Genomic DNA, 57,264 nt, shown 5'->3' on the forward strand with positions numbered 1-57,264 from the left:
GCGGCCCGGCTTCCCGTCCTTAATCAGGGACTGAACCTTCTTGGCGGTAAAGCTACCCATTAGCCCTCCTGCATATTGATCGCATGATGTGGGGAGTATTTTTGAGAAAATCACGCCTATTGCGGGGAATAAGCCAAAACACTACCCACTATACTACCCAAAAAATGCTGGCTTAAGCTAGATAAAGATAGACAACAATAGACAATGGTTGATAATTTTATTTTTAAATACAGCATTTTATGTACTATCGTGGATCACAGCGGACTCTATTCTATATTCTGAATCTGCTCCCGCATCTGCTCAATCAGCACCTTCAGCTCTACCGCGCAACGGGTGGTTTCTGCGACCACCGATTTTGACGACAGCGTATTGGCTTCGCGGTTGAGCTCCTGCATTAGAAAATCTAACCGGCGGCCTTTGGGGCCTTTTTGGGCCAGTTGACGGCCAACTTCGTCGACATGGGCCGTTAAGCGGTCCAGCTCTTCGTCTACATCGGCTTTTTGCGCCACCAGCACCAGTTCAGCTTCCAGGCGTTGCGGGTCGAGGTCGGTCTTGGCGACTTCCAGGCGTTCCAACAGTTGGGCACGCTGGCGCTCCAGAATCTGCGGCAGCAGGCCGCGCACGGTGGCTACCTGCTCGCTCACGGCGGTTAAGCGGGTGGTGATCATCACGGCGAGTTTTTCGCCTTCCCTTGCACGGGCGTCAATCAGCTCATTCAGGGCTTGGTCAAACAGCGTCTTGACGGCTGCGGTAATCGCTTCCTGGTCAAGGTGTTGAGTTTCCATCACACCGGGCTGGTTGAGTAGCGCAAGGGTGGTGGGTGGCACGGCGCTGGGCACCTGCTGTTGAATCGCCGCCAGCGCATCGGCGATCTCTTTTAGGCGCTGAGCGTTCACGGCGGGAGCCTGATTGGTCTCGGCGGCCTCAAAGCGTAGGCTACATTCCACCTTGCCGCGGGCCAGACGCGAGCGCAGCGCGTCGCGCAGCACCGGCTCTAGCTCGCGCAGAGTGTCGGGCAGGCGGAAATGCGGTTCTAAATAACGCTGATTCACCGAGCGGATTTCAACCTGAAGCGTGCCGAAAGGAGCGGCCTGCTCGGTGCGGGCGAAGGCGGTCATGCTGTGTACATGGCGTGGGTTGGCCATTCGTGATTCCTGTTCATCGCTCATTTACCCCAGTCTACCCGATCTGCCACGACTTGATACCGAACGCTTGAATAGGCCAATCAGACCCTGCGTTGACGTGTACAATGGTGGGCTTTCCCTGCTCAAATGTTTATGTGAGGTGCTATGCGTCCTGATGTTGTTCGCCCGAGCGGTCGTGAAGCCGACCAGCTGCGTGATATTCGCATAACCCGTGATTACACCCGCCATGCGGAAGGCTCTGTACTGGTGGAGTTTGGCGATACCAAGGTGCTGTGTAATGCGAGCGTGGAAGCAGGCGTACCGCGCTGGCTGCGCGGCAAAAATCAGGGTTGGATTACCGCCGAGTACGGCATGTTGCCCCGCGCGACCCACTCACGCAGCGGCCGCGAAGCGACTCGCGGTAAGCAAGGCGGTCGTACGTTGGAAATTCAGCGTTTGATTGGCCGCAGCCTGCGCGCCGCGGTGAATTTGAAAAAACTCGGCGAGTTCACCATTACCGTGGATTGCGATGTCATCCAGGCCGATGGCGGCACCCGCACCGCAGCAATCACCGGCGGCTGCGTGGCGTTGGTGGATGCGATTCGTTACCTGCAGCGTGAGAAAAAGATCAAAGGCGACCCCTTCAAGCAGTTGGTGAGTGCCATTTCGGTGGGCATTTATAAAGGCGTGCCGGTGCTGGATCTGGACTATCCAGAAGACAGCAAGGCCGATACCGATCTGAATGTGGTGATGACCGAAAGCGGCGAACTGATCGAAGTACAAGGCACCGCCGAAGCGGGCGCATTTAACCGTACTGAGCTAAATGCCATGCTCGATCTCGCTGAGAAAGCAGGCGAGGAGCTACGCGAAAAGCAGCGCGAGGCGCTGGGTATCCGCGGGTAATGACAGGGCAATGAAGTGCATACGCAGCAGGCCAGCTTGATGCTGGCCTGCTGCTACGACTCGTAACGCGACGCGGGAAAAGTTCGCTGCCTAAAAATTAGAGCGCTAGATCATACTCAATGATCAGAGGGGCGAACTCGGAGAATGTCGCATCGTAATCGATCCACGCGTCGACCACGTGGCGGCGGAAGTTGGGGCCGACTAACTGGTAGTCGATCCGCCACCCTTCCTGGCGCTCACGGGGCACGTCTTGGTCAAGCTTTGGCCACCACGTGTATTCGCCCGCATCTCGATTGATCTCGCGGAAGGTGTCGATAAACCCGGTTGGGCCAAGCACCTGATCCATCCAGGCGCGCTCTTCGGGGCGGAAACCCGGAGTGAGCTGATTGTCTGACCAGTTAGCCAGGTCGACAGTTTTATGAGCAATATTCCAGGTACCACAAATGATGTATTCGCGGCGTTTGCGCGACATCTTCGTGAGATATTCCTGGTATTGCTCCATAAACGCCTGCTTGGCTTTTTGGTCGCTCCCGTCAGGCATCAGGAAAGTGGCAATACTGAAGCGGTCATAGTCCGCCTGCAGAAAGCGCCCTTCATGGTCACACTGAGGGAACCCCAGGCCGTACATAATCGCCTTGGGGATTTTACGGCAGTACAGCCCCACACCGGAAAAGCCATCTTCTTCGGCATCCAGGAAGTAGCCTTCGTAGCCCTCCGGATAGAGAATATGGTCGTCCAGTTCAAAACTTTTTGCCTTGATGTTCTGCACGCAGACCACGTCGGCATCCTGCTGAGCCAGCCAGTCCAGGAAGCCACGGTCGACGGCATCACGTATACCATTGACATTGATGCTGGCAATTTTCATAAATCGTCCCTTTTGCGTCGCTGCTGTATGATACCCGACGTTTAGACGTTTGGGTAAATAGACAAAGCTAATCTTGCTATTTACCTGCTATTTATTGTTGCCTTTGCCCTAACTTTTGATCGACAAGGGAAGACCGCCGTGGCCACCACTCTACAACCCTACCAGCGCGATTTCATTGCTTTTGCCATTGAGCAGGGCGTACTCAAGTTCGGTGAATTCACGCTTAAATCCGGACGTGTAAGTCCTTACTTCTTTAATGCGGGCCTGTTTCAGACCGGCCGCGCGTTGGCCAAGCTGGGGCGCTTCTATGCCCAGGCGATTGTCGATAGCGACCTGAAGGCCGACGTGCTGTTTGGCCCAGCTTACAAAGGCATTCCCCTGGCGGCGGTGACTGCCGCCGCATTGGCCGATCACCACGACCGCGACATGCCCTACGCGTTTAACCGTAAAGAGGCCAAAAGCCACGGCGAAGGCGGCACCATTGTCGGAGCACCGCTTGCCGGTGATATTCTGATTATTGATGATGTAATTACCGCGGGCACCGCCATACGCGAAGTGATGAGCCTGATTGAACAGAACGGCGCCCGTGCAGGTGGTGTGATCATTGCCTTGGACCGCCAGGAGCGCGGCCAGGGCGAACACAGCGCGATTCAGGAAGTGCAGTCACAATACGCCATGCCGGTGGTCAGTATCGTCACACTAGAGCAAGTGCTTACTTACCTTGAACAGCATGCCGGTGGTGAGATGTTGGCCTACGCCGACGCCGTGCGGGCTTACCGCGACCGCTACGGTATCGCCACCTGAATCGCGTTAAATGGAGAGCGCGCCAGCGTAGTCTTGCTGGCGCCAGGCTTCATAGCTGACGATGGCCACGGCGTTAGAGAGGTTGAGGCTGCGATTATTAGGCTGCATGGGAATGCGCAGTTTTTGTTCGGCAGGCAACGCCGCGTGCACCTCCGGCGAAAGCCCGGCGGTTTCCGAGCCAAACAGCAGTACATCGCCTGGGGCAAAGGGTGCGTCGCTGTGGGCGCGAGTGCCTTGAGTGGTAATCGCCCAGATGGTGCGTCCCTGCATGGCGCTTTGAAAGGCCGTAAAATCGGCATGGCGGGTGACGTTGGCCAAATCGCGGTAATCTAACCCGGCGCGGCGTAGCTTTTTCTCTTCGAGGTCAAAGCCCAGCGGTTCGATCAGGTGTAACCGGCAGCCGTTGTTGGCCACCAGGCGCATAATGTTGCCCGTATTGGGTGCCATTCGTGGCTCGAATAACGCAATTTCAAACATCGGACTGCCTTCACACGTAAAGGATGCATTTTGCCATGAACCCCAGCATCGCCCAACGCATTAAAGGGCTAAACCCCCGCCAGCAGGAAGCGGTGCGCTATATTGATGGCCCCTGTTTGGTCTTGGCGGGCGCAGGGTCGGGTAAAACCAGCGTGATCACCACCAAAATCGCTTACCTGGTGCAAGAGTGCGGGATGAGCGCACGCAAGATTGCCGCGGTGACGTTTACTAACAAGGCCGCCCGCGAGATGAAAGAGCGCGTGGGTCAAATGCTCAAGGGCAAAGAAGGCCACGGGCTAACGGTCTCCACCTTTCACACCCTGGGGCTGAATATTATTCGCGGCGAGCTAAAAACCCTGGGCTACAAACCCGGGTTTTCACTCTTCGACCCGGAAGACGCGAAGGCACTACTGCGCGACCTGATGAATAAAGACGCCCAGGTAGACGCCGAACAGATCAACGCGGTGCAAAGCAAAATCTCCCAGTGGAAGAACGATCTCTTGCTGCCCAGCGACGCACTCTCGTTTGCCGCAGATGACGATGAGCACTTTGCCGCCCGGGTGTACGAGGCCTATGTACGCCATCTGAAAGCCTACAATGCGGTGGATTTTGACGACCTGATTCTGCTGCCGGTGGTGCTGCTGCAGCGTGACCCCGAAGCACTGGCCCGCTGGCGGCGCAAAATCCACTATATGCTGGTGGATGAGTACCAGGACACCAACGTATCCCAGTATCTGCTGGTGAAGCTCCTCATGGCCGAGCGAGCCACCTTTACCGTGGTCGGCGACGACGACCAGTCGATCTACGCCTGGCGCGGTGCACGGCCGGAAAATCTGATTACCCTGGGCGAGGACTTCCCGCGTTTAAAAGTGGTCAAGCTCGAGCAGAACTACCGCTCTACCGGCACGATTTTGCGCGCTGCCAATACGCTGATTGCCAATAATCCCCACGTGTATGAAAAAACCCTATGGTCGGACATGGGCGACGGTGCGTCCATTCGAGTGGTCGTCAATCGCCACGAGGAAGCTGAAGCAGAGCGAGTGGCCAGCGAGATATTTACTCGTCGTATTAAAGAGAACGCCTCGTGGCGTGACTTTGCCGTGCTTTACCGCGGTAATTTTCAGGCGCGGCTGTTGGAACTCAAGCTACAGCACTACCAAATTCCCTATAAGCTTTCCGGCGGCACGTCGTTTTTCTCGCGTAACGAGATCAAGGACGCCATGGCCTACCTAAGGCTGCTGATTAATCCCGCCGACGACAACGCCTTTTTACGCATTGTGAACGTACCACGCCGCGAAATCGGCCCCGGCACATTGGAAAAGCTGGCCAACTATGCCACGGAGCGTTCGATTTCGCTGTTTGCCGCCTGCCATGAGCTCGGGTTGGAACAGACCCTGCCCACCCGAGCGGTCGAGCGGCTATCGCGCTTCACCCACTTTATCGACGGCGTACGCAAGCGCATGGACCAGGGCGATGCGATTGCCGCCATTCGCGATATGCTGCGGGATATGGACTACGAGGCATGGCTGTATCAGAACGCCAGCGCGCCCACCGTCGCCGAGCGACGCATGGCCAACGTGTGGATATTGATCGACCAGTTGGAAAAGTCGCTCAACCGCGACCCGGAAGACGATACAGCGTCTGAAGCTACCGAAACCGATGGTGTGGAAGCAGCAATCTCCCGCCTGGTGCTGCGCGATATTTTAGAGCAGCAGGCCGAAGAGGATGACTCTGATCGCGTGCAACTACTCACCATGCACGCGTCAAAAGGGCTGGAGTTTCCCCATGTGTATTTAATGGGCTTGGAAGAAGACCTGCTACCCCACCGCAACGCCATTGAAATGGGCACGGTGGAGGAGGAACGTCGCCTGGCCTACGTGGGGATTACCCGGGCGCGACGCACGCTAACGCTGACGCTTGCCCGCCAGCGCAAAGCCTACGGTGAACTGATGGATTGCCAGCCCAGCCGCTTTTTAGACGAGTTACCCGCTGAAGATCTGGAATGGGAAGGCCGAGCAGATAAAGAAGACCCGGAGAAGAAACAGGCGCGGGGGCAAGATGCCATTGCCGGGCTGCGTTCTTTACTAGGCTGATTTCTCTACCGAGCTGATGGTTCTCTGTCGGGCGGAGGGCGCTTTATCAGCTTAAGGCGCTTTAATAAGCCAAAAGCGCGGGTAATGTTATGCCTTACGTTATCCACAGGCGGTTTTCGCTAAGCGCCTGTGGGTAACTTTGTTAAGCATCAAAGATAACCACCCGGTCACTCCGCCTCTGCGACCATGTAGTCAACGACCGCCTGAATCTCTTCATCGGAGGCGCTGCTACCGCCGCGCGCTGGCATGGCACCTTTACCATCAAACACGCTTTGATAGAGGTCTTCGGTTCCCTGTTCCAACCGGGCGGACCAGGCTTCGGTATCGCCTAACGCGGGGGCGCCAGCCGTGCCACTGTCGTGACATGCTGCACAGCCGGTGCTGCTATAGAGCGCTTGGCCATCCAGATCACCGTCACCGCTTTGCGCATTGCTTTCGGCTTCTTCTTCCGCCGCTTGGGTACCGCAGGATTGGCCCTGTAAGCAAACGCTTCCTATCGGCGCTAATCGTTCTGTAATCGTCTCACGCGAGGTATCGGCCAATGCGCCTGAACCGCTCATTATGACGACCCCTAGCGCTGCAAGACTCCCTAATGTCCACTTTACATTCACTCTCACCACCTCTATTTATTATTGTTGGCGTTTGGGCGGCTGAATGCCCGTGTGCTGCCGACACGCCAAGAAGCTAATGTTAGCAGTATAGTGGCAATTGAAAGCGCCACAAAACCAACTACATCAACCGGGTCAACGCGGTAACGACGCAGACTAGTCGTACGCAGGTTTAGCCGCGCCACGCCAACACGTGCTGCTGTGCATATTCGCTGAAACCAGTGCGCGTGTAGAGGTTTACCGCCGGGTGATTTTCATGGTCCACCGAAAGCAATAGCTCAGAGGCTCCGGCCTGCTGAGCGAGCGCCAAGGCATGATTGAGAATATGCCCACCCAGGCCGTGGCCTCGCCATTTAGGTACCAATCCCATCAACATCAGTTCCCAGCGGTTAATCTCGCGGCGCGGCGCCAATAGTAAAGCGCCAATGGGCGACGGCGATTCTGCCACGTAAAGCGCATACCAATGCGCGGGCGCGGATGTATCTTGCTGATAGAATCCAGCTGATAGATCATCGACCGATAATATGTCGCGCAATAAACGGCAATCCAAGGAGCCGTGCCCCACCGCTGTTAATAACGCATGCTGCTGCGCGGGGCTAAGCTGGTCCCATGGTACCCAGCGCAGCCTTGTGTCGGAAGCTGTGGTAGGAAAACGCTGATTCACTGTGGCTTTTAAACAGCGTAGCGATACAAGCGGTTGCATCCCATGGCCGAGCAATTGTGCTCGCTGATGAGTAGCGTCCGGCGATAGCTCGATGTGACACAGCGTTAAACGCTGCGCTACCACCCATTGCCGGGCCGTCTCGATCAACGCATTTATGTGATCACCTTCGACGTTGGGCAGCCACAGTTGCGCCATATTCAACGGTAGCCGCTGCACCCAAATAACCCCGTTGATATGCCCATCAACCTGACTCACCCATAAGCTCTGCCATGCCGTTTCCGGACCACCCAACATGGGCTTTAGCGCCTTAGTCAGTGCTTTTTGACCATCCGGCGATTGCGCCTTCGCCAGATGCAAAAGCGCCTCGCGACGTAGGTTCGGTGGGCATAGGGTAATCTTAAAAGTATCGGTCATAGACGCCGCTGCTGTTGTGATCCATGGTATTCATTGTGCTATTAATGCTCCGCCTGTTTATAAAGTGCAGGCAATCCACCCCTTCCTTTCATCTAAATAGGTGAGCTCACCCAGGGACGTAATCTCTCATCATGCGCATTCTACTGGTAGAGGACGATGCAAGTTTGGCGTCCGGAATACGCTTGGCGCTTAAGCCTGAAGGGTACACGGTTGACCATCTCAGCGATGGAGTGAGTGCCCGTTCAACACTGCTGGAAGGTGTTCCCTTCGATGCCGTAATACTCGATCTGGGGCTACCCCGCCTGGATGGCATCGCCGTACTCAAAGCCGTTCGCCTTCAAGGTAGCCAAATACCGATCCTTGTGCTGACCGCCCGGGATGCGATTAATGAGCGCATAGCTGGTTTGGATGCAGGTGCCGACGATTATTTAATCAAACCATTTGATGTCACCGAACTCACCGCCCGCCTTCGAGCGCTACTTCGGCGCAGCCAAGGTCAAACCAGCACGCTGTTGGAGTGCCAAGGGGTACTGCTTAATCCAATCACCCTCAAGGTGAGTTATCAAGGCCAAGAGGTCGCGCTTTCGCGCCGCGAACTGACATTATTACAGGAATTTATGAGCCATCCTGGGCGTGTTTTCACTCGTGATACCCTAGCCCAGTTGGTGTATGGATGGGATGAAGATGTCGAAAGTAATGCCATTGAAGTCCATATTCATCACTTGAGGCGCAAGTTTTCCCCCCATGTCATACGCACAGTGCGTGGCATTGGTTACGTGATGGATAAATCCGGATGAGCTCGATTCGATACCGCACCCTCACATTGGTGCTGCTGGTCTTCGGCCTCAGCACACTGGTGATTGGCATGATTAGCTATCATTATGCCGCGCATCAAATAAGCGAGCTTTCCGATGCCCGGCTTGCGCAACATGCGCGCTTTCTCGAAGGAATGATTCAATCACCTGAACTGAGTGACCAGCGTAGCGAGGTGCTGAGCAATCTTGAAAATGCGTTAAAGCGTTCTGAACCAGCCGATTCTTTCAACGGACACCGCTACTCAAGCCAGCTTGCCTTTAAACTATGGGAAGAAGATCAGCTATTGCTAAGCTCTTCTGATGCCCCTGATATAAAACCCAGCCAGCAAACCACTGGCTATTCTGACCTCACTATTGATCAGCAGGCATGGCGGATTTATGGCCTGAATAACGCAAATACGGATCAGCGGATTATCGTTGGTGAGCGCGAAAATACCCGTGGGGAACTGATTCGTTCGGTCGCCCTACGTACCTTATTACCCGAGCTTATAGGGTTACCCATGGTGGCCTTACTGTTGTGGTGGTGCATCGGCTGGGGGCTCGCGCCGTTGTCGCGAATGGCCGAGCAGACACGCGCTCGCGGGCCGCATAACCTTCAGCCCGTGTCACTCACATCACTCCCCCAAGAGTTAACGCCGATTGCCGGCGCATTAAATCAATTGCTGGAGCGTATCCGTCAGATACGCATACGCGAAGAACGTTTTATTGCCGATGCCGCCCACGAATTACGCACCCCGCTCGCCGTGTTGGATCTGCATGCGCAAAATGCGTTAAGCACCGATAGCCGTGAAGATCGTGAAGAGGCGCTTAATCACCTCCGCGATGGCGTTACCCGCGCCACCCGTGTGGTCAGCCAGTTGCTTGCACTGGCCCGTTTAGCGCCTGAAACCGAGCTACAACGCCACTACCGCCCATCCAACTTGCTCACCGAGGCGCGTGAAACCCTCGCCGAACTCTCGCCCCTGGCCGCAGAGCGCCAACAGCAGGTGACCTTGCATGCCGACGAATCGCTGGACTGGCATATGCAAACAGAGCCCGGTGCCGTTGAAACCGTGTTGCAAAATATTGTGGGTAATGCTTTTCAGCACACACCCAATAATGGCGTTATCGATATCGCTTTAAGCGCAACCACTCACCACGTCACACTCTGTGTGGATGATCAGGGCCCGGGTATCCCGGAACAGGCTTACTCACGGGTGAGAGAGCGTTTCCAACGTGCCGGGCCCGGCGCTGGAGCAGGTTTAGGGTTATCCATTGTTGACCGCGTCGTTAAGCGCCATAACGGCGAATTCACCATGACAAACGCTCCCCAGGGCGGCTTACGTGTTCGTATTACGCTTCAACGCTTCCCTTCTCAATCCTTCTCTTAGCAGCTCTTAAGGTTGCCATAAGAATTCCGTGCAAATGTGAAGTAACCAAAGAACGTATTTTGTTATTTATTACCTCACTTAACGCAGGCATTCTGATGAACCAAATGACATTTTCACCCAAACCCTTAATTCAATTAGGGTCGACCCCGTCGCTGGTCGTACCGAAAAAGCAGCCATTATCGCCGAGTAGCCCTGCCACGAGTGTTCTGACCGATTTTAGCCAAGTACTTCCCCAGTGGATTGAGGTAGATACGCCGGTTGATCAGGCTCATCAAAAAATGCGCTACGCGGGGGTGCGGTTGCTGTTTGTTATGGATAGCCATGACCACTGCATTGGCGTGATCACGGCTAAAGAATTAATTGGCAAAAGACGCATCAACATTGCCATGCAGCAACGCCAATTAAGCCGAGAAGACGTGACGGTCGAAATGGTCATGACACCCTGGCATAAGTTAAGCGCTATGCCATTTAACCAGCTGTCATCGCTTAGCATTGAGGATTTAGTGCTGTCGATGGAAAGCTTTACGGATCAACACTTGCTGATTATCGAGCATAATGATCGCCACGAGCCCAGCATTCGCGGCATTATTTCAGCAACCGATATTCAAGCGGCCATTGGTAAGGCAATCACTAGCATACCGATGGCGCAAAGCTTTGCTGATATTTGTAAGGTCGTGACCGGGCACGATATTTGATTAATCGTCTCATTTTATCCCGCCCGCTCGTCGATACGAGCGGGCGGTTGCGTTTCTGAGGCTAAAAAAGCCCTGCATTTAACCAAACATGGGTCAAAATACTGGCGATATAGCCCAGCATAATGGCCGGTGCCCAACGCAGATGTCGGGCAAAGGTATAGATGCCCCGGGCCTGCCCCATGAGCGCAACACCCGCGGCAGAGCCCATCGATAGTAAACTGCCCCCAACGCCCGCCGTTAGCGTAATTAGTAGCCAATTACCTGTAGACATATCAGGCTCCATCGAGAGCACCGCAAACATTACCGGGATGTTATCCACCACCGCTGAAATCAGCCCCAGCACCACGTTGGCCCACACTGGGTTCCAACTGCCGTAAAGCGTTTCCGAGAGCAGACCAAGATAGCCGATGAAACCTAAACCACCCACACACATCACCACACCGTAGAAAAATAGCAGTGTGTCCCACTCGGAACGGGCAATCCGACTAAAGATATCGAAGGGGACCACACCGCCCAGCTGTTCGAGTTTTTTCCAATCGCCGCGGCGTGAATAGCGTTCACGCTTGCGTTCAAGGGAGCGCGGCAAGCTGCGGCGCAGGTAATAGCCAAAGAACTGCAGCAGACCAAGGCCAAACATCATGCCCATGGCGGGGGGTAAATGCAGCACAGAGTGACAGAGAACGGATATCGCGACGGTGATTAAGAACAGCACGACGATACGCCGCGCACCGCGCTTGAGCCACACGCTTTCCGAAAGTGATTCCGGTTTTCGATTGCGGATAAAACAACTCATGATCACCGCGGGCACCATGAAATTCACAACCGCCGGCACAAACAGCTTGAAAAATTCGCCAAACGCCACTTGGCCAGCCTGCCAAACCATCAGCGTTGTGATATCGCCGAAGGGGCTGAAAGCGCCACCGGCATTGGCGGCCACCACCACGTTAATACAGCAAAGGCTGATAAAGCGGTCATCGCCTTCGGCCACTTTCAGTACCACGGCGCACATCAGCATCGCCGTGGTCATGTTGTTGGCAATCGACGAAATACCAAACGCTAAAACACCGGTAATCCAGAACAGGCTACGGTAGCTAAACCCCTTGCGTACCAGCCAGGCACGCAACGAATCAAACACCCGCCGTTCTTCCATGGCGTTGATATAGGTCATCGCCACCAGCAAAAACAGTAATAGTTCGGTGTACTCCAGCAGCGTTTCGCGAAACGCCGTTTCCGCTTCCTCGGGCAGCCCCGCCTGAACGTAAACCCAAGCCACCAATGCCCAAATCAAACCAGCGGCGACCAATACCGGCTTTGACTTGCGCATGTGCAACAGCTCTTCGGCCATCACTAATGCATAAGCGAGCACGAAAATAGCCACGCAAAGGATACCTGCGACGGAGCGGGTCAGATCGAGAGATCCGGCAGCGGCATAAGACAAAGAAGGAACAGCGAGACAGCAAAATGCAAACAACAGGCACATCGCTCGGCGGCTATAGCGCCCAGCGATGTGGTAATCGGGTGGTTTCATAGCGAAAAAATCCCTGCGGTAGATCGGAGGAAGGATAAACCGCCATAATAATAAGCTGCCTAATGGAATGTGGCAATGCAACATTGCCAACAACGGTTGACCACAGCCGACAAAAACGCCGAACTGTGGCCAAGGATCCTGTTTACTCTACCGTGACGCTTTTCGCCAGGTTGCGCGGCTGATCCACATCGGTGCCTTTAAGTACCGCTACGTGGTAACTCAGCAGTTGGAGCGGCAGCGTATACAGCAGCGGGGTCAGCGCTTCGTGGATATGCGGTAAGCGCAATACGCGAATGTCGTCGCGTTCTTCGATACCCACCTGCTCATCGGCAAACACAAACAGCTGCCCGCCGCGCGCGCGCACTTCCTGCAGGTTCGACTTAAGCTTTTCGAGCAGATCATCGTTAGGTGCCACCGAGATCACCGGCATATCGGCATCCACCAGCGCCAACGGTCCGTGCTTGAGCTCACCGGCGGGATAGGCTTCCGCATGGATATAGGAAATTTCTTTGAGCTTAAGCGCCCCCTCAAGGGCTACTGGGAAGTGAGCACCACGGCCCAAAAATAGGGCATGGTGTTTTTCGGCAAACGCCTCTGACAGTATTTCGATTGCCGGGTCTAGCGCCAGTACCTGCTGGCAAAGCGCGGGTAAGGTTTTTAACGCCGAGACAATATCAGCGTGATGATCATGACAGCCATGCACCCTGCTGATCGCCAGTGTCAGCAGCATTAGCCCAATAAGCTGGGTAGTAAAGGCTTTGGTCGAGGCAACCCCAATTTCGGGCCCTGCCCGGGTCATTAGGGTCACATCCGATTCACGCACTAACGAGCTGCCCGGTACGTTACAAATCGCCAACGTGCCAACGTAATTCAGTTGTTTTGCATAACGCAGTGCGGCCAGGGTATCGGCGGTTTCACCAGATTGGGAGAGCGTGACGAACAGCGTGCCCTCGGGTACCACGGGGTAACGGTAACGATACTCGGAGGCGACTTCTACCTGTACCGGAATGCCGGCGTAACGCTCCAACCAATAGCGAGCGACCAGGCCAGCGTGATAGCTGGTGCCACAGGCAATAATATGAATTTGCTTGGTGGATTGGAAAATGGCTGGGGCATCGGGACCAAAGCTTTCCACCAATACGTGATCGTCGCTTAAACGCCCTTCAAGCGCAGCCCGAATCACCTCGGGCTGCTCAAAGATTTCCTTGAGCATGAAATGGCGGTAGTCGCCTTTACTCGCCGCGCCATCGCCATGTTCAAACGTTTGGATCGGCCGTTCAACCGCTTTTCCATCGCGGTCGACGATACGAATAGCACCCTGCTCGCGCAGTTCGACCAGATCCCCCTCCTCCAGATAGATGAATCGGTCGGTTACCTGGAGAAGGGCCAGCGGATCAGAGGCTAAAAATGCTTCGCCAATCCCGACGCCCACCACCAGGGGACTACCCTGCCGTGCCCCGACAACTACGCCCGGGGCGTTGGCGCTCATCACACCCAGCGCATAAGCGCCGCCCAAGCCGTTAACGATCTGCTGGGTGGCATCAAATAAACTAAGCCCGCTATCCAGCTTCTCAGTTAGTAAGTGAGCAATAACTTCGGTATCGGTTTCTGAGGTAAAACGGTAGCCACTGGTTTGCAGCCGTTCTTTAATGGCTTCGTAATTTTCGATAATGCCATTGTGAACAACAGCAACCTGCTCACCGCTGTGGTGAGGATGGGCGTTGTCTTCGGAAGGCTTGCCGTGAGTGGCCCAGCGGGTATGGGCAATGCCTGCTTTACCGGGCAATCCGACTGCCTCCAGCTTGCTGGATAACGCCGCCACCTTGCCTACCGCCCGATGGCGCGTCAGCGCGCGCCCGTCGAACACCGTCATGCCCGCCGAGTCGTAGCCGCGGTATTCAAGACGTTTCAATCCTTCCAGTAAGATGCCCTGGACGTTGCGCTGGGCAACGGCGGCCACAATGCCACACATAACAGCTCTCCTGAGTTATTCATCCAATGCGCGGAAAAGGTAAACCGGCTAAATTGGAATATGAATACATCCTTTTAATGATTCTTAGCACTAGAGTCTGTGCTTCCGCGCGGACGTTGCCAATCGCTTTTCTCAAATTGGCGCCCTCGCGACACGGCCAGGGCGTGATCGCTGACGTCCTTGGCGATGGTGGAACCAGCCCCCACCGTGGCCCCTTCCCCAATGCTCACCGGCGCCACCAAGGCGGTATTAGAGCCGATAAAGGCATGATCACCAATCGCTGTGTGATGCTTGTTCGCGCCATCGTAATTGCAGGTGATCGTGCCCGCGCCCACATTGACGCCACGTCCAAGACTGGCATCACCTACGTAACTCAAATGATTGATTTTGCTGCCTTCACCCACATCAACGTTTTTCGTCTCAACAAAGTTGCCGACTTTTGCCTTAACCGCTAAACGAGTACCGGGTCGTAGCCGTGCAAAGGGCCCAATCTGGTTAAGCCCGGCGGCTACGGTGGTGTCGATAACGCTGTGGGAATCCACTACGCTTTCTGCGCCGATGGTGCTATTTTTAATCACGCAATAAGGGCCAATGCGCACACCCTCGCCTAACTCAACCTCGCCTTCAAACACGCAGCCCACGTCGATAAACACATCGTGACCGCAGGTAAGCTTGCCACGTACATCAAGCCGAGCCGGGTCCGCTAATGCAACGCCCTGGGCCATCAGTTTTTCGGCCACTCGGGCTTGATAGGCTCGCTCCAAGCGCGCCATTTGAGCACGGTTATTTACCCCTTCGACCTCAATGGTAGTGGCAGGTTGAGCGGTAGACACTTTAACGCCCTCACTTGCCGCCATGGCAATTACATCGGTGAGGTAGTATTCACCCTGGGCGTTATCTGCCGAAAGCTGGGGCATCCAGCGTTTCAATTGTTCACTGGTCATCGCCATCATTCCAGTGTTGCACTCAGTAATGGCAAGCTGTTCCTCAGTAGCATCTTTCTGTTCGACAATCGCCACCGCCTCGCCTTGTGTATTGCGCACAATGCGACCATAGCCGTTGGGATCATCCAATGTGACGGTTAACAGCCCCATTTGCTGGTCATCCACCTGCGCCAGCAAGGCCGCCAGCGACTCGCGGTGAATTAACGGTACGTCACCGTACAGCAACAACACCTTGCCGCTGCCCAATTGCGGCAGCGCTTGGGCGACCGCATGACCCGTGCCTTTTTGCTCAGCCTGAACAGCAAATTGGACAGGATAATTAACCAGCGCCTCACGCAATTGCTCTGCACCGTGACCAATCACAACATGGGTGCGGGCGGGGCAAAGCCCAGCGGCCGTGTCGAGCACGTGCTGGACCATTGGTTTGCCAGCCAGCGTATGCAGCACCTTAGGCGTCTGAGAACGCATTCGGGTACCTTTACCGGCCGCGAGAATGACAATATCGAGTTCTTGCATGTTAATCACCTGTCGCGGTTTCACGATCGTCCGCGCGGGCAGACGCAATCTCTATGTCTAACGATTCGATGAGTTCATCACCAAAATGCTGAGCAAAGCCAGGGCTCGCTACACTTCGCCATTTATCCCCCTCGCGGATCAGCATCAGAACATTCAAATCATGCTCACTAGCCAAATCCATGCCTTCTTCATCGCCCGCCACCATTAGCGCGGTCGCCCAACCATCGGCCCAGGCGTTAGAGGGATGAAAGACCGAGACCGATGCTAAGTCGTGGGTAATCGGCTTGCCATTACGCGGATCAATGGTGTGCGAATAGCGCTTTCCATCGGCTTCAAAATAGTGCCGATAATCGCCTGATGTGGCCACCGAAATCGAATCAAGCGGCAGGACATGTTCGGCGCGCTGCTCACCATTCTCAGGCACCTCAATGCCGATGCGCCACGCCGTTTGCTCATCTATATTGCGATAGCCGCGGGTAATCAAATCACCGCCAAGATTGACCAGGTAGTGCTCTATTCCCTGTTGATCCAAGTATGCAGCGACGCGGTCGGTGGCATACCCTTTGGCGATGGCCGAAAGATCGACAAACACATCCCGGGTTCGCCGGGCTTCAAGCGCTTGCGGGTCGAGGTCTATAGCATCAAAGCCCACCCGCCCCAGCCGTTCGTCAAGCTCTTGATCGGAAGGCACTTCTTCAGGGCGAGCCTCGGGACCAAAGCTCCACAGGTTGACCAAATCGCCAATGGTAATATCGAAGGCGCCATCGCTTGCCTCGGCAATCGACTGACTAATCGCCATCACGTCAATCAGCCCGTCGGATAACGGTTGCCATTCGCCTAGCGGCGCTTGGTTGAAGGCCATTAGTTCGGCATCGTCGCGGTAGGTGGACATGGACTGGTCAACGCTTTCCAGTTCCTCTTCGATACCCGCTTCAAGCTCGTTGACCTGCCCTTGAGTAAGCGGATCCGCCATGGTGACTTGATAGAAGGTGCCAAATATATTGCCTTCTAGTTTGACTGGCGATTCCAGCGGGCGGTCCTCTTCTGAACAGCCCGTCAATGCTATCAGCAGTAGCACGATCAACCCGTAATAGCTTTGCAAAGAACACCCTTGCTGCATCGTAGTTACCCCACCCTAACCATGAAAAAACCATAGCAGCCAAATGCCAAAAAGCACGCGATATAACACGAAGGGTTGCATCCCCAACCGTTTGATCAGCGCCAGGAAAAAATGAATACACGCATACGCGCTTAACCCCGAAAGCAGCGTCCCGGCTAGCATCGCCGAACCATCAACTGGATTGGGTTGGCCAATGAGCTCTATTGCCTCTAGGCCGCCAGCCAACACAATCACCGGAATAGACAGCAGAAAGGAAAAACGCGCCGCGCCCTCGCGGCTCATCCCCAGCATCAGCGCAGCGGTCATGGTAATGCCCGAGCGCGATGTGCCGGGAATCAATGCCAATACCTGAGCCGCGCCAATCAACAGGGCATCTCTGAAAGTCAATTGATACTCGCTACGCGACCCGCGTTTTTGCCAATCAGCGTAGCCCAGCCAAAGGCCGAAAAATACCAGGCTCAAGCCGATAATCAGCGTAGACCGCATATGTTCTGCCACCACATCGCGCATTAAAAATCCCACCGCGCAGACTGGCAGCGTGGCGAGGATAACCCAGACGGCCAAGCGCGCATCGCGGTCGATGCGTTGGCCTTTCAGGGCGGCGAGACAACTCGACACCATCTGCCATAGTTCGTGGCGAAAATAGACGACCACCGCCGAAAGACTGCCCAAATGCAGCGCCACATCAAAGGCCAGCCCCTGATCTTCCCATTCGGTGAGCACAGGCACCAAAATCAAATGGGCAGAGCTGGATACCGGCAGAAATTCAGACACCCCCTGAACCAGTGCTAATACCACGATCTGAAGCCAATCCATTGCTATTCCTCATTTACTCCCGGTTGAGGGGATACATCGGCGATTAAGGATACACATCCCGGGCAAACTTGTCCGCCGTTAGCATTTGTGGCTAATAAAAACCGGTTCAATCAAGGACTATAGAGCGCGTAGGTGAGTGCGCTACAATGGGGCCTACTATTAGCTAGTGTGCGTCCCTACAAGGTACCTCATGACTCAAAGCGTCGACTCATCGGTTGTCCAAGACCCGCAGCTGCAAACCCACGAGGCAAAGCGCGTCACGTATATTGGCGCGTGGCTGGATGCGTTATTGGGCGTCATAAAACTACTGATAGGCTTTTGGGTAGGGTCCGCTGCGTTAATCGCCGATGCCGTCCATTCCTTTTCGGATTTGGTCACCGATGGTTTTGTTTTAACGGCGATTCATTACGGCCGTCAAGCGCCTGATGAAGACCACCAGTACGGTCACGGACGCATTGAAACTCTCACCACACTGTTGCTCGGCAGTGTTCTGATCTTCGTCGCGGGGGGGATTGCCTGGTCAAGCTTGGATCGGCTGTTTAGTGGTGCGCACGTTTCCGCCCCCGGGCTGATCGCTATCCTGGTTACCATTGTCGCCTTATTCGCTAAGGAATGGATTTTCCGCTACACCATGCAAGTCGCCAAGCGGGTTGGCTCTAAGTTGCTTGAGGCGAATGCTTGGCACTCGCGCAGCGATGCGCTCTCCACTGCGGTGGTATTAATTGCCCTGCTCGGTGCCCAGTTTGGCCTAGGCTGGTTAGATGCGGTTGCCGCCATCATTGTCGGTTTACTGGTCGGTAAAGTTGGTTGGGATTTGCTGTGGGAATCTGCCCGCGAGCTGGTCGACACTGCGCTTCCCGAAGATGCCCAACAGCAAATGCACGACGTTGCATGCGCCGTACCTGGGGTGGACAGCGTGCACGACCTGCGCACCCGTCAGTCCGCTGGCTGGGTAATGGTCGATTTACATATTGTGGTCGGCCCCAAGATTACCGTCTCGGAGGCCCACGAAATTGGCAATGAGGTGAGCCGCCGCCTGCGCCATCAGTTCCCGGCGTTAACCGATGTCATCTTCCATATTGACCCGGAAGACGACGCTGGTGAAGGCGACCCAAGCCGTTTGCCCGGCTTACCGTTGCGCCCAGAAGTAGAGGCAGAACTCGATGCGCGATGGTACAGACATCCGGTTTGGCGAACGCTTAGCGAGCTACAGCTGCATTACTTGGACGATAAAATATCGGTGTCGTTGATCATTGGCGATGCCGTCCATCAGCCGCCCCAATGCCTCGCCAGCCAACTAAAAGCGCTAGCCAGTGATATCGAATGGTTAGGGCACGTGGAAGTCATGTTTATTACCCGCGCTGCCAGCCACACCATGCAGTAAATTACGGCTAGCTTACACAGGGGCCAAGACGGCTGTGGCAATGCTGAAATAAATTAGTACGCCTGACGCATCAATCAGCGTTGTCACTAGCGGTGCCGACGCCGTCGCAGGGTCCACCTTAAAGCGTTCCAGCACGAACGGCAGGCACATGCCGATTAAGCTGCCAAAAAGCACGATAGTCACCATGCTGAACGCAACAATAATGGCCACCGCCTCGCCGCCGCGGAAAATCCCAATCGGGGTGACCGCAATTGCCATGGTGATGCCGAGAGCGCCAGCCACCAACAGTTCCCGCCCGAGCATTTTCCCCCAGTCTTTTACGCCGACATCGCCGGTCGCCATACCACGCACCATCAAGGTAGCTGCCTGAGCACCCGCATTACCGCCACTGCCAATCAACAACGGCAGAAAGAATACCAGGGCGACCTGAGCCGCAATGGTGTCTTCGAAATAGGCAATCCCCGCGCCGGAAAATAGATTGGCAAACACCAGCAGTACCAGCCAGAACACCCGTTTGCGATAAAGGCTCCATAGCGGCACGCGACTTACACCATCTTCCAACTGGCCGATGGACATCCCCTTGTGGATATCTTCGGTGGCTTCCGATTCTGCTACGTCCATGGCGTCATCGTGGGTCACAATACCCACCATCCGGCCATCGGCATCTAACACCGGCAGTGCCAACAGGTCATAACGCGCCACAATTTTGGCAACTTCTTCCTGTTCTTCATCCACGGGGGTGCTGATCACGTCCTTGATCATGATGTCGTCGACCAGCGCTCCGGGGCGCGCGACCATCAGCTGTCGCAGCGACATGGTGCCAATCAGTTGACCTTCGCTGTCCAGCACATAGAGCTGGTAGACAGTTTCTGCGTCAGGAGCGGTCTGGCGCACGCGCATCATGGCCTGAGACACCGTCATGCCGCTGGCAATGGCCACGTAGTCCGAGGTCATGATGGCCCCGGCGGTACCCTCTTCGTAGCTGGCCAAGCGCTTAAGGTCTTCCCGCTCCTGGTGGGCCATGCGCCGCAGCAGCGCTTCACGACGGTCTTCATCAAGCAGGTTGAATAGGTCAGCACGCTCATCGGAACCCATTTCTTCCAGCAGCTTGAGTACATGGGTATCCGAGAGCCCTCCTACTACCTCGAGCTGGCTTTCCCCCGGCAGATAGCCCAAGACATTGGCGGCGCGCTCGGTGGACAAAATATCGAGTAACGCTAACGCCTCGGCTAGCGCTTCCTCTTCTTCGATTAAATCTTCCAGGATTTCGCCGATATCCGCCGAGCGGATCTCGGACAAACGTTCGGCCAATAACGCGTTGTCTGGTGTATCCTTTTCAAGCTCGTCAAGCAGCTCGGCTTTTAGTGCTTGTAAGGTTTCATCGTTCAATGACATGGCATTCCCCTTTTCGCTGACGCGCTACACCGCCGACATTCCTTTTCGCCAGATTGCGTTTGCCATACTAGCAGACAAAAAAAACGCCCCTTAAACCCTATAGTGGGTTTAAGGAGCGTTATTGTGCACGCTAAGCGTGACGGTTAGCCTTTACCCGCTTTTTTGCGCAGTTGCTGAATCGTTCGCAGCTGGGCAACGGCTTCGGCAAGTTCCGCGGCAGCCCGGGTATAGTCGAGCTCCGAGGACTTGTCATTAAAGGCTTTCAGCGCTTGCTGACGCGCTTCTTCTGCCGCGGCCTCATTGAGGTCACTGGCACGCGAAGCAGCGTCGGCCAAGACGGTCACGAGGTTGGGCTGAACTTCCATGAAGCCACCCGTCACGAAGAAGTGTTCTTCTTCGCCGCCATCGTGAATCACCCGTACCGGCCCAGGCTTAAGTTCCGTCAACAGCGGAGCGTGTCCGGGTAAAATACCCAGATCGCCCGTGATGCCAGACGCAACCACCATCTCGACCGATCCCGAGTAGATGGACGCTTCAGCGCTGACGATATTGCAAGTGAAGCTATTCGCCATAGCGAATCCCCCTAATGGACGGGATTACTTCTTCATCTGGTTGGCTTTTTCGACCGCTTCGTCGATGGAGCCGACCATGTAGAAGGCCTGTTCCGGCAGTTCATCATACTCACCCGCGAGGATGCCCTGGAAGCCACTGATAGTGTCTTTCAGCGACACGTATTTACCCGGAGAACCGGTGAACACCTCGGCTACGAAGAACGGCTGCGACAAGAAGCGCTGGATTTTACGCGCACGAGCAACGGCCAGCTTATCTTCATCAGACAGCTCGTCCATACCCAAAATCGCGATAATATCCTTCAGTTCCTTGTAGCGCTGAAGCACGTTCTGCACACCGCGAGCCACGTTGTAGTGCTCTTCACCGACCACAAGCGGGTCCAACTGGCGCGAGGTGGAGTCCAGCGGGTCGATCGCCGGGTAGATACCCAGTTCGGCAATAGAACGTGCCAATACCACGGTGGCATCCAGGTGCGAGAAGGTGGTCGCCGGTGATGGATCGGTCAAGTCATCCGCCGGCACGTAGACGGCCTGTACGGAAGTGATCGAACCGGTTTTGGTCGAGGTGATACGTTCCTGCAGAACACCCATCTCTTCGGCGAGTGTCGGCTGATAACCTACCGCTGACGGCATACGACCCAACAGTGCGGATACTTCGGTACCGGCCAGGGTGTAGCGGTAGATGTTATCGACGAACAGCAGAACGTCGCGGCCTTCATCACGGAATTTTTCCGCAATGGTCAGGCCGGTCAGCGCTACGCGCAGACGGTTGCCGGGAGGCTCGTTCATCTGACCGTAAACCAGCGATACCTTATCGATAACGTTGGATTCGGTCATTTCATGATAAAAGTCATTACCCTCACGTGTACGCTCACCCACACCGGCAAATACTGAATAGCCGCTGTGCTCGGTGGCGATGTTACGGATAAGCTCCATCATGTTAACGGTTTTACCGACACCGGCACCGCCGAATAGGCCGACCTTACCGCCCTTAGCAAATGGGCAAACCAGGTCGATAACCTTAATACCGGTTTCCAGCAGCTCTTCAGACGCTGCTTGGTCGGCATAGCCAGGTGCCTTGCGGTGAATCGGCATGCGTTCTTCTTCGCCGATGTCGCCCGCTTCGTCGATGGGCTCGCCGAGCACGTTCATGATACGGCCCAGTGTGGCTTTACCCACCGGGACCGAAATTGCAGCACCTGTGCTGGTCACGTCCATGCCACGCTTTAAGCCCTCAGTGGAGCCCATGGCGATGGTGCGCACCACGCCGTCGCCCAGCTGCTGCTGGACTTCGAGGATGGTCTCTACATCAGAGACCTTCAGCGCGTCGTAGACCTTGGGCACAGAGTCCCGCGGAAACTCTACGTCAATCACCGCGCCGATGATTTGTACGATACGTCCGCTCATCTTGGTTCCTCTCAAAAACCTGCAAATGAAACCTGTCTGCCGGGAGCCGTCTTCAAAGATCAGCTTCCCTTGGCGTTATACGGCCGAAGCGCCGCCGACGATCTCGGAAATTTCCTGGGTAATGGCGGCCTGACGGGCCTTGTTATAAACCATTTCCAGATCGTCAATCAGATTGCCCGCGTTATCGGTAGCACTCTTCATGGCGATCATTCGGGCGGCCTGTTCGCACGCACCGTTTTCCACGACCGCCTGATACACCTGCGATTCAATGAAACGAACCAGCAGGCTATCCAACAACGCCTTAGCATCCGGCTCATACAGGTAGTCCCAGCTTCCGGGACGGGCGTTTTCTTCGTCTTGCTCAGCGTCTTCGCCAATGTTGGTCGACAGCGGAAGTAGCTGACGTACCACCGGGTGCTGAGTCATGGTGTTAACGAACTCGTTGTGCACCACATACAGACGGTCAATTCGGCCTTCATCGTACGCTTCGAGCATGACCTTAATACTGCCGATCAACCCTTCGACCGTCGGGGCCTCGCCTAATCCACTCTTGGCAGCAACCAGGTTGCCCCCGTAGTTGCGGAAAAAGCCGCTGGCCTTCGAGCCCAGGGCGCAGAAGTCCAGCCCAGCGCCTTCCTGATGCCAGGCCTTGGCATCTTTCACCACGGCCTTGAACAGGTTGTGGTTCAAACCGCCGCACAAACCGCGGTCAGTAGACACCACAATGTAACCGACCCGCTTCACCTCGCTCCGCTCAAGCATATAATCGTGCTTATACTCGGGGTTGGCGTCGGCAAGGTGGCTGACCACGTTGCGGATCTGCTTGGCGTAAGGCTGGCTAGCCTTCATCAGCTCTTGCGCTTTACGCATTTTCGACGCAGCCACCATTTCCATGGCACTGGTGATTTTCTGCGTATTTTTAATGCTCCCAATCTGGGTGCGTATCTCTTTTGCAGCTGCCATAGCGATCTACCTTTCGTTCGTGGCTCTCAGAAAGCATGCTAGCCCACCCGGCGGGCAGGCCGTGTGCATTACCAGCTCTGAGTCGCCTTGAACTTCTCGAGACCCGACTTCAAGCCGTCTTTAATCTCATCGTTGTAGTCGCCGGTCTGGTTGATCTTGTCGAGCAAATCGCTGTGCTCAGACTTCATGTAATCGTGCAAGGCACGCTCGAAGTCCAGCACTTTATTTACTTCGACGTCATCCAGATGACCTTCGTTGGCGGCATAAAGCGTAAGCGCCATCTCGGCTACTGACATCGGCGAGTATTGGTGTTGCTTCATCAGCTCGGTAACACGCTGACCGTGCTCAAGCTGCTTACGCGTGGCTTCATCAAGGTCAGACGCAAACTGCGAGAACGCTGCCAGTTCACGGTACTGAGCCAAGGCCAGACGTACACTACCGCCAAGCTTCTTGATGATTTTGGTCTGCGCCGAACCACCCACACGCGATACTGAAAGACCCGCGTTGATCGCCGGACGAATACCCGAGTTAAACAGGTTGGTTTCCAGGAAGATCTGACCATCGGTGATCGAGATCACGTTGGTCGGAACGAATGCGGAAACGTCACCACCCTGGGTTTCGATGATCGGCAGGGCGGTTAAGGAACCGGTCTTGCCTTTCACTTCGCCGTTGGTGAACTTCTCAACGTAGTCGACGTTGACGCGCGCAGCACGCTCAAGCAGACGTGAGTGGAGATAGAAGACGTCACCGGGATAGGCTTCACGGCCCGGCGGACGGCGCAACAGCAGCGATACCTGACGATAGGCAACGGCCTGCTTGGAAAGATCGTCATAAACGATCAGCGCGTCTTCGCCACGGTCGCGGAAATATTCGCCCATGGTGCAGCCAGAGTAGGCAGCGAGGAACTGCATGGGTGCCGGATCGGCAGCGCCAGCGGCCACAATGATGGTGTGATCCATGGCGCCGTGCTCTTCGAGCTTGCGCACCACGTTGGCAATGGTCGACTGCTTCTGACCAATGGCAACGTAAACACAGGTCACGCCCTTGCCTTTCTGGTTGATGATCGCATCAATGGCAATGGCGGATTTACCGATTTGGCGGTCACCGATGATCAGCTCGCGCTGGCCACGACCAATCGGCACCATGGAATCGATGGACTTCAAACCGGTTTGGATCGGCTCGTCAACGGATTGACGGGTAATAACGCCTGGCGCCACTTTCTCAACGGCGTCAGTCATTTTGGCGTTGATCTCGCCTTTACCGTCGATGGGATTACCCAAAGCGTCAACCACGCGTCCAATCAGCTCGGGGCCAACCGGTACTTCAAGGATGCGACCGGTACACTTAGCGGTCATGCCCTCTTCAAGTAACAGGTAGTCGCCCAGTACCACGGCACCCACGGAGTCACGCTCCAGGTTGAGTACCATGCCAAAGACACTGTTGGGAAATTCAATCATTTCACCAAACATCGCGTCTTCGAGGCCGTGAACTTTCACGATACCGTCGGAAACGCTGACGATGGTGCCCTGATTACGGGCTTCAGATGCGACGTCAAGCTTCTCAATTCGCTGCTTGATGATGTCGCTGATCTCGGAAGGATTCAGTTGCTGCATGCCATGTCCCTCAAACTCAAGCGGTTAGCGCTTCGGAAAGGCGGTTCAATCGACCACGTACCGACCCGTCGATGACGGTATCGCCAGCACGCAGGATGACACCGCCAATAAGCGATTTATCCACCTGAGTGGTAATGGAGATTTCGCGATTCAGACGTTTCTTGAGCGCGTTCGATAGCTTGGTTTTCTGCTTGCTATCAAGCTTATAGGCCGATGTTACCGTGACCTCTACCCGCTGTTCATGTTCGGCGCGCAGGCGCTCAAACTGATTAGCGATATACGGCAACGCATTAAGCCGACCTTCGTCTGCCAGAGTGTCCAGAAACCGCCGCAGGGCGTCGCCGCCGTCTTCTTCGGGTAACATACCCACTAGCAACTCGGCCTTTTGCTCAGCTTCTAACTTCGGACTGCTCAACAGCCGATGCACATCATTGTGGGTGACGGCTTGGCTCAATAATGCAAGCGCTTTTGACCAGCTATCCAGCGCCTCATGATCACGCGCATATTCAAACGCCGCCTTAGCGTAAGGACGAGCGACGGTCAGTAATTCCGCCATGATTCACCTCCTTACAGTTCGGCAGCAAGCTCATCAAGTAACTTGCGATGGGCTTTCTCGTCGACCGACGCTTCCAAAACTCGCTCAGCGCCAATAATGGCAAGGTGAGAGACTTGGGCACGAAGGTCCTCTTTAGCGCGGTTCACTTCTTGCTCGATCTCGGAACGAGCACTTGCCACCAGGCGCTCACCTTCAGCGCGGGCCTGATCGCGGGCTTCCTCAACGATCTGAGCAGAACGCTTGTTGGCCTGCTCGAGAATTTGAGACGCCTGTTCCTTGCTCTCACGCAGGGTTTGCTCAGCCTTCTCTTGGGCGACTTCGAGATCGCGAGAAGCACGGCTTGCTGCGTCCAGGCCATCAGCAATTTTTTTCTGGCGCTCATGGAGCGCGTTGCTGATCGGAGGCCACACATACTTTATGCAAAACCAGACAAAGATCGCGAAGGCGATCGTCTGTCCGATTAGCGTCATGTTGATATTCACAGGAATGTACCTCTGACAAGTTCGTGGCGACCGGAGTGAAACAAAACCGAGCGGACTAGCGCCCGGTTAGGCGTCATTAACCGGCAACAACGAAGATCAGGTACATTGCGATACCCACACCGATCATCGGTACCGCATCCAACAGACCCGCCATCAGGAAGGTTTTGGTTTGCAGTTGGTCGGCCATTTCCGGCTGACGGGCTGTCGATTCGATCAGTTTGCCACCCAGGATAGCAAAGCCTATGCCCGTACCCAGGGCACCCAGGCCAATCATAATCGAAGCGGCAATGTAGATAAGTTCCATGGTAAAGCTCCTAGTTTTTCACGTTAAAGGTCAAGGGTTGAGGTTAAGGGTTAATGTGTTGCAAGCATTGCTCGGGTTAGTGATGTTCGTGTGCTGCGCTCAGATACACCACAGATAGCACTGTGAAGATGAAAGCTTGTAGTACGACAATCAAAATATGAAAAATGGCCCATGGCACATCCAGCACCCAGATAGCCCAGAATGGCAGCATGGCGATCAAAATAAAGATGACTTCCCCGGCGAACATGTTACCGAATAGACGCATCGCCAAACTAAACGGTTTAACTAGCAAAGCGACAATTTCCAACAATAGATTGAAGGGAATCAACGCCCAATGATTAAACGGGGTGAGTGACAGCTCTTTAGCAAAACCACCGGCACCCTTTACCTTGAAGCTGTAGAAGAGGATCAACCCGAAAACGCCCAATGCCAATCCCAGCGTGGCGTTTACATCGGTAGTGGGTACAATTTTCATGTAGTCCACGCCAAGCTTACTGAACAACACAGGAAAATAGTCGACCGGGATAATCTTTAGAGTATTCATAAAGAGAATCCACACGAACAGTGTCAAGGCGAGGGGAGCGATGATTGGGTTATGCCCTTTGAAGGCTCCACTGATCATGTCCTCGACAAATTCAACCACCATTTCAACAGCATTTTGCAGACCACTAGGTACACCGGTGGTGGCCATTTTCCCCGCTTTGCGGAAAATCCAGATAAACAGCAAACCCATGGCAATCGACCAGCCCATGGTGTCTAGGTGAATCGCCCAAAAGCCCATTTCACTTGCTTCTTCCGCTGAATGGGCAAGCGACCAGCCATTCTCGGGGTGGTTGCCAAAGGTTAAGTTCTGCAAGTGGTGCTGGATATAGTAAGTCGATGAGACTTCGTTTCCTGCGGCCATAGACTTGTCACCTCAATAAGTTGCGCAGTTCTCTAGGCATTAGCCAAGGTGCTAACCAATGCATTAGAACAACCACGACATAAGCACTAAAAAATAAAGCGGGGTTTGAGGGGGGTACGGTAATGAAAACTGCTGCAAACAGTACCACCGTCAAACCAAACTTGCCTGCTTCGGCGCGAAATAGCCTGAGCGCGTTGCGCGACGCGGGGGCGCGCTTCTGGAAAATTGCCATCCGCTGGACAAAAAATACGTGGGGTATAAAAGCCACCAACGCCCCCAACGCCACTGATATTGCGCCGCTACTGTCGATCACTATCAGTGCTAGCAGCGTACCAACTGCTGCAACCAGCAGTTGAGCCACTATTAGCCGAATGACATACGCCTGCCGTCGTAACGTTTCCAATCGCTGCATGTCATTCTGGCCCATTTAAATACGTTCACAGGCATGAACATCCTTGGGCAGCCTGCACAAATCTTGCGCGATTATAGGGAAGGGCTATCACACCTTCAACCGAAGTTGCGCGTATTTCGCGCGTTCAAGCGGTGACTTGCGACCAAAGGTGGAAAAATTAGCCATCTTAACCGGATTATTAATAAGCTTGCTTATTAATAAATAATAAGTCTGCTATTTAATATGTCCCAAGATGCCATCTAGTTCTTCCAAACTGGTATAGCGAATGGTGACTTTACCTTTGCCTTTTTGGCCATGGTCGATGGATACCGGTGCACCAAGTAATTCACCCAGCTGTGTTTCTAAGCGTGTCACGTCAGAGGTTTTGGTCTGGCGCCGTGGCGTCGAAGAGGCTTCAGGCTGATTTTGAACCTTTTTAACTAACGCTTCAGTGGCGCGCACGGTAAGGTCGTTATTGACCACTTCGTGGGCCACTTGGCGTTGCTGAGCGCTATTCAGGGTTAGTAGCGCACGGGCATGCCCCATATCCAGATCACCACGCTCAAGCAGTGTTTGGACCTCGTTGTCCAACGCTAGTAGGCGCAGCAGGTTTGCGACCTGGGTACGTGATTTGCCTACCGCATCTGCCATCTGCTGCTGCGTTAATTCAAATTCATCGCCGAGCCGTTTGAGCGCCATGGCTTCTTCAATAGCATTGAGGTTTTCGCGCTGAATGTTTTCAATCAGCGCCAGCGCCAAGGCCACTTCATCGCTGACCTCGCGGATAACCGCCGGGATGACATCTAATTCAGCGAGTTGAGCTGCCCGCCAGCGGCGCTCGCCGGCCACAATCTCATAGCGGTTTTCGCCGATTGGACGCACAACAATGGGCTGCATAACCCCTTGTGCACGGATAGAGTCGGCTAACTCCTCCAGCGCTTCCGGCTGGATATCGCGACGCGGTTGGTACTTGCCCCGCGTTAACTGGCCAAGCGGTAAACGTTCGAGGCGCTCCTGGCTCTGTGGAGTGGCCGCTTCTGCAGTGGCATCACCCGACGGCGCTGGGGGTGAACCCGCAGCCAATTCAAGGCTGTCGCGGCGGCGGGCACCAGCACCAATCAGAGCATCCAAGCCACGTCCTAGTGCGGGTTTACGCGTCATGGGCATTCCCTCGTGATAAATAGATCAGTCGTCGGTGATTATAGCGCGAGTCGGCGAATTAGCTCTTTTGCTAACACACGGTAGGCCTGGCTGCCGCGAGAGAAGCGCGCATACTGAGTAACCGGCAGACCATGGCTAGGCGCTTCTGCCACTTTAACGTTACGCGGAATCGTGGTTTTTAGCAGCACATCGCCAAAATAGTCACGCAACTGCTTGTCGACCTCACGGGTCAGACTAGTGCGTTTGTCGTACATGGTGCGCAAAATGCCGGAGACGGCTAGATCAGGGTTAATGCTCTGTTTAATCTGCTCGACCGTATCCAACAGTGCCGAGAGGCCTTCCAGTGCGTAAAATTCACACTGCAGCGGAATCAACACGCCATGCGCCGCCGTTAACGCATTCACTGTCAGCATATTAAGCGAAGGCGGACAGTCAATAAGTACCACATCGTATTGCGGTAAAACGCTCGTCAGCGCCGTGGTTAAGCCGCTTTCACGCTGGTCTGAATGCATGAGTTCGACTTCCGCCGCGGTCAAGTCACCGTTGCTGGGTAGCACGTCATATTTCACTGGTGGCTTTCGAACAATCGTTTCGGCAGCACTCGCCTCACCCAACAGGACATCGAGAACGCTTTTTTCCAAGCTGTGCTTGTCGATACCACTGCCCATACTGGCGTGTCCTTGCGGATCAAGATCCACCAAAAGCACTCGACGGTCGAGTCCGGCGAGACTCGCCGCCAAGTTAACGGCTGAGGTGGATTTGCCCACGCCGCCTTTTTGGTTGGTCAGGGCAATGATCTGGCTCACTTACTCAACTCCTTGTGGGGTCAGAATCAACAGCTGTCGCTCGGCCGTCTCGAAAGGAACATTTAGCGTGTGTCTTGCGTGAAGCTGAATGCCGTCCGGCAGGTCGCGTAGTTCATCATTGGCGCCCGGGCCTTTCATCGCCAGCCACTGTCCTTCGTCAGTAGGAAGCTTGCGCGTCAGGTTAACAAAATCCACCAAGCTGGCGAATGCACGCGAAATCACTTGATCAAAGGTGGTGTTAGCGAACTGTTCCACACGCGCTTGAACGGGCGTCACATTGGACAACCCCAATTCCATCACCGCTTGGCGTTGAAAACGCACTTTTTTGCCGTTGCTATCCAATAACGTGACAGATAACTCAGGTTTAAGAATCGCTAATACCAATCCCGGAAGTCCTGGGCCAGCGCCCACATCGAGTAGTTTAGGGCCCATGACGAACGGCAGCACCGCGGCACTGTCGAGTACGTGGCGTGACACCATGTCATTAACATCGCGTACAGCAGTGAGGTTATAAGCCCGGTTCCACTTGTGCAAGAGCGCAAGCAAGCCCAGCAACTGGTCACGCTGATGGGCCGTAACGGGTGTACCTAATGCGCTGAGCCCTTCCTCCAGCCGGATTATCACTGGGCTGGGTATACTGGACAGCAGCGTCGCTATCCCACTCATCCGTTGGCCACCGCAGACGTCGATACCAGCCGACGCTTCTTGAGATGAACCAGCAGGATCGACACGGCGGCGGGGGTAACCCCTGAAATACGCGCGGCATGGGCAAGGGTTTCCGGCCGCGCCTCGCTTAATTTCTGACGAATTTCGTGGGACAAGCCTTCAACCCGCTGGTAATCCAGGTCAGCGGGCAGTGGCATGGCTTCATGCCGCTTAAGCTTGTCGATCTCGTCCTGCTGCCGATCGATGTAGCCTTGATACTTGGCCTGGATCTGGACTTGCTCGGCAACGGCTTCGTCGGTAACCGGTGCTCCTTCCACCCCGGGCAGCGTCGTCAAGGTCGCATAATCCAACTCTGGGCGTTTTAGCAGGTCACTTAACCGATACTCGCGGTTCAACGGTTGGCCTGTGTACTCGGCAACGCTTGCCGCGGCGGCACTTTTCGGCTGTATCCAGATGCTGGCAAGGCGAGCCGTTTCGGCTTCGATCGCCTCACGTTTCTGGCTGAATGCCGACCAGCGTTCATCGTCCACCAACCCGAGTTCACGGCCTTTCTCGGTCAGTCTCAGGTCGGCATTGTCCTCGCGCAGCAACAGGCGGTATTCCGCACGTGACGTGAACATGCGGTAGGGCTCTTTGGTGCCCATGGTAATCAGGTCATCGACCAACACCCCAAGGTAGGCTTCATCGCGCCGTGGATGCCATGAATCCAGTTGCTTGGCACGACGTGCCGCATTCAGACCTGCTAGCAAGCCCTGGGCGCCTGCCTCTTCGTAACCGGTCGTGCCGTTGATCTGACCGGCAAAAAACAGGTTGTGGATAAATTTGGTTTCCAGGGAATGGTACAAATCCCGTGGATCAAAGAAATCATATTCGATCGCATAGCCTGGCCGGGTGATATGTGCGTTTTCCAGCCCTTTGATCGAGCGAACTACCTGAAGCTGTATATCGAACGGCAACGAGGTGGAAATCCCGTTGGGGTAAAGCTCGTGGGTATCCAGACCCTCAGGTTCAATAAATATCTGGTGGCTCGATTTATCGGCAAAGCGATGAACCTTGTCTTCAATCGACGGGCAATAGCGTGGACCGATGCCCTCGATAACGCCGGAATACATCGGTGAACGTTCAAGGTTCGCCATGATGATTTCATGGGTGCGCTCGTTGGTGTGTGCAATATGGCAGCTCATCTGCTCGGGATGCATATCCCTCGAACCCAGGTAAGACATCACGGGTGTTGGTGTGTCGCCGGGCTGCTCTTCAAACTGAGAAAAATCAACGCTTTTGGCGTCAATACGCGGCGGTGTTCCGGTCTTTAGCCGATCAACCCGGAAGGGCAGAGCACGTAGTCGCTCAGCCAGCGCGTTTGACGGTGGATCGCCGGCTCGTCCACCGCGACTTTGATCCAACCCAATGTGAATCACGCCGCCGAGGAATGTGCCCGTCGAGAGCACCACGGATTCTGCATGAAAGCGGATGCCGGTTTCCGTTACGACACCACGAACGGTGTCGTTATCCACAATCAGATCCCCCGCTGCTTGCTGGAAAATCGTTAAATTTGACTGATTTTCCAACATGCCGCGGATAGCCGCTTTGTAGCGAACGCGGTCAGCCTGAGCCCGGGTTGCTCTGACTGCAGGCCCTTTGCGGGCATTCAGGACACGGAACTGGATGCCACCTAAATCCGTGGCAAGCCCCATAGCGCCACCCAATGCATCAATTTCCTTAACCAAATGGCTTTTGCCAATCCCTCCAATGGCCGGATTGCATGACATTTGACCTAGGGTCTCGATGTTGTGAGTTAGCAACAGGGTTTGACAGCCCATACGAGCAGAGGCCAATGCGGCTTCAGTTCCCGCATGGCCACCGCCGATGACAATCACGTCAAAGCGGTCGGGGTAATTCAAGAGACACCTCGTCTTGTGCCTTGGGGCACGAATGAGTTGAGTCGGTGCGCAAGCACCTTAATCCAATAAGGGCGCAAGTATAAACCCCCTGTGGGTAACCGTCAGGTTTTTCCACACCCTGATTCGTTCATCTGTCATTATTAATAACAACATAAATATAAAATAAGAGAAGTTCTGTTAATGTTGTAATTACTAGTGTGGATAAAATCTGTTGATAAACGTTTTAAGTTCCATATTATCAGCTAGTTACGTTGTTGACTTATACATGATTAAACGGCGTACTAACTGAGTAGAAGCGGTGTTCACCCTGTGGATGAAACCTTGTCTTATCCACCGATGTTGCTGTGCACGCTTTGTCCACCGCTACATACCTGGGTTGTTACCGCACCTGTGAACAAATCGGTGGGGATAGCATTAATGCCGCTGAAGCGCTGCATGGTGCAAGGTAGGCAATGATTGTGGTGGGTTATCAAAAAACTTTATCCACAGGCAAAAAAATGGCCTGTGATCATCACAGGCCATTAAATGTTGTCTGTTTAGCAGTGTTTGGGTCGCTCAGTGCTTGAGTACTCGTGCTAAAAAAGACTGTGTGCGTTCGTGCTGGGGTGTATCAAACAGCTGTTCAGGAGGTCCTTGCTCGGTAATTTTGCCCTGATGAATAAACACCACCCGGTCGGCGACTTCACGAGCAAAGCCCATCTCATGAGTGACAATCACCATGGTCATGCCTTCTTTAGCCAGTTCGCGCATGGCATCCAGTACTTCACCAATCATTTCCGGGTCAAGGGCCGAGGTTGGCTCATCAAACAGCATGAGGCGAGGCTCCATAGCCAGGGCACGTGCTAATGCCACGCGCTGCTGCTGGCCGCCTGAAAGCTGGTTAGGGTACTTGTACGCTTGGTCGAAGATGCCGACTCGTTCAAGCAGGCGTTTGGCGGTTTCAACGGCGTCAGACTGGCTCCAGCCGCGTACTTTCATGGGGGCCAGGGTAATGTTGTCGATAACGCTTAAATGAGGGAATAGGTTGAACTGTTGGAACACCATGCCGACTTCGGTGCGGATGGTTTGTAGTGCCTTGCCGCTTTTACCGTTGGGAAGCAGTTCGTTGCCGTCGACCTCAAGCGAACCCGCTTGGAATTCCTCCAACCCATTGATACAGCGAATTAAGGTAGATTTACCTGAGCCACTTGCGCCGATAACGACGACCACTTCGCCTGGCGTAATTTGCATATCGATGTCTTTTAGTACGTGCAGGCTACCAAAGTGCTTATTGAGCTGCTGCATGCGCACAATTTGCTGGGGCTTGTCGTTCATTGTGCGTCTCCTTATTGGCCTACTACGCCTTTGCGCTCAAGCTGGCGCAAGATAATCGAAAGTGTCCAGGTGATAGCGAGGTACATGAGGGCGACCATGAGATAGACCTCCATCGCGGTGAAGGTGCTGGAAATATATACCTGCCCCTGGCGGACCAGTTCGCCAACACCAATGACCGAAAACAGAGATGTGTCTTTGATGCTGATGATGCCTTGGTTGCCTAGCGGAGGGATCATTCGGCGGAGCGCCTGCGGCCATATGACGTAACGAAACGCCTGGGTGCGCGATAAACCAAGCGATAAGGATGCTTCACGCTGGCCGCGTTCGATGGACTGAACACCACCACGCACAATCTCAGAAATATAGGCACCTGAGTTAACGGCAATCGCAGCAATACCGGCCACCAGGGCATTGATGGGGCCGCCAAGAATTTGCGGTAGACCGTAGAAGATAAACAGCACCTGAACCAGTATGGGCGTACCGCGAAACACTTCGACATAGACGATAGCGGGCCAGCGCAGCCAGCGAAACGGGCTGATACGCAGCAGGCCAAAAAAGATGCCGATAAAAAAGCCGATCGCGAGCCCGCCAAAGGAAATCAGCAGGGTATAGGGGATCCCCGGCAACAGATGGGGAATCGAGTTAATGGTGGCTGCCCAATTAAACTCAAAGCTAGGTTCCACGCGCGTTCTCCTGAGAGAATAAAAGACAAACGAACAAGGCCGGGGGCGAGGCCGCCCGGCCCTGATGAAATGGCAAAAATGAGATCAGCGTTAATTAATCATCGCTGGGCGCTTCACCAAACCATTCCTCATAGATCTCGTCATAAGTGCCATCTTCGCGCATTTCAGCCAGCGCTTCGTTGGTGGGTTCTACCCATTCGCTGCCTTTATTGAAGACGATCCCGTACTGCTGTCCTTCATAGAGTGGGCCGACCACTTTGGTACGCCCTTCACCGCGGGTTTGCGAGAAATAAGCCACATTGGGGGCATCATAGAACACAGCATCGACGTTACGGCCGAGTAGTGCCATATACATGTCCGAAGTGCCCGGATAGGGGGTAATCTCGGCGTCGTCACCAAATTTATCTTCAAGATAGTCGTAGCTGGTCGAGCCTGTTTTGGTGGCGATGGTCATGCCTTCCAGGTCATCAATGTCTTCAACGTCACTATCGGCGCGAACGATGATCTGCAAACCCGAATCGTAGTAGGGGTCAGAAAAATCGACAATTTCTGACCGCTCTTCGGTGATGGTGATACCGGCAATGGCAATCTCTTGGTTGCCAGTTTGGACCGCTGGAATAATGCCCGAGAAATCCATGGTGGTCAGGTCGACTTCAAAGCCTGCCCGGTCTGCTACTTCGTTGATGATATCAATATCGAAACCGACCATTTCGCCGCTGTCTTCGTCCATCATTTCAAATGGAACGAAGCTGGGGTCAGTGGCGACATTAACGCTCGGTGTTTCTTGCGCGTGGGCAAGGCTTGCGCTGCCTAACGCTAGGGCAAGCGCAGAGATGGGAAGCGTAGTGCGATATAAACGTGATTTCATGAGTTTCCCCGTGATTTATATGGCCCAGCACTGGTAAAGCAGCTGATGCCGCCTCGTCGCCAGTATCTGAGTTTGTTATTGACCATATAACCTTGGCGAGAAACGCCCAAGGCGTCAAGTCACGGGGTGGGATAGCAATAAACGCTGCAACGATATCGGTCGATTTGTGGGTAACCGCTACACCATAAACGAAGCACCGCAACCACAGGTGGTGGTGGCATTGGGATTTTGTACCCGAAAACGAGCCCCAGCGAGTCCTTCTTCATAGTCGACGGTTGAGCCTACTAGGTATTGATAGGAAAGGGGATCGACGACAAGTGCCGCATCGCCAAATTCGATTACCGTGTCGTCGTCAGCGACGCTATCGGCAAAATCAAAGCCGTATTGGAAGCCCGAACAGCCTCCGCCAGTCACGTAAACACGTAATTTTAGAGTGGAATTGTTTTCTTCTGCCATCAAGGCGTTGATGCGTTTTTGGGCGCTATCGGACAACAATAATGGCGTAGGAACGAAGGATTCTGCGCTGCTCATGGCTACCTCCCGTGAGCGAATGGGGCGGCGAACGTTTAACGTCATGCGCGCCCCGAAGCAAATAGTCTACATAGGCTATGATTATGAGTAATACCTAGCAAAAGGGTCAACTATTACCAGTCACTGTTGACGCTAGGGCATGACGGCCGGGACACTCAGCCCAGTGGCTTCGTCAAAGCCAAACATAAGGTTAAGGTTTTGAACGGCCTGGCCCGAGGCGCCTTTCACCAAATTATCAATCACCGAAAGTATCACGACCGTGTCGCTATTTTCTGGGCGGTGAACCGCTATACGACACGTATTGATGCCTTTCACGCTGCGCGTTTCCGGATGACTACCGGCAGGCATCACATCGACAAACGGCTCATTGGCGTAACGTTGCTCAAACAGCGACTGAAGATCGCCAGGTTCCTCGCTAAGTGTGGCATAGAGCGTAGCATGAATACCGCGGATCATCGGTGTTAGGTGCGGTACAAATGTCAGTCCCACAGCCCCAGTGTGCATGTCTGTCAGGCCCTGGCGAATTTCTGGCAGGTGGCGGTGCCCAGAGGCGCCGTACGCCTTCATTGATTCGCTGGCTTCCGCTAATAATGAGCCGACCTTGGCGCCACGCCCGGCGCCTGTGACGCCGGACTTGCAGTCGGCAATCAGCCGCCCTGCATCTACCAGGCCGGCCTCTAACAGCGGTAAGTAACCCAGCTGAACGGCGGTGGGGTAGCAGCCTGGGACCGCCACCAGGCGTGCTTTTTTAATCTGATCGCGATGCATTTCAGGCAGCCCATAAACGGCTTCTTCAAGTAAGCCAGGCGCCCCATGGGATTGACCGTACCATTCTGCCCACTCGGCCGCGTCGCGCAGACGAAAATCCGCTGATAGGTCGATAACGCGGGTGCCGTTGTCCAGCAGTTCGCCAGCGAGTGCGTGAGCAACCCCATGTGGCGTTGCAAAAAAAACGGCATCCAAGGCACCTAACTGTTTGGCATTGGGTTCGCTAAACGCAAGTGTGTCGTAATGCCCGCGCAGGTTAGGGTACATATCGCTGACCTTAACGCCTGCTTCTGAACGTGACGTGATAGCGTCTACACTCACATGGGGATGCTGGGCGAGTAGCCGAAGCAATTCAACACCGGTGTAGCCTGTGCCGCCAACAATACCTACCTTAATCACACCTTACTCCTTGCGGATCTCGCTGAGCAGAAAATAAAACGCGCCAATAACCTAAGCATAGGATACCAAGCTGTTTAAGCGTAACCAGCTATGATACACAAGAGTGTATAGACACAAGAGCAAGGAAGGTCGCCAGTGGCGCGTTTTTCTCGGTCCGATTTCACCCTAGATAGTTTCCGGCGTCAGTTGGCAAATGTCGATGCGTTGCCACAGCTGTGTGTGTTGGGGCTGGTCTCAGGTGCGATTACCGGGGCGTTAATGGTCGTCTTTCGGCTGCTGCTCTCGGCCGGGGCACTGCTTTATATGCCCCAAGGTGACCCAGAAGCCTTTGAGTCGCTATCGCCATGGGTGCGTGCTTCTTTGCCTTTTCTCGCCGTTTGTTTGATCGGTACCTTGCTTTACCGCCAAAAAGCCACTGCCCGCAAGCTGGGTGTTAGCCATGTCATTGAGCGCTTAACCTACCATCAAGGCCGTTTTCCGTTACGTAATTGGCTTAATCAGTGGTGGGTAGGGGTCGTAGCGGTGTTAGGCGGGCTGTCAGCCGGGCGAGAGGGACCCGCCATCCATCTGGGGGCAGCCGCCTCGAGCGGCCTCGGCCAGCGTCTGCGCTTGCCCAACAACAGTTTACGGGTATTAGTGGCCTGTGGCACAGCCGCGGGTATTTCGGCCTCATTTAATACCCCGATTGCAGGGGTCATCTTCGCCATGGAAGTGGTGATGATGGAGTACACGCTAATGAGTTTCATGCCGGTCATTTTGGCGTCTATGATGGGCGCGCTCGTGGCCCAAATGGTATATGGCAACGAACCAGCGTTTCACATTCCCGACGTTGCGCTCGGGTCGCTAATGAACCTTCCTTGGGTGGTCATGACGGGGGTATTCATTGGTTTGTTGGCCGGTGGGTTTATTCATTTATCGCGTTTGCAACGCCTACAGCAATGGCCTCTTTGGTGGCGATTGAGCGTGGTAGCGATGATGACAGGCCTAGCTGCCTTCTGGTTTCCTGAAGTTCAAGGCATTGGCTACGACAGTGTGGCAGCCGCGCTCAATAATCAGTTAGCCGTCCAGGTGCTGGTAGCGCTGGTGCTGGTGAAACTGGTGATTACCGCCTTAACGGTAGCCGGCGGTATACCCATTGGGATTATTGGCCCGGTATTGGTGGTGGGGGCCGCTGCCGGGGCCTTGAGTGGCTTGCTGGGAGGGTGGATATGGGAGTCGAGAGCGGCTGACCCCGGGGTGTATGCGATGTTGGGGATGGCGGCGATGATGGGAGCCGTCCTGCAAGCGCCGCTGGCGGCGCTAATGGCGCTGCTAGAGTTAACCCATACGCCGGGTATTATGTTGCCGGGAATGTTGGTGGTGGTGGTCGCGTGCTTAACGTCGCGTCAATTAACGGGTTGTGAAGGATTTTTCATCACTAGCGTGCGCAATGGCTTGCACCCGTTGCAGCAGCCGCTGATGCAAGCGTTATCGAGGGTGTCGGTGCCGGCAGTGATGGAACGTCATTTGGTGCGCACCACGCGGATGATAACGCCGGATCAAGCGCGTCGTTTACTGGAAAATAACCCGGTGTGGTTGGTGATTGAGCGCTCGAGTGACGATAAGCCAGTACTCGGACTGAAAGCCGCCGAGCTTGCGCGCTGGATGATCGAACAGGACGAAACGCTAGGCGGCAACGCGTCCCCAGAAGAGTTGATTGATTTGTTGGAAATACCCGGCCAGCGTCTAGAAATGGCGCCTATCGCCTTACAAGCAACCCTATCCGAAGCTTTTTTGACATTGCAAAATGACGCCTTGGGGGCGCTTTATGTGGTTCACGGTAATCGGCCGAAACAGCAGCGTATTTCAGGTATCATCACACGGGGTGCTATCGAGCGTTATTACCATTACAGCGATCCTCGTGACAGCGATTCACCTTACAAAAAGCCTTCAGCCTAAGGAGTGACAATGTACTTATGGATCAAAGCGATTCACCTAATCGCGATGGTAACCTGGTTTGCCGCCATGTTTTATTTACCTAGGCTGTTTGTTTACCACGCCCAGGCACGCGATACCGGTGATCAACAGGCGATGGCTTATTTCACCACCATGGAGCGTAAGCTTTATCGTGGCATCATGATGCCGTCGATGATTGCCGTGCTGATTTTCGGGGGCTGGCTGCTGTATCTGGCCCCCGCCTGGCTCAGCCAGGGGTGGATGCATGCAAAGCTGCTACTGATCGCGTTGTTGATTGCCTATCATCATGTCTGCTTAATTTATTTTAAGCAGTTTAGCCAAGCACGCTGCAGCAAAAGCCATGTGTTTTTCCGTTGGTTTAACGAGTTACCGGTGATTGGTCTGATCGGGATTATCGTACTGGCGGTAGTGAAACCGTTCTGATGCGCCGACCATTACCCCCTGTTGTATTAGTGCTGGCGGGACATGATCCTACTGGTGGTGCTGGGCTTATAGCCGATAGTGAGTCAATCGCTGCCTGCGGAGGATGGGCAGTGACCATCCCCACGGCGCTGACGGTGCAAAATTGCCATAACGTGGTGCGCGTAGTGCCCACGGATGCCCATTTGATGGGCCAAATGGCGGATGAGATAGCGACCATGCCAATAGCGGCGATCAAGCTGGGCTTAATTAGCAATGAGGCAACGCTTAATGCCGCCATTACGATCATTCGGCGATTTCCCGGTGTGCCGGTAGTGGCCGACCCGGTATTAAAAGCGGGTGGAGGCGCTGAACTCTCGACCCTTGAATTGCGTCAGCAGTACCGTGAGCGGCTGCTTCCATTGGTGGATATATTGACGCCAAACCGTGCTGAGTTGGCAATGCTCACCCCTGAGAGTCAAGCAGCGGATGACGATACAGCGCGGGCAGTGGCGCTACTATCGTTAGGCTGTCAAGCGGTGCTGGTGTCGGCAACCGATGATCCGTTACCCGGCAATGACCAGCAGGTGTTACTGACGCTGCACTCACCGGATAACACTCGGCAATGGCAATGGCCGCGCTTACCCGAGCAGTTTCACGGTTCGGGATGCACGCTGGCTTCTGCCATCGCTGCCCGCCTGGCTGTAGGTGAGCGCTTACTTACTGCCTGTGAGCAGGCTCAGCACTATACCTGGCAAAGCTTGTCACAAGGTTATGAACCGACAAGCGGGCAGTTTTTACCCAATCGTTCCCCGCGCGCTTCACGTTTTTAATTTGATGACGCCACGCGATTAATGACGCAATTAATGAAGAGGACGCCATGACGACTTCTGCTGAACTATTTGAACTTGCCAGCCGCCATATCCCTGGTGGCGTTAACTCTCCTGTGCGGGCTTTTAAAGGATTGCATCGTCCGCCGGTGTTTATGGAGCGTGCGCAAGGCGCCTATTTATTTGATGTAGAAGGCAACCGTTACGTCGACTACGTCGGTTCTTGGGGACCGATGATTACCGGTCACGCCGATCAGGATGTGCTGGCAGCGGTTCGTGCCCGGCTGGATAACGGGCTGTCGTTCGGTACTCCTACGGCGGTTGAAACCACCATGGCGGAGCTGATTTGCGAGATAATTCCCTCGATGGAAATGGTTCGCATGACGAGCTCTGGTACCGAAGCGACGATGTCGGCGATTCGCCTGGCGCGTGGCGCCACTGGGCGCGATAAAATCGTTAAGTTTGAAGGTAACTATCACGGTCATTCTGATTCGCTGCTGGTAAAAGCCGGGTCCGGAGCGCTTACTCACGGTGAACCCAGTTCACCGGGCGTACCGGCTTCACTGGCCGAGCACACTATTACCTTGTCGTATAACGATCCAGAAGGTGTAGAGGCATGCTTTGACGAAATAGGCGATGAAATTGCCTGTATTATCGTCGAGCCGGTGGCTGGCAATATGAATTGCATTCCGCCGCAGCCGGGTTTTCTTGAAACCCTGCGCCGGGTGTGTAACGAACACGATAGCGTGCTGATTTTTGATGAAGTGATGACCGGTTTTCGTGTGGCGCTCGGCGGTGCCCAGGCGCATTATGGCGTGACCCCCGATCTTACTTGCCTTGGTAAGATTGTGGGTGGCGGTATGCCGGTGGGCGCCTTCGGTGGCAAACGCGAAATTATGCAAAATATTTCGCCGATGGGACCGATCTATCAGGCGGGCACCCTCTCAGGCAATCCGCTAGCCATGGCCGCCGGTGTTGCGCTGTTGACCAAGCTTCAGGTACCCGGTTTCCATGATGCCTTGGCACAGCGGGTAGAAACGCTCTGCAGCGGCTTACAAGAACGCGCCAATGCCGCCAACGTGCCGATGATGACGCAGTCGGCCGGTGGTATGTTTGGGATATTTTTTACCGGACAACGCCGTGTGGATAACTTCGCCCAGGCCACCGCCTGTGATCCAGAAGCGTTTAGGCGCTTCTTTGGCGCGATGCTGGATCAAGGGGTGTACCTAGCCCCATCGGCGTTCGAAGCCGGGTTTATGTCCAGTGCCCACACGCCGGAAGATATCCAACGAACCCTGGATGCCGCTGAGAAAGCATTTTCTTACATGTAACAGCAAGTAACCAAAATCCCACTATACTCAAAGAGCCGCTGATAACCAGCGGCTCTTTGCGTCGTGGGAGCCATTATGAAACAACGCTGGATGTGGCTAAGTGCCACGCTATTGGCAACGGGGTTAGCCGTCCTGCCGCTAAGCGCGCAATCGCAAAAGGAGCCATCGATGAATCCGATCCGAATTACCATGGAAGGCACGGAAGGCGCTGCGTTTTCCGCCCATTGGAAAGTGACACACGAGGGCGAAACCACAGAACATATTGAGGAAAATGGCACGGTACCGGCGGAGTTTAGCTTTGAAGGTAGTGCGCTGGAAGGAACCGTGACGCTACTGAGTGACGGCGAGCGCCTAGAGGTTGATATTCAAAAAGGCACTAACCGCTCGCGCTCTTCTACCCAAGGTAAGGGCGGTACGTTAACGGTTTCGATCCGCTAACAAAAAACCGCCCCTGAAAAGGGGCGGTTTATGCCGACAGAGCGTTACGAACGCTTAGTTGGCTTGATTAACATTGTTGTAGTTGCCATTACCGGTAGTGCGGATCTGCGAGAAGTTTTGCTGAGAGGCTACGCCTGCGTCACCACTTTGGTTTACGTAACTGGTGTTACCGTTACCCTGATAACGAACAAAGGAATCATGTCCGTAGCCATCCTGGGTGACAGCGGTGTAGTTCCAGTCGCCTAGCGAGATAATATCGCTATCCAGCTCATCACCGGTTTGTGTAGTATAGGTTTTGTTGAAGTTGCCTTCAGACTTCACGAAGCTATCGTTCAGGTCGCCATCCTGGACGACACTTGATTTGTTCATAAAGCCATCCTGATCTACCCAAGAGTCATTGCGGTAGCCATCTTGGTCAACATTAGCGTAGTTAACGGCTGCACCCCAGAAACCACCTTCCTGATTGATAATGGAGTCGTTTTCTTCGCCTAGTTGTGCCACATCTGCGCGGTTGCCATTATCAGCTTGTTCAATTAGCGAAGAGTTTTCCCCGGGGCCAGAAGTACCAACCACATCGTCTTGTGTGACGTTGGCAGTGTTGTCATCACCGTTTTGTTCGATGCGTGAAATCTGCGTACCCCACTGAGTTACATCGGTGTTGTTGTAATCACCTTCCTGATCGATGTAAGAGTCGTTGCCTAAACCGCTGCCGTCATAAGCAGCGCCTGCCATTCCATCGATCGCTGCACGTGAGCCATCGAATTCAGAAGCTGGCTCAGTCTGTGCTAGTGCAGAGGCGCTCATGGCAAGAGCGATAGCAGCGGCGATAGCAGTCATTTGAGTTTTCATGGTGTTTCCCCTTTACGATATACTTGCTTTAGTTATTACTGAGGCAACCTGTGTTGCTCAGTAGGTTTCGACGGTGACTGGGCGTGCATTACCCGAATAAGCTTTTTGCTCAACGTTAATGCTTCGGTAGCCACTCCCCGATTGTGAAATCTGGATATCACTTCTACTGCCTGACTGAGAAACATACGCTTTGAGTTCGCGCTGTCTTCCTGCTTGGCTAATACTGGCTTCGTGTTCATTGCCTTTCTGTAAAATCACGCCAAAGTTATTACCACCTGTCTGGTTAATAGTGGCATTATTAAAATTGCCCACTTGGCGAATATTTGAAAAATTACCGCGTTGATAACTGGCAGAGTAAGACTGATTAACGTCAGCACTATTGTTATTACCGACTTGATCAATAATGCTGTAGTTACCCCGGTAATTATCGGTATCGACTTGATTAAAAAACTGTTCGATTCGATTATCGCCAGCATTAACTGATGTGGAGGTAAGTAAGGTGGCGGCCAATAATGTGACCAACCACATCGGGTGCTTGGCTGGGAAGAGCCGCATTGGTGCTCCATTGGCGCGCTGCCGATTCATGATGAAATCCTCTGAAACATTTTGTATCTGAATGTATTTCATGTGTTGAGTTTGGACTATTTAACGGTTTTCGCTATCGTAAGATTTATGGTTTGTAGAACTATTTTTTTACTTATAACCGTCTATTTTGGGATGACGTTTCTAATGCTTTTATGAGTGATCTCATGCTTTTATTAAAAAAGGCCACCCATTTACTGGGTAGCCTTATTTTTGTGCCTAAGTTTAATAGTTTAGTTTTTTAATGCTTAAGCATTTAATTTATAATTGAGGAATAGGCGCACTTAAGTAATCGGACAGGATGGTATCCTCAAAATCGACATCATCGCTGAGGTTCCAAAGGTTGTTTTCTACTCCTCGTGCCACCAAATGAATAACCGCAGATTCAATGGAAGACATCACCGCCATTTGCACAGGTTCGTTGGTGGTAATACCAGCTTCTGCTTCTAATAAGCGTCGGAAATCGATAAACCGATACACGCCAGCACGTAATTCTTTCGAATAGATAGTTTTTGTCGTTGTCACATTGGCAAGCACTTCACCCGTAGAAATTTCTACCGCGCGCAAGTTAACCGTTACTTGGTCAACCTGATACTCTCCCGATGCCCCAATCCCAAAATATTCTGCACCCGCACCGCCGGTCCTAACGTTGGATTCGTAGGCAATAATGCCGCCTTCCAGCATGACGGAAGCCGCACGTAATGAGGGGAGCGTGTCGGGTTGATTAAAGCGCTCAAATTCAGCGCGAATAATTCGCCGTTCCGTTAACAAGTTTTGCAGCCCCACCCGCTCAAGCGGGATAAACCAGCCTGAATCGGCTAGAGCACCCGTTAGCATCGCGGCCGCGCCTTGCGTCACTGCCGTCGAGAAGGTGCTGGCGGGAGCAGGCCGATACTGACCGGTTTGATCACGGAAGTCGTATACCGAGACAAAAATTTTGCCCGCTGGCGGCGGTAGCGATACGAGATCTTGGTACGTGGCACCGCGCGGCGTTAAGGTGGCCTCGGTTCCCTCAAGGTTCTCTGAATTGGCAACCATTCCCGCGCAGCCGCTGAGCAAACCCGCTATTAAAAAAGTAGCTATAATCTTCATGATGATCCCCTGACTTATCCACCATTTATGATGTTTGGTTTTTTAGTTCGTACTGTTTTGGTTCGATAGTTGGGCTATCTCATGGATTAAATAAGCCGCCGACACTGATATTGGTTTCATCCCCTGTCAGCTTGTCGATTACGCGTACGACGAGCTGGCCGCCTTCATCACGCACCACAACGCTGAATTCGTCGCTATCAAAGCCGCCTTCGCCGATATCTCCCGATCCCACGTCGGTCAATAGCTGTGAAATCAAACGGCTCTCCAGGCTTTGAATTAGCCGGTCGGTGGAGGAGAGTCGATCGACGTCACGTGAGTCTGGATCAGAATTGGTATCCTGGGATTGAGCCTTGTTGAGCATGTAACTGCCCATAAAAGGATCGCCCCCAAAGGAGGGATTCAAAGGTTCATAAATCATTTCCCCGGCGTGAGCTTGAAAGGTTAATAGACCGGCCAGTAGGGCTGAGCCTAAACCCACGGTGTGCATTAGGTTAGTTTTCATTATGGTAACTCCTCTCTTCCTAAGTCTTTGTCGGAAGATAGCGCTGAGTTCAGTTGTTGACGCAGTAGTGCTTCTTCCACGATTTGTACGGCTTCCCCCGCCGCTCGGTCGGCCTCACTGATCCTTGGGGAGAGCTGGGTACGGAAATGCATCTGGTTGCCTTCCATGATCCACACCTGGCTGCCCCAACGAGCATCGGGCCGCTCTTGAATGGTGATGGTGGCATTGGCAATGATCATGTTATCCATGGCGCGTTGGCTGAAGGCACGATAGAAGGTTTTGCCCGCCATCGTGATGGTACGGTCAACCATAACGCCGGTGAGTTCGCTGCCCCCTTGTGAAGGTTGCTCAACTTCTGCCCCATCGGGGCCTGAAAGCTGGTTAATGGCATCGATAGCTTCTTGCTCATCGGCGATAGCGGCTTGCCCATCGTCAGTAGGAGATACCGGCTCTGTCATTTCTTCGGCATAGGCGGGAAACGTGCTTCCCCAGAGCAGGAAGTAACACAGAATGACGGGCTTATAGCGCAGTGCTTTCATAGTAAAACCCCTTTGCGATGCGCTAACGGTGACGCTGCAAGCTTCTTGCGGTTTCAATATTCGGCAAAATGGGGCCCAAGTTTTGATGGATCCAATTCAGCGCCTGGATACGGTTATGGACGTTGATTTTGCGGAAAATGTTGTAAAGGTGAGACTTTACGGTGTGTTCGCTAAGAAACAGCTTTTCGGCAATTTGATGGTTAGACGCCCCGGCACTCAGCAGCGAGATGATTTCCATTTCTCGGTTAGTGAGCCCGCAGGCGGGGCGGAAGGCGTTGTTTTGATATTTACGATAAAACAGAATCAACCGTGTCATTAGCTCGCGGGACATCCATAGCTCGCCCTCGAGCAGTGCATGAATTCCCTTACAAATGACATCCAGACTCTCGTGGCGATAGAACACCCCTTTCAACTGTGCGCATGACAAGGCTTCAAGCGCATGATCCATATCGCGGATGTTAAACGCGGCCAAGGGTGTGTTGCTGAGCGCCTCGGGCAGCTGGTGTTGCCAGTCTGGAAGGGTATCAACGCTGATATGATCGCTGTCGATTAGCATCAAGGTGCTACCTGCCGTCGGTGCGGTGGCCCGTTCATGGGGCGACTGAATATGCACATGACACTCGGTATGAGTCCCTAGATATTCCGCAAATAGTTGTGATTGTGGGCTTTTTTCGGTAACGACGAATACCGTATTGGTAGCCTTTTCCTGCGGCATTGGAGGACCCTCGTAGAAAAAACGATTGAGCAGGTAGCCATTCAAGTGTTGTCTATTAGTTTTTAAATGTAAACGTATGTTACTAGAAAATCATCAAATAATATGACACATATTGCTTTTTCTATAATAAGTATTTGAATATTAAAGGTTATTATTTTTCTAATACTTTTGACGTTTTTTAAAAAACTACATCACGTTACATTATGATTGCTTTTGTCGAGCCTGGGGCATGCGTAAACTGGTTCTCCACCTTAGGAGGTCGCCGGATGACCAGTACGCAAACGCTTGTGCTTGCCAGCGGCAACGTTGGTAAATTGAAAGAATTCAATGAATTATTAGCGCCACTTGGCTTTGATGTGCGTCCCCAAGCCGATTTTGGTGTCCATGACGTAGCAGAAACGGGGGTGACGTTTGTTGAGAACGCGCTTATTAAAGCCCGCGAAGCGAGCCGACAAAGTGGGTTACCTGCCTTAGCCGATGACTCAGGCCTGGAGGTTGATGCGTTGCAGGGCGCGCCGGGCATCTATTCCGCACGTTATGCCGGAGAGCCCAAAAGCGACCAGCGAAATAACGCCAAGTTGATTGAGGCGTTACAAAGCTACCCAGAAGGCCAGCGAACAGCGCGCTACTGGTGTGTGCTGGTTTACTTACGCCACTCCCAGGATCCGGTGCCCGTTATTGTGCAGCGCAGCTGGGAAGGGGAGGTCCTGGCGCTTCCGCGCGGTGAAGGCGGCTTTGGTTACGATCCACTATTTTGGCTTCCTGATCAGGGAATGAGCGTCGCTGAATTACCCAGTGAGACGAAAAATCGCTTGAGCCATCGTGGGCGTGCCCTGGCCGGGCTCGTCGAGGTATTGAAGGTGGCCCATGGCTGAGCCATTGCCGCCGCTTTCGCTGTATATCCATACGCCCTGGTGCGTACGCAAATGCCCTTATTGTGACTTTAACTCCCACGAGCCCCAGGCCAACGAGCTGCCCGAAGCGGCTTACCTAAAGGCGTTATTACAGGATATTGATGGCGATCTTGACCTTGCGGCTGGCCGAACGATTCAGAGCATTTTTATTGGCGGTGGAACGCCAAGCCTACTTTCACCAGGCTTTTATAAGAGCCTTTTAGGCGAAGTGAATGCTCGCTTACCATTTTCGGATGCGATTGAAATTACGCTTGAGGCTAATCCAGGTACGACCGAGCAGAGCCGCTTTACTGGCTATCGAGATGCCGGTATCAATCGGCTATCGCTCGGGGTGCAGAGTTTTCATTCGGATCAACTAAAAGCACTGGGGCGAATACACAGTGGTGAAGAGGCTATCCAGGCCGTCAGCCAGGCGCGTCAGGCGGGGGTTGATAACATCAATATTGATTTGATGCATGGCCTGCCGGCGCAAACCCCGCAACTGGCGATGGCGGATATCGAGCAAGCCCTAGCGTTATCACCTGAGCACCTTTCCTGGTATCAACTGACCCTGGAGCCGAATACGGCGTTTTATGTTCACCCACCTACACTACCCCAAGAAGAAACCCTTTGGGATATTCAGGACCAGGGGCACCTACGTTTGGAGCAGGCGGGTTTACAGCGCTACGAAATTTCCGCCTATGCGAGGCCTGATCGACAGAGCCAGCATAATCTCAATTATTGGCAATTTGGTGATTACCTAGGAATTGGCGCGGGTGCTCATGGCAAGCTGAGTCGCATTGATTTGCAGGGGCAGTGGCACATTGAACGGCGCTGGAAAACGCGTCAGCCAGACGCCTATTTAAGGCGGGTGAATGATCCGCGTGGTTTTATCGCGGGCAAGCAGTCTATTGCCCAAAGTGAATTGCCCTTGGAGTTTGCTATGAATGCCTTGCGTTTAATCCAAGGTACTCCTATTTCGCTATGGTCGGCGCATACTGGACTGTCGGAAAATGTGTTATTGGCGCGTTTACACAATGCCGAGAAAAAAGGACTTTTGATGGAAATGCCTAAAAGGCTACAAGCTTCGCCTCAAGGTCTATTATTCTTGAACGAATTGCTGGCATTAGTCAGCGATGAGTAATTTCATAATATGCCAAGAAGACGTTAAGGAGTGAGCAATGCGTATTTCTCGACTACTGACCCCGTTAGTGGCCGTCGTGTTTGTTGCCGGTTGTGCAACCTCGAACCCCTCTGGCGGTGGTGAAACACAGCGCTCTAAAACGGCTACCGGCACAGGTATTGGTGCGGCGGTAGGTGCGATTGCCGGTGCGCTGTCAGGTGATGGTAGCAGTAGCCGCCGTGACCGCGCCGTGATTGGTGCTGCGGCAGGTGCCGCTGCCGGTGCCGGCATCGGTGCCTATATGGACCGCCAAGAGCAGCAACTGCGTGAAAACCTTGAAGGCTCGCGTATTGAAATCGATCGCCAGGGCGATGACATTGTATTAAACATGCCTAGCAGTGTGACCTTCGACGTTGATTCTAGTGAGCTAACCAGCGAAGCGCGCAGCTCTCTCAATGAGGTAGCCAGCGTGGTCAGCGAATATGCCGATACCCGTATCAATATCGCTGGCCATACCGACAGTACCGGTGAAGATGCGTATAACCAGCGTCTGTCTGAGCGTCGGGCCGAGTCGGTAGGCGGCTACCTAAGCCAGAATGGCGTATCGTCGTCGCGTTTAAACACCCGCGGCTACGGTGAATCACAGCCGGTGGCCAGTAACGATAACGAGGACGGGCGCAGCCAAAACCGCCGCGTTGAAATTACCTTAACGCCCACCGGGGAAGGCGAAAGCCAAGGCTAAGCAATGACCTTGCCGTGAAGCCTCCCCCAATGCCCGCTATGCTGATGTAGCGGGTTTTTTTATGAGTTGTCGAACTATCATGTTGTCATATCAACACGCGTATCACGCAGGCAATTTTGCCGACGTACATAAACATTTAACGTTGTTTGCGACCACTGAATACTTGCTACGTAAACCTTCGCCGGTGACCTATATCGATACCCATTCGGGTCGCGGGTTTTATCCGTTGTCGAGTAAAGAAACCCAGCGGCTAAAGGAGTATCGCGATGGCGTATGGCCTCTCTGGGAAGCTGCCGAGTCGGTGTCCGATCCTCTGCTATGCGGGTGGCTGGCCGCTTTAACCCGAGCACAGCGTCAACCAGTCGAGTTGATGCATTATCCGGGTTCACCCTGGTGGATCGGCCAAGCACTGCGTCCTTATGAGCGGCTGTATGGATTCGAGCTGCACCCTGGTGAGCATCAACATTTAGACGACCAGGCACTACCGGAAGGTGTAGAGCGTATTCATGGCGATGGCCTAGAGGGACTGCGCCAACGGCTACCCGTTTCAACGCCTCGGGTATGTATATTGATTGATCCAAGCTACGAACGTAAAGACGAGTATCTGGAAGTGGCGGATACCCTTGGCGTGGCGCTTTCAAAAGCGCGTCACGCAGTGGTCTTAATTTGGTATCCATTACTGCCGGCCGGCCATCACCAGGTATTATTGGAAGGGCTTCAGCGCAGCGGCATCCGCAAAATTTGGCGCAGCGAATTACGCCTGCGAGCGGCAGGTGCCCATGAGCACGGCATGTACGGTAGCGGGATGTTAGTGATTAATCCGCCTTGGGGGCTGGGTGAGCGTCTAGCGGGGGCCATGGCGCAGTTGACCCCACTGTTAGGAGAGCAAAGCGACTATCGTGCTGAATGGTTGGTTGGGGAGTAGGTCTCTCGGCGTGTAAACCGTCTACTTGCCGATGCAGAAGCTACCAAAAATCTCACCCAGCAAATCGTCAGCGCTGAATTCGCCGGTGATCTCGCCAAGGGCCTGTTGAGCGTCGCGTAGATCTTCCGCCAACAACTCACCTGCACCGTTACCCTCGAGCTGGTGGCGGCCGGTGTCTAGCGCCCTCATTGCCCGGTCAAGGGCGTCTAGGTGGCGACGACGGGCTGAAAAACGGCCTTCCGTGGTAGCCGCAAAGCCCATGATCTCTTTCAGGTGTGTTTTTAAATTATCCACACCCCTTCCGGTTTTCGCTGAGAGGCGCACCGTGGGTGGCGTTGTGGATAAATCGATGCCCGCTTGCTCAGCGCTTGCATCAATTTTATTACGCACCAGCGTGAGGCGTTGCTGGTCTGGGAGCCGGGCAACAAACTCGGGCCAGATCGCCATGGGGTCGGTTTCGTCGGTGGTGGACGCATCCACCAGTAGAAGCACTCGGTCGGCGCGTTCGATCTCTGACCAGGCCCGGGCAACGCCTATCTGTTCCACCGCATCAGGGGTATCGCGTAAGCCTGCGGTATCAATCACGTGTAAAGGCATTCCGTCGATATGAATATGTTCGCGCAGCACATCCCGCGTGGTGCCTGCAATATCGGTCACAATGGCGGTGTCTTGCTCGGTCAGCGCGTTAAGCAAGCTCGACTTACCCGCATTGGGGCGCCCCGCGATGACGACGCTCATCCCTTCGCGCATCAACGCCCCTTGCCCTGCGGCCGCTCGTACGTCTGTAAGATCAAGGCTCACGCTGTCCAATAAGCTAGCCACATGGCCATCGGCAAGAAAGTCGATTTCCTCTTCGGGAAAATCAATCGCTGCCTCAACGTATACGCGTAGCTCAATGAGCCGCTGTACCAATCCAGATACCCGATTGGAAAACTCGCCCTGAAGCGAGCGTACGGCATTTTCGGCCGCCGAACGGGAGGTGGCATCGATCAGATCAGCAATCGCCTCGGCCTGGGCAAGATCAAGCTTGTCATTTAGGAAAGCCCGTTCGGAAAACTCGCCTGGCTTTGCTAGGCGTGCGCCCAACTGAACGCAGCGTTCAAGCAGCATATCCATGATCACTGGTCCGCCGTGCCCATGGAGCTCCAATACGTCTTCACCGGTGAACGAGTGAGGGTCGGGAAACAGTAACGCGATCCCCTCATCGATGTTGCTTTCAGCACCCATAAAAGCGCCGTAGTGTGCGTAGCGGGGGGCAGGGCAGAGACCTAGTATAGCGGTGGCGATTTCGCGGCAGGCCGGGCCAGAAACACGGATAATACCGACGCCACCACGACCGGGCGGGGTAGCCAAGGCGGCGATAGTGTCTTGGGTATAGAGTCGGTCAGCCATGAGGTTTCTCGCTGAAAAAAAGCTAGTTTGAGTTTTTCATCCCTAAAACGCCAGACCCCCGCAAAGGCGGGGGTCTGGGTGTCTTCTAGTATCGGCTTATTTTTTGGTTTTCATGCCTTTGCCAATACTTGGGTCCTGCTCGATTTTGCGCGTAATAAAGTACTGCTGCGCCACCGAGATGATGTTGTTGACCACCCAGTAAATAACCAGACCGGCCGGGAACCATAGGAAGAAGAACGTAAAGATGATGGGTAGCATCTTCATGATCTTCGCCTGCATGGGATCGGGCGGTGTAGGGTTCAACTGTTGCTGCACGAACATCGAGATGCCCATCAGAATCGGCAGGATGAAGTACGGGTCTTTCACCGACAGATCCTGTACCCAGAACATGAAGGGTGCGTGTCGCAGCTCAACGGACTCCAACAACATCCAGTAAAGCGCGATAAAGACCGGCATTTGTACCAAAATCGGCAAACAGCCACCCAGAGGATTGATCTTTTCCTTCTGGTAGAACTTCATCATCTCTTGAGACATTTTTTGGCGATCATCGCCGTACATCTCTTTGAGACGCTGCATCTCAGGGCCGAGCTTGCGCATCCGAGCCATCGACTTGTAAGCCTTGGCGGAGAGCGGGAACAGCAGGGTTTTGACCAACACAGTCAGCAGTACAATTGACCAGCCCCAGTTGCCGACGATGTCGTGGATCTTGTCTAGTAACCAAAATAGCGGATTGGCCAGGAACCACAGCCAGCCATAATCCACGGTTAGGCGCAGATTAGGCGCTACTTGCTCGAGGTGATCCTGAATCTTGGGTCCCATGTAGAGCGTGGCACCCAAAGAAGCCTCTTCTTCTGCCGCTAATTCACTAGTGGGGCCTGCAAAGGCAACAACGTTGCGATCGCGCGAATCCGTTGAGACGTAGTAGAGATTTTGCTGATCCTGAGCCGGTGCCCAAGCCGAGACAAAGTAATGTTGGATAATCGCCATCCAACCGCCTTGCGCCTCTTTATTGTTGAAGTTGCCGCCTTGGATATCATCAAAATCAATTTTTTCGTAGCGCTCATCTGGGGTTGAATACGCAGCGCCAAGGTAGGAGTTCATGCCCATGCTAACGCCGCTTGACGGATCAGGGCTGTTGTCCCGGGCGAGCTGGCCGATAAAACGAGCGCTAACGGGCTCTTCAGTGTTATTGGCCAAATAGTAATTGACGTCAACGGCGTAGTTGCCACGCTCGAAGGTAAGGCGCTTGATGACCTCAACACCATTCACTTCAGCGGTCAGGTTCACTTCAACCTGATCGTCATCATCGCCAAGCAGGTATTCGTCGCTATCCGGCGTAAACGCAATGCGACGAGCTTCCCCGTCGAGCTGTAAGCCCGAGCGCGCTACGTAGCTGCGTGTTTGATTGTCGGATAGCAAAACATAACTGCGGTCTGAATCGAGCGACTGTTTATGCATTGGCAGGGCGGCGTATACGATATCGCCCCCGTGCGGATCAATGCGCACGTCCAGCACATCAGTGGTGACGGCGATGAAGTCACGGCTGTCGCTATCGCTTTCGTTGCTGTCGAGCGCTTCTTCTTCAGACGAGGAAGCGTCGTTACTGGGGACCGATAGATCGTCTGAATCATTGTCACGAGATGAATCGCTGCTCTCAGAAGCGTTGTTATCGCTGCTTTGATTTTGCGATTCCTCGGACGCCGATTGGTAAGACGTCTGCCCGTAATCCTGATTCCACTGTACAACCAGTAGATAGGCCAGAATGGCAAGTGGAATCAGTAATATAAGTCGTTTTACGTCCATGAGGGTTCTGCCCGCTGGGTGGTGAACATGCTAATGGCGCTGTATCAATTACTCGACCCATGACACACGAAAGCCTGCCAGGCGGCAGGCCGAGGTCGAGCGGTGAGGTGCCCATCAAGTATTACGTATTGAGCCTGTAGGGGGCTCGTTGGCCGCCTGTGTGTCGCGCCGTAGCCGTTTCCACATGCCATGGAGTTGACGATGTAATACGTCATTATCCATATCCTGAACGCCACGCCGAGCAAGTACCACAATATCCACTGCGGGAAGCTGGTCTTGACGTAGCCGAACTGACTCGCGGACGAGTCTTTTGAAGCGATTTCGATCAACGGCGAGCTTCACATTTTTTTTGCTGACCACCAGGCCAAGTCGGGGATGTCCTACCGTATTCCAACGCGCTAGCGCCATCATCCCTTTACCATGCACCTTGAGGTCTGCTTGCTCAAACACGTAGCGGTAATCCCCAGCATTAAGTAACCGAAAACACCGGGGGAACCCTTGATGCGGCACACGCAATCCGAGATCAGGCGCTCAGACGCTTACGGCCCTTGGCACGGCGACGTGCAATGATGGCACGGCCATTTTTAGTTGCCATACGAGCACGGAAGCCATGCGCGCGCTTGCGCTTGAGAACGCTAGGTTGAAAAGTGCGTTTCATAACTCGTTATTCCCACGTGGTTAGGACGGAAAATGAATTCCAAAATGCCCGGTCCAGTGAGGAACTAGCCGGGAGATTCAATTCAAGACCGGAAATTGTAGAGGCTTACCGCGTTGCGTGCAATTTTTTCCTTACAAAAAAGGCTTATAAGTAAGTTATCAACGCTTGGTGATAGCCATATGAAATTACGTGGAGGCGGCATACAAGACATAAATAAACTACTTCCTGTGTTGTGGCTAATAATGGGGATACATTTTGTTAACAACCCTTTATTTTTCCTAAATTTCAACAAGCTATACTTATTGTTTGCTTGTGTATAAGTTGCGCAAAAGACGATGATAAACGGTTGATTAGCTGTGAATTAATGTCGAATTATGATGAGATCTGAGCCTCAGTCACATTGGATGATGCAGCTATCATTGCCCTCTGTGAGAAAGTTTTCCACAGCTTGTTAAATCAACCTACGCCCGTGTGGATAACCACGCCGTTGGGCGCTACAATGGTCGGCCGTTTTCAACTGATGGTGAGATGAGTGTCACTCGCGCTTTGGCAGCAGTGCCTGGATTACCTGCAGGACGAGCTGAGTTCGCAGCAGTTCAACACGTGGATACGTCCATTGCAGGCCGAAGATAGTGAGGCCAATGAGCTGCGCTTATTGGCGCCTAATCGCTTTGTACGCGACTGGGTGAGTGACAAGTATGCCAAGCGGATTAGCGAGCTGATGCGTGAGCTTGCCCCTTCAAAACCCCCTAAAGTTAGCCTCACAGTGGGCAGCCGTCGCCCCGCAACCCCTGCCCCGCAACCCCGTGATCTGGGTAATCCCGTTTCTGCCTCCCCAGCACCGCGCTCGTCGGCGGCTGTTCACACTCCGCCGCGAGGTGATATTGCTGATGAGCGTGAAATTGACAGGTTGCGCGAGGAAGGTGGTTCCGGGCGACGCACCAACGAGCGCCAAGTTCAGGTTGAGGGCAGCCTAAAGCATAACAGCGGGCTAAACCCTAATTTTACTTTCGATACCTTTGTGGAAGGTAAGTCCAATCAGCTCGCACGTGCAGCTTCTCGACAAGTCTCTGAGAATCCGGGGGGCGCCTACAATCCACTATTTTTGTATGGGGGTGTCGGGCTAGGTAAAACCCACTTGATGCACGCAGTGGGTAATGGGCTAGCGTTGCGTCGCGAAAATGCGCGTGTGGTTTATCTCCACTCAGAGCGATTTGTGGCCGATATGGTGAAGGCGCTGCAGCTTAATGCGATTAATGATTTTAAGCGGTTTTATCGCAGCGTTGATGCTTTACTTATTGATGATATTCAGTTTTTTGCCGGAAAAGAGCGTTCCCAAGAAGAGTTTTTCCATACATTTAATGCGTTGTTGGAAGGCGGTCAGCAGATGATTTTGACCTCAGACCGCTATCCAAAAGAAATTAGTGGCGTGGAAGAGCGTCTCAAATCACGCTTTGGGTGGGGGCTTACCGTCGCCATTGAACCGCCTGAATTAGAAACTCGGGTCGCTATTTTGATGAAAAAGGCTGATCAGGCCAAAGTCGACTTACCTCATGATGCGGCTTTTTTTATTGCCCAAAAGATTCGCTCGAATGTTCGCGAGCTTGAAGGAGCGCTCAAAAAAGTGATTGCTGACTCGCACTTCATGGGCAAGACCATTACCCAGGACTTTATCCGTGAGTCGCTGAAGGATCTGTTGGCCCTGCAAGACAAGCAGGTAGGGGTCGATAATATCCAGCGCACGGTGGCGGAATATTACAAAATCAAGGTCGCCGATTTATTGTCCAAGCGTCGCTCTCGCTCGGTCGCCCGTCCTCGTCAAGTGGCCATGGCACTTGCCAAGGAGCTGACTAATCATAGCTTACCCGAGATCGGTGATGCGTTTGGCGGGCGTGATCATACGACGGTGCTGCACGCCTGTCGTAAAGTGAAGGCTTTGCAAGAAGAAAGTGCGGATATTCGTGAAGATTATAAAAATTTATTACGCCTACTGACCAGTTAACCCCTAGGACGGACCTGTCTTTAGCAGGTCTTTCAGGATATAGAACGGAGTATTGATGAAATTTTCGATTTCCCGAGAGGCGCTGCTACGTCCACTAACGCTGGTAGCAGGCGTGGTAGAGCGTCGTCAAACGTTGCCGGTTTTATCTAATGTACTGATTCAGGTTGACGGCGATCAGGTCGCCCTGACCGGTACAGATCTTGAAGTTGAACTGGTTGGTCGTACTGTCGCCAGTCAGGTAGATCAGGAAGGCTCGGCAACCGTGCCGGCGCGTAAGCTGATGGATATATGTAAATCGCTACCTGATCAGTCAGATATTCAGCTAGCGGTAGAAGAAGGCCGGGCTGTACTGCGTAGCGGTCGTTCCCGATTTACGCTTTCCACATTACCTGCCGCCGAGTTTCCATCTATTGAAGATGCTGAAGGAAGCCAGGAGTTTAGCGTCCCTCGAGGTACGTTAAAGCACTTGATCGAAGCCACATCCTTCGCAATGGCGCAGCAGGATGTGCGTTATTACCTTAATGGCATGCTCCTTGAAATACAGAGCAATTTATTGCGTACCGTCGCTACGGATGGCCACCGTTTGGCGATGTGTTCGCGCCCCGTTGACGTGACGGTTGACCAATCGCAAAAGCTCATCGTGCCGCGCAAAGGGATTCTTGAACTGTCACGCTTACTGGATGACAGTGACGAACCGGTTAGTCTGACACTCGGTTCGACCCATGTACGTGCTCATACGGGGGATTTCACATTTACCTCTAAGTTGATAGACGGAAAATTTCCTGATTATGAGCGTGTGGTTCCCCGCAACGGCGATAAAGTATTGATCGCCGAGCGCGCAGAACTTCGCCAAGTTCTTTCCCGTACCGCTATTCTGTCAAATGAGAAGTACCGAGGAGTGCGTCTCTATCTAGAAGAAAATAATCTCAAGGTGATGGCCAACAACCCTGAGCAGGAAGAAGCGGAAGAGAACATTGGTGTTGAATATTCTGGTCCAGCCATGGAAGTGGGCTTTAATGTCGGCTATTTGGTCGATGTAATGGGTGTATTGGATGAGGATCGGGTCCAGATCACCCTTGCTGACCCGAATAGTAGCGCGCTTTTAGAAGAGCCTGGCGGTGGTGATGCACTCTACGTTGTCATGCCGATGCGATTATAAGCCTTCATTTCACGGCAAAGGCCAACGATAGCGGCGCTTCTAACTTGGAGGCGCCGTCTATGTTTTTAGGGCGCACAGAATAAGTGACGGGTTAATGGGTCTTCTCCAGCTTAATCTCGATGGTCTACGCAACTTGATGCCAGTAGATATGGCCCCGTCGTCCGGTATTAATGTGATTAACGGGGTTAACGGAAGTGGCAAAACAAGCCTGCTTGAAGGTATCCATATTTTGGGTATGGGCAGGTCGTTTAGAACGCGTCAGCTCAAGCACGTTATCCAAACCGATGCGCCTCATTTAACGCTATACGGCCGTGTGGCAGGAGACCCTGATGTGACCCTAGGGGTGCGTCGTTTGCGCAGCTCTAGTGAGCTGGAACTGCGCGTCAAGGGGGATAAGAATGCGCGTCTTGCGGATTTAGTTGAAGCAATGCCGTTGCAGCTGATTAACCCTGATGCCTTTCGTCTCTTGGAAGGGTCTCCCTCAGGGCGTCGTGAGTTTCTAGACTGGGGTGTGTTTCACGTGAAACATCGTTTCCTGGAA

59 protein-coding genes (2 of these 59 only partly in view) are annotated in these 57,264 nt (G+C 53.7%); 19 read left to right on the plus strand and 40 right to left on the minus strand.

From position 1 onward, the window contains the following. On the minus strand, positions 1-60 hold the 5' end (the start) of the coding sequence (locus CPH17_RS12480) for an Arm DNA-binding domain-containing protein (protein WP_096299736.1). 288 nt of this gene lie to the left of the window's left edge; 60 of the gene's 348 nt are visible here — the first part of the coding sequence; its start codon is at positions 58-60; its stop codon lies off the left edge, out of view. A gap of 206 nt (positions 61-266) precedes the next feature. Further along, positions 267-1,145: a YicC/YloC family endoribonuclease gene (locus tag CPH17_RS12485; protein WP_074398164.1), complete on the minus strand. Its 879-nt coding sequence runs from the start codon at positions 1,143-1,145 to the stop codon at positions 267-269. 144 nt (positions 1,146-1,289) lie between these two features. Between CPH17_RS12485 and rph the strand changes: the two genes are divergently transcribed. Further along, positions 1,290-2,027: a ribonuclease PH gene (gene rph / locus CPH17_RS12490; protein ID WP_074398163.1), complete on the plus strand. Its 738-nt coding sequence runs from the start codon at positions 1,290-1,292 to the stop codon at positions 2,025-2,027. A gap of 97 nt (positions 2,028-2,124) precedes the next feature. On the opposite strand, the gene CPH17_RS12495 is transcribed toward rph, so the two are convergent. Next, a complete protein-coding gene (locus CPH17_RS12495; RefSeq protein ID WP_074398161.1) occupies positions 2,125-2,892 on the minus strand; it encodes an exodeoxyribonuclease III in 768 nt (255 codons plus the stop codon). Between the two features lie 138 nt (positions 2,893-3,030). On the opposite strand from CPH17_RS12495, the gene pyrE reads away from it, so the two are divergent. After that, positions 3,031-3,696 (plus strand): orotate phosphoribosyltransferase, encoded by a 666-nt coding sequence (gene pyrE, locus CPH17_RS12500; protein ID WP_074398159.1) that lies wholly within the window; start codon positions 3,031-3,033, stop codon positions 3,694-3,696. A gap of 6 nt (positions 3,697-3,702) precedes the next feature. Here pyrE and CPH17_RS12505 read toward each other — a convergent pair whose 3' ends face one another. Next, complete coding sequence (locus CPH17_RS12505; protein ID WP_074398157.1) at positions 3,703-4,173, minus strand: tRNA (cytidine(34)-2'-O)-methyltransferase; 471 nt, start codon at positions 4,171-4,173, stop codon at positions 3,703-3,705. 35 nt (positions 4,174-4,208) lie between these two features. On the opposite strand from CPH17_RS12505, the gene rep reads away from it, so the two are divergent. Further along, on the plus strand, positions 4,209-6,266 hold the full coding sequence (gene rep, locus CPH17_RS12510; RefSeq protein ID WP_172822114.1) for a DNA helicase Rep: 2,058 nt from the start codon (positions 4,209-4,211) through the stop codon (positions 6,264-6,266). 167 nt (positions 6,267-6,433) lie between these two features. Here rep and CPH17_RS12515 read toward each other — a convergent pair whose 3' ends face one another. Continuing rightward, positions 6,434-6,826 (minus strand): c-type cytochrome, encoded by a 393-nt coding sequence (locus tag CPH17_RS12515; RefSeq protein WP_074398154.1) that lies wholly within the window; start codon positions 6,824-6,826, stop codon positions 6,434-6,436. A 220-nt stretch (positions 6,827-7,046) separates the two neighbouring features. Next, positions 7,047-7,952: a GNAT family N-acetyltransferase gene (locus CPH17_RS12520; protein ID WP_074398152.1), complete on the minus strand. Its 906-nt coding sequence runs from the start codon at positions 7,950-7,952 to the stop codon at positions 7,047-7,049. A 131-nt stretch (positions 7,953-8,083) separates the two neighbouring features. Here CPH17_RS12520 and CPH17_RS12525 point away from each other — a divergent pair, with 131 nt between their 5' ends. The 3 genes from CPH17_RS12525 to CPH17_RS12535 all read left to right on the plus strand — a co-directional run bounded on the left by CPH17_RS12525 (position 8,084) and on the right by CPH17_RS12535 (position 10,832). Then, entirely contained in the window at positions 8,084-8,749 is a 666-nt protein-coding gene (locus CPH17_RS12525) for a response regulator transcription factor (RefSeq protein ID WP_074398150.1), read from the plus strand. Then, positions 8,746-10,137 carry an ATP-binding protein gene (locus CPH17_RS12530; RefSeq protein WP_074398149.1) on the plus strand — a complete coding sequence of 464 codons (1,392 nt, stop codon included), beginning with the start codon at positions 8,746-8,748 and terminating at the stop codon, positions 10,135-10,137. The genes CPH17_RS12525 and CPH17_RS12530 overlap by 4 nt, the downstream gene beginning before the upstream one ends. A 95-nt stretch (positions 10,138-10,232) precedes the next feature. Then, entirely contained in the window at positions 10,233-10,832 is a 600-nt protein-coding gene (locus CPH17_RS12535; protein WP_074398593.1) for a CBS domain-containing protein, read from the plus strand. Positions 10,833-10,893: 61 nt separating this feature from the next. Here the strand turns inward: CPH17_RS12535 and nhaD are convergent, their stop codons facing one another. From nhaD to CPH17_RS12560, 5 genes are all read right to left on the minus strand, one after another. Next, positions 10,894-12,360 (minus strand): sodium:proton antiporter NhaD, encoded by a 1,467-nt coding sequence (gene nhaD, locus CPH17_RS12540; RefSeq protein WP_074398147.1) that lies wholly within the window; start codon positions 12,358-12,360, stop codon positions 10,894-10,896. 142 nt (positions 12,361-12,502) lie between these two features. Continuing rightward, the gene (gene glmS / locus CPH17_RS12545; RefSeq protein WP_074398145.1) at positions 12,503-14,332 is read right to left on the minus strand and encodes a glutamine--fructose-6-phosphate transaminase (isomerizing); all 1,830 of its coding nucleotides are present in this window, start codon (positions 14,330-14,332) and stop codon (positions 12,503-12,505) included. Between the two features lie 74 nt (positions 14,333-14,406). After that, complete coding sequence (gene glmU / locus CPH17_RS12550; RefSeq protein WP_096299738.1) at positions 14,407-15,792, minus strand: bifunctional UDP-N-acetylglucosamine diphosphorylase/glucosamine-1-phosphate N-acetyltransferase GlmU; 1,386 nt, start codon at positions 15,790-15,792, stop codon at positions 14,407-14,409. Between the two features lies 1 nt (position 15,793). Then, on the minus strand, positions 15,794-16,894 hold the full coding sequence (locus tag CPH17_RS12555) for an FAD:protein FMN transferase (protein WP_441316752.1): 1,101 nt from the start codon (positions 16,892-16,894) through the stop codon (positions 15,794-15,796). A 33-nt stretch (positions 16,895-16,927) separates the two neighbouring features. Next, entirely contained in the window at positions 16,928-17,728 is an 801-nt protein-coding gene (locus tag CPH17_RS12560) for an undecaprenyl-diphosphate phosphatase (protein ID WP_074398140.1), read from the minus strand. Positions 17,729-17,918: 190 nt separating this feature from the next. Here CPH17_RS12560 and CPH17_RS12565 point away from each other — a divergent pair, with 190 nt between their 5' ends. Beyond that, positions 17,919-19,112: a cation diffusion facilitator family transporter gene (locus CPH17_RS12565; RefSeq protein WP_074398139.1), complete on the plus strand. Its 1,194-nt coding sequence runs from the start codon at positions 17,919-17,921 to the stop codon at positions 19,110-19,112. A gap of 12 nt (positions 19,113-19,124) precedes the next feature. Here CPH17_RS12565 and mgtE read toward each other — a convergent pair whose 3' ends face one another. The 19 genes from mgtE to argC all read right to left on the minus strand — a co-directional run bounded on the left by mgtE (position 19,125) and on the right by argC (position 36,793). Continuing rightward, a complete protein-coding gene (gene mgtE / locus CPH17_RS12570) occupies positions 19,125-20,507 on the minus strand; it encodes a magnesium transporter (RefSeq protein WP_074398138.1) in 1,383 nt (460 codons plus the stop codon). 143 nt (positions 20,508-20,650) lie between these two features. Then, positions 20,651-21,079 carry a F0F1 ATP synthase subunit epsilon gene (locus CPH17_RS12575; RefSeq protein WP_074398136.1) on the minus strand — a complete coding sequence of 143 codons (429 nt, stop codon included), beginning with the start codon at positions 21,077-21,079 and terminating at the stop codon, positions 20,651-20,653. Between the two features lie 24 nt (positions 21,080-21,103). Continuing rightward, positions 21,104-22,483 carry a F0F1 ATP synthase subunit beta gene (gene atpD / locus CPH17_RS12580; RefSeq protein ID WP_074398134.1) on the minus strand — a complete coding sequence of 460 codons (1,380 nt, stop codon included), beginning with the start codon at positions 22,481-22,483 and terminating at the stop codon, positions 21,104-21,106. 75 nt (positions 22,484-22,558) lie between these two features. Beyond that, positions 22,559-23,446: a F0F1 ATP synthase subunit gamma gene (atpG, locus tag CPH17_RS12585; RefSeq protein ID WP_074398132.1), complete on the minus strand. Its 888-nt coding sequence runs from the start codon at positions 23,444-23,446 to the stop codon at positions 22,559-22,561. Positions 23,447-23,514: 68 nt separating this feature from the next. After that, complete coding sequence (atpA, locus tag CPH17_RS12590; RefSeq protein ID WP_074398130.1) at positions 23,515-25,059, minus strand: F0F1 ATP synthase subunit alpha; 1,545 nt, start codon at positions 25,057-25,059, stop codon at positions 23,515-23,517. 16 nt (positions 25,060-25,075) lie between these two features. Further along, the gene (locus CPH17_RS12595) at positions 25,076-25,615 is read right to left on the minus strand and encodes a F0F1 ATP synthase subunit delta (RefSeq protein WP_074398128.1); all 540 of its coding nucleotides are present in this window, start codon (positions 25,613-25,615) and stop codon (positions 25,076-25,078) included. Positions 25,616-25,626: 11 nt separating this feature from the next. After that, positions 25,627-26,097, minus strand: coding sequence for a F0F1 ATP synthase subunit B (locus tag CPH17_RS12600; RefSeq protein ID WP_074398127.1), 471 nt, complete (start codon positions 26,095-26,097; stop codon positions 25,627-25,629). 76 nt (positions 26,098-26,173) lie between these two features. Continuing rightward, positions 26,174-26,401, minus strand: coding sequence for a F0F1 ATP synthase subunit C (atpE, locus tag CPH17_RS12605; protein ID WP_074398125.1), 228 nt, complete (start codon positions 26,399-26,401; stop codon positions 26,174-26,176). Positions 26,402-26,477: 76 nt separating this feature from the next. Further along, complete coding sequence (atpB, locus tag CPH17_RS12610; RefSeq protein ID WP_074398123.1) at positions 26,478-27,305, minus strand: F0F1 ATP synthase subunit A; 828 nt, start codon at positions 27,303-27,305, stop codon at positions 26,478-26,480. Positions 27,306-27,312: 7 nt separating this feature from the next. Further along, positions 27,313-27,732 carry an ATP synthase subunit I gene (locus CPH17_RS12615; RefSeq protein ID WP_331712942.1) on the minus strand — a complete coding sequence of 140 codons (420 nt, stop codon included), beginning with the start codon at positions 27,730-27,732 and terminating at the stop codon, positions 27,313-27,315. A 198-nt stretch (positions 27,733-27,930) separates the two neighbouring features. Next, positions 27,931-28,857, minus strand: coding sequence for a ParB/RepB/Spo0J family partition protein (locus tag CPH17_RS12620; protein ID WP_074398121.1), 927 nt, complete (start codon positions 28,855-28,857; stop codon positions 27,931-27,933). Between the two features lie 38 nt (positions 28,858-28,895). Continuing rightward, on the minus strand, positions 28,896-29,663 hold the full coding sequence (locus CPH17_RS12625; RefSeq protein ID WP_074398120.1) for a ParA family protein: 768 nt from the start codon (positions 29,661-29,663) through the stop codon (positions 28,896-28,898). Further along, complete coding sequence (gene rsmG, locus CPH17_RS12630; protein WP_074398118.1) at positions 29,664-30,329, minus strand: 16S rRNA (guanine(527)-N(7))-methyltransferase RsmG; 666 nt, start codon at positions 30,327-30,329, stop codon at positions 29,664-29,666. It lies immediately after the preceding gene. Then, complete coding sequence (mnmG, locus tag CPH17_RS12635) at positions 30,326-32,230, minus strand: tRNA uridine-5-carboxymethylaminomethyl(34) synthesis enzyme MnmG (RefSeq protein ID WP_074398116.1); 1,905 nt, start codon at positions 32,228-32,230, stop codon at positions 30,326-30,328. Before mnmG ends, rsmG begins: the two co-directional genes overlap by 4 nt. Positions 32,231-32,785: 555 nt before the next feature. Then, positions 32,786-33,544: an amino acid ABC transporter ATP-binding protein gene (locus CPH17_RS12640; RefSeq protein ID WP_074398115.1), complete on the minus strand. Its 759-nt coding sequence runs from the start codon at positions 33,542-33,544 to the stop codon at positions 32,786-32,788. Positions 33,545-33,555: 11 nt separating this feature from the next. Then, a complete protein-coding gene (locus CPH17_RS12645) occupies positions 33,556-34,227 on the minus strand; it encodes an amino acid ABC transporter permease (protein ID WP_074398113.1) in 672 nt (223 codons plus the stop codon). A gap of 94 nt (positions 34,228-34,321) precedes the next feature. Then, entirely contained in the window at positions 34,322-35,095 is a 774-nt protein-coding gene (locus CPH17_RS12650; RefSeq protein ID WP_074398112.1) for a transporter substrate-binding domain-containing protein, read from the minus strand. Positions 35,096-35,272: 177 nt separating this feature from the next. Next, positions 35,273-35,626 carry an iron-sulfur cluster insertion protein ErpA gene (gene erpA / locus CPH17_RS12655; RefSeq protein WP_074398111.1) on the minus strand — a complete coding sequence of 118 codons (354 nt, stop codon included), beginning with the start codon at positions 35,624-35,626 and terminating at the stop codon, positions 35,273-35,275. 132 nt (positions 35,627-35,758) lie between these two features. Then, on the minus strand, positions 35,759-36,793 hold the full coding sequence (argC, locus tag CPH17_RS12660) for an N-acetyl-gamma-glutamyl-phosphate reductase (protein ID WP_074398109.1): 1,035 nt from the start codon (positions 36,791-36,793) through the stop codon (positions 35,759-35,761). A gap of 135 nt (positions 36,794-36,928) precedes the next feature. Between argC and CPH17_RS12665 the strand changes: the two genes are divergently transcribed. The 5 genes from CPH17_RS12665 (at position 36,929) to CPH17_RS12685 (ending at position 41,747) form a co-directional block, all read left to right on the plus strand. Then, positions 36,929-38,731 carry a chloride channel protein gene (locus CPH17_RS12665; protein ID WP_074398108.1) on the plus strand — a complete coding sequence of 601 codons (1,803 nt, stop codon included), beginning with the start codon at positions 36,929-36,931 and terminating at the stop codon, positions 38,729-38,731. A 9-nt stretch (positions 38,732-38,740) separates the two neighbouring features. After that, positions 38,741-39,172: a protoporphyrinogen oxidase HemJ gene (gene hemJ, locus CPH17_RS12670; protein WP_074398106.1), complete on the plus strand. Its 432-nt coding sequence runs from the start codon at positions 38,741-38,743 to the stop codon at positions 39,170-39,172. Beyond that, on the plus strand, positions 39,172-39,981 hold the full coding sequence (gene thiD / locus CPH17_RS12675) for a bifunctional hydroxymethylpyrimidine kinase/phosphomethylpyrimidine kinase (RefSeq protein ID WP_074398104.1): 810 nt from the start codon (positions 39,172-39,174) through the stop codon (positions 39,979-39,981). Before hemJ ends, thiD begins: the two co-directional genes overlap by 1 nt. 47 nt (positions 39,982-40,028) lie before the next feature. After that, positions 40,029-41,309, plus strand: coding sequence for a glutamate-1-semialdehyde 2,1-aminomutase (gene hemL, locus CPH17_RS12680; RefSeq protein WP_074398103.1), 1,281 nt, complete (start codon positions 40,029-40,031; stop codon positions 41,307-41,309). A 75-nt stretch (positions 41,310-41,384) separates the two neighbouring features. Next, positions 41,385-41,747, plus strand: a complete 363-nt coding sequence (locus CPH17_RS12685) for a hypothetical protein (protein WP_074398101.1) — start codon at positions 41,385-41,387, stop codon at positions 41,745-41,747. A gap of 54 nt (positions 41,748-41,801) precedes the next feature. On the opposite strand, the gene CPH17_RS12690 is transcribed toward CPH17_RS12685, so the two are convergent. The 6 genes from CPH17_RS12690 to CPH17_RS12715 form a co-directional block, all read right to left on the minus strand. Next, positions 41,802-42,596, minus strand: a complete 795-nt coding sequence (locus tag CPH17_RS12690) for a hypothetical protein (RefSeq protein ID WP_074398100.1) — start codon at positions 42,594-42,596, stop codon at positions 41,802-41,804. Positions 42,597-42,653: 57 nt separating this feature from the next. Then, positions 42,654-43,181, minus strand: a complete 528-nt coding sequence (locus CPH17_RS12695) for a hypothetical protein (RefSeq protein WP_231898028.1) — start codon at positions 43,179-43,181, stop codon at positions 42,654-42,656. Between the two features lie 258 nt (positions 43,182-43,439). Continuing rightward, positions 43,440-44,270 carry a CsgG/HfaB family protein gene (locus CPH17_RS12700; protein WP_096299743.1) on the minus strand — a complete coding sequence of 277 codons (831 nt, stop codon included), beginning with the start codon at positions 44,268-44,270 and terminating at the stop codon, positions 43,440-43,442. A gap of 79 nt (positions 44,271-44,349) precedes the next feature. Next, positions 44,350-44,772, minus strand: a complete 423-nt coding sequence (locus tag CPH17_RS12705) for a curli assembly protein CsgF (RefSeq protein WP_082934297.1) — start codon at positions 44,770-44,772, stop codon at positions 44,350-44,352. Beyond that, positions 44,772-45,311 carry a CsgE family curli-type amyloid fiber assembly protein gene (locus CPH17_RS12710; protein ID WP_074398094.1) on the minus strand — a complete coding sequence of 180 codons (540 nt, stop codon included), beginning with the start codon at positions 45,309-45,311 and terminating at the stop codon, positions 44,772-44,774. Before CPH17_RS12710 ends, CPH17_RS12705 begins: the two co-directional genes overlap by 1 nt. A 22-nt stretch (positions 45,312-45,333) precedes the next feature. Further along, complete coding sequence (locus CPH17_RS12715; protein WP_074398093.1) at positions 45,334-46,026, minus strand: response regulator transcription factor; 693 nt, start codon at positions 46,024-46,026, stop codon at positions 45,334-45,336. 266 nt (positions 46,027-46,292) lie between these two features. On the opposite strand from CPH17_RS12715, the gene rdgB reads away from it, so the two are divergent. From rdgB to CPH17_RS12735, 4 genes are all read left to right on the plus strand, one after another. Beyond that, positions 46,293-46,901, plus strand: coding sequence for an RdgB/HAM1 family non-canonical purine NTP pyrophosphatase (rdgB, locus tag CPH17_RS12720; protein WP_074398092.1), 609 nt, complete (start codon positions 46,293-46,295; stop codon positions 46,899-46,901). Beyond that, complete coding sequence (gene hemW, locus CPH17_RS12725) at positions 46,894-48,063, plus strand: radical SAM family heme chaperone HemW (protein ID WP_096299746.1); 1,170 nt, start codon at positions 46,894-46,896, stop codon at positions 48,061-48,063. The genes rdgB and hemW overlap by 8 nt, the downstream gene beginning before the upstream one ends. A gap of 37 nt (positions 48,064-48,100) precedes the next feature. Then, positions 48,101-48,784 (plus strand): OmpA family protein, encoded by a 684-nt coding sequence (locus CPH17_RS12730; protein ID WP_074398088.1) that lies wholly within the window; start codon positions 48,101-48,103, stop codon positions 48,782-48,784. A gap of 79 nt (positions 48,785-48,863) precedes the next feature. After that, positions 48,864-49,709, plus strand: coding sequence for a 23S rRNA (adenine(2030)-N(6))-methyltransferase RlmJ (locus CPH17_RS12735; protein WP_096299748.1), 846 nt, complete (start codon positions 48,864-48,866; stop codon positions 49,707-49,709). Between the two features lie 21 nt (positions 49,710-49,730). Here the strand turns inward: CPH17_RS12735 and mnmE are convergent, their stop codons facing one another. From mnmE to rpmH, 4 genes are all read right to left on the minus strand, one after another. After that, positions 49,731-51,101 carry a tRNA uridine-5-carboxymethylaminomethyl(34) synthesis GTPase MnmE gene (gene mnmE, locus CPH17_RS12740; protein ID WP_096299750.1) on the minus strand — a complete coding sequence of 457 codons (1,371 nt, stop codon included), beginning with the start codon at positions 51,099-51,101 and terminating at the stop codon, positions 49,731-49,733. 96 nt (positions 51,102-51,197) lie between these two features. Further along, the gene (gene yidC, locus CPH17_RS12745; protein ID WP_074398083.1) at positions 51,198-52,904 is read right to left on the minus strand and encodes a membrane protein insertase YidC; all 1,707 of its coding nucleotides are present in this window, start codon (positions 52,902-52,904) and stop codon (positions 51,198-51,200) included. Positions 52,905-53,018: 114 nt separating this feature from the next. Then, the gene (rnpA, locus tag CPH17_RS12750) at positions 53,019-53,414 is read right to left on the minus strand and encodes a ribonuclease P protein component (protein ID WP_074398081.1); all 396 of its coding nucleotides are present in this window, start codon (positions 53,412-53,414) and stop codon (positions 53,019-53,021) included. Positions 53,415-53,427: 13 nt separating this feature from the next. After that, the gene (gene rpmH, locus CPH17_RS12755) at positions 53,428-53,562 is read right to left on the minus strand and encodes a 50S ribosomal protein L34 (protein ID WP_074398078.1); all 135 of its coding nucleotides are present in this window, start codon (positions 53,560-53,562) and stop codon (positions 53,428-53,430) included. A 532-nt stretch (positions 53,563-54,094) separates the two neighbouring features. Here rpmH and dnaA point away from each other — a divergent pair. The 3 genes from dnaA to recF all read left to right on the plus strand — a co-directional run. Next, positions 54,095-55,564 carry a chromosomal replication initiator protein DnaA gene (dnaA, locus tag CPH17_RS12760; RefSeq protein ID WP_074398077.1) on the plus strand — a complete coding sequence of 490 codons (1,470 nt, stop codon included), beginning with the start codon at positions 54,095-54,097 and terminating at the stop codon, positions 55,562-55,564. Positions 55,565-55,619: 55 nt separating this feature from the next. Further along, positions 55,620-56,723, plus strand: coding sequence for a DNA polymerase III subunit beta (dnaN, locus tag CPH17_RS12765; RefSeq protein WP_074398075.1), 1,104 nt, complete (start codon positions 55,620-55,622; stop codon positions 56,721-56,723). A 94-nt stretch (positions 56,724-56,817) separates the two neighbouring features. Next, positions 56,818-57,264, plus strand: partial view of a DNA replication/repair protein RecF gene (gene recF / locus CPH17_RS12770; RefSeq protein WP_096299752.1) — the 5' portion only. 657 nt of this gene lie beyond the right edge of the window; 447 of the gene's 1,104 nt are visible here — the first part of the coding sequence; the start codon lies at positions 56,818-56,820; the stop codon falls past the right edge of the window.

The organism is Halomonas sp. hl-4 (assembly GCF_900215475.1).
Lineage (GTDB): Bacteria > Pseudomonadota > Gammaproteobacteria > Pseudomonadales > Halomonadaceae > Vreelandella.

Coding starts and splice junctions, on each gene's coding strand:
- CPH17_RS12485 (WP_074398164.1), bottom strand. CDS start 1,145: ATGGCCAACCCACGCCATGTACACAGCATGACCGCCTTCGCCCGCACC.
- rph (WP_074398163.1), top strand. CDS start 1,290: ATGCGTCCTGATGTTGTTCGCCCGAGCGGTCGTGAAGCCGACCAGCTG.
- CPH17_RS12495 (WP_074398161.1), bottom strand. CDS start 2,892: ATGAAAATTGCCAGCATCAATGTCAATGGTATACGTGATGCCGTCGAC.
- CPH17_RS12505 (WP_074398157.1), bottom strand. CDS start 4,173: ATGTTTGAAATTGCGTTATTCGAGCCACGAATGGCACCCAATACGGGC.
- rep (WP_172822114.1), top strand. CDS start 4,209: ATGAACCCCAGCATCGCCCAACGCATTAAAGGGCTAAACCCCCGCCAG.
- CPH17_RS12515 (WP_074398154.1), bottom strand. CDS start 6,826: ATGAGCGGTTCAGGCGCATTGGCCGATACCTCGCGTGAGACGATTACA.
- CPH17_RS12520 (WP_074398152.1), bottom strand. CDS start 7,952: ATGACCGATACTTTTAAGATTACCCTATGCCCACCGAACCTACGTCGC.
- CPH17_RS12525 (WP_074398150.1), top strand. CDS start 8,084: ATGCGCATTCTACTGGTAGAGGACGATGCAAGTTTGGCGTCCGGAATA.
- CPH17_RS12530 (WP_074398149.1), top strand. CDS start 8,746: ATGAGCTCGATTCGATACCGCACCCTCACATTGGTGCTGCTGGTCTTC.
- CPH17_RS12535 (WP_074398593.1), top strand. CDS start 10,233: ATGAACCAAATGACATTTTCACCCAAACCCTTAATTCAATTAGGGTCG.
- nhaD (WP_074398147.1), bottom strand. CDS start 12,360: ATGAAACCACCCGATTACCACATCGCTGGGCGCTATAGCCGCCGAGCG.
- glmS (WP_074398145.1), bottom strand. CDS start 14,332: ATGTGTGGCATTGTGGCCGCCGTTGCCCAGCGCAACGTCCAGGGCATC.
- glmU (WP_096299738.1), bottom strand. CDS start 15,792: ATGCAAGAACTCGATATTGTCATTCTCGCGGCCGGTAAAGGTACCCGA.
- CPH17_RS12560 (WP_074398140.1), bottom strand. CDS start 17,728: ATGGATTGGCTTCAGATCGTGGTATTAGCACTGGTTCAGGGGGTGTCT.
- CPH17_RS12565 (WP_074398139.1), top strand. CDS start 17,919: ATGACTCAAAGCGTCGACTCATCGGTTGTCCAAGACCCGCAGCTGCAA.
- mgtE (WP_074398138.1), bottom strand. CDS start 20,507: ATGTCATTGAACGATGAAACCTTACAAGCACTAAAAGCCGAGCTGCTT.
- CPH17_RS12575 (WP_074398136.1), bottom strand. CDS start 21,079: ATGGCGAATAGCTTCACTTGCAATATCGTCAGCGCTGAAGCGTCCATC.
- atpD (WP_074398134.1), bottom strand. CDS start 22,483: ATGAGCGGACGTATCGTACAAATCATCGGCGCGGTGATTGACGTAGAG.
- atpG (WP_074398132.1), bottom strand. CDS start 23,446: ATGGCAGCTGCAAAAGAGATACGCACCCAGATTGGGAGCATTAAAAAT.
- atpA (WP_074398130.1), bottom strand. CDS start 25,059: ATGCAGCAACTGAATCCTTCCGAGATCAGCGACATCATCAAGCAGCGA.
- CPH17_RS12595 (WP_074398128.1), bottom strand. CDS start 25,615: ATGGCGGAATTACTGACCGTCGCTCGTCCTTACGCTAAGGCGGCGTTT.
- atpE (WP_074398125.1), bottom strand. CDS start 26,401: ATGGAACTTATCTACATTGCCGCTTCGATTATGATTGGCCTGGGTGCC.
- atpB (WP_074398123.1), bottom strand. CDS start 27,305: ATGGCCGCAGGAAACGAAGTCTCATCGACTTACTATATCCAGCACCAC.
- CPH17_RS12615 (WP_331712942.1), bottom strand. CDS start 27,732: ATGGGCCAGAATGACATGCAGCGATTGGAAACGTTACGACGGCAGGCG.
- CPH17_RS12620 (WP_074398121.1), bottom strand. CDS start 28,857: ATGACGCGTAAACCCGCACTAGGACGTGGCTTGGATGCTCTGATTGGT.
- rsmG (WP_074398118.1), bottom strand. CDS start 30,329: ATGAGTGGGATAGCGACGCTGCTGTCCAGTATACCCAGCCCAGTGATA.
- CPH17_RS12640 (WP_074398115.1), bottom strand. CDS start 33,544: ATGAACGACAAGCCCCAGCAAATTGTGCGCATGCAGCAGCTCAATAAG.
- CPH17_RS12650 (WP_074398112.1), bottom strand. CDS start 35,095: ATGAAATCACGTTTATATCGCACTACGCTTCCCATCTCTGCGCTTGCC.
- erpA (WP_074398111.1), bottom strand. CDS start 35,626: ATGAGCAGCGCAGAATCCTTCGTTCCTACGCCATTATTGTTGTCCGAT.
- hemJ (WP_074398106.1), top strand. CDS start 38,741: ATGTACTTATGGATCAAAGCGATTCACCTAATCGCGATGGTAACCTGG.
- thiD (WP_074398104.1), top strand. CDS start 39,172: ATGCGCCGACCATTACCCCCTGTTGTATTAGTGCTGGCGGGACATGAT.
- hemL (WP_074398103.1), top strand. CDS start 40,029: ATGACGACTTCTGCTGAACTATTTGAACTTGCCAGCCGCCATATCCCT.
- CPH17_RS12685 (WP_074398101.1), top strand. CDS start 41,385: ATGAAACAACGCTGGATGTGGCTAAGTGCCACGCTATTGGCAACGGGG.
- CPH17_RS12690 (WP_074398100.1), bottom strand. CDS start 42,596: ATGAAAACTCAAATGACTGCTATCGCCGCTGCTATCGCTCTTGCCATG.
- CPH17_RS12695 (WP_231898028.1), bottom strand. CDS start 43,181: ATGAATCGGCAGCGCGCCAATGGAGCACCAATGCGGCTCTTCCCAGCC.
- CPH17_RS12700 (WP_096299743.1), bottom strand. CDS start 44,270: ATGAAGATTATAGCTACTTTTTTAATAGCGGGTTTGCTCAGCGGCTGC.
- CPH17_RS12705 (WP_082934297.1), bottom strand. CDS start 44,772: ATGAAAACTAACCTAATGCACACCGTGGGTTTAGGCTCAGCCCTACTG.
- CPH17_RS12710 (WP_074398094.1), bottom strand. CDS start 45,311: ATGAAAGCACTGCGCTATAAGCCCGTCATTCTGTGTTACTTCCTGCTC.
- CPH17_RS12715 (WP_074398093.1), bottom strand. CDS start 46,026: ATGCCGCAGGAAAAGGCTACCAATACGGTATTCGTCGTTACCGAAAAA.
- rdgB (WP_074398092.1), top strand. CDS start 46,293: ATGACCAGTACGCAAACGCTTGTGCTTGCCAGCGGCAACGTTGGTAAA.
- hemW (WP_096299746.1), top strand. CDS start 46,894: ATGGCTGAGCCATTGCCGCCGCTTTCGCTGTATATCCATACGCCCTGG.
- CPH17_RS12730 (WP_074398088.1), top strand. CDS start 48,101: ATGCGTATTTCTCGACTACTGACCCCGTTAGTGGCCGTCGTGTTTGTT.
- CPH17_RS12735 (WP_096299748.1), top strand. CDS start 48,864: ATGTTGTCATATCAACACGCGTATCACGCAGGCAATTTTGCCGACGTA.
- mnmE (WP_096299750.1), bottom strand. CDS start 51,101: ATGGCTGACCGACTCTATACCCAAGACACTATCGCCGCCTTGGCTACC.
- yidC (WP_074398083.1), bottom strand. CDS start 52,904: ATGGACGTAAAACGACTTATATTACTGATTCCACTTGCCATTCTGGCC.
- rpmH (WP_074398078.1), bottom strand. CDS start 53,562: ATGAAACGCACTTTTCAACCTAGCGTTCTCAAGCGCAAGCGCGCGCAT.
- dnaN (WP_074398075.1), top strand. CDS start 55,620: ATGAAATTTTCGATTTCCCGAGAGGCGCTGCTACGTCCACTAACGCTG.